The following is a 57,671-nucleotide window of genomic DNA, read 5'->3' as shown; positions in this document are numbered from 1 at the left end:
ATGAATTTTCCTTAACAAGCACTTTAAGTAGTTTGCTCAACTATTACCGTACAATAGTTAATATTGAATGAGACCAGTCATCTGGTTGTGTCTTTTAGTTACCAGTTATTTTTACTGTCTGCCCCTGGGTAGATTTACCCTGGTGGGTATTGCGTCCGACTTCAGGATTTTCGATTTTGTTGTTCTTGCTTTTTGGTTGGTGAACTGGAATTACCTAACTGCGGGGCTGAACTTTATTTACAGTAAACGGCAGTTGGCTACGCATTATGTCAAGTACCTGATGATTATTATCCTCATCAGCCTCATCTTTAATTTTATCTTCAGGGGCTCATCCTATATTGGCCCCACGCTTATCCGTACTTACCGGTTTATGGCGTACCTGTCAACCTTAGTGGCGGTCATCGCTATTGTTGACAACAGGCAGAAGTTCAAATTATTGTTGACCGTATTCTTTATAAACATATTGGTTCAGGCAGTCCTGGCCTTTTTGCAGGGTATTGGTGTGTTAAATTCCTTCTGGCCCGACTACTGGCGCGAGATGTATTCGTTTATGGATTCACCCGTGGCCACGCTTTCCCCACATCACAAGCACATTGCCATTGTCATGCTGATGGGATTTTCATTGGCAGTAGCTTTGCTTTTTTACAGCCGTAACCTGTTGGTAAAACTTTTCTTTGCGGTTTGTGCTTTGCTTATGGTAATCGTTCCGTTGATGTCGGGAACGCGCACGTTTGTGCTGGGAATGACGGGTGTGGTGCTTGCCCTGTTATGGATAACCCGCGGACGAAGCATTGGCATTGCGCTTTTCCTGGGCATTGGCCTTTTGGTGGTTTCCAGGAATTTACCCGAGGAAGTAAGCGAAGTAACCTTGGAGCGGATAAACGAAAAATATGAAGAACGGGTGTTGCGTGGCTACGAGCGGGGCGGGGTTGAGCGACTGGCGGTTGAACGTACGGTTATCTACGAATCGGTATTCAGGGCTATCGGAAATTACCCTTATTTATTGATTACCGGGTCGGGCTTTCAGGCTGCTTCTGTATTTATTTTTGGCAATGGCGCGCATAATAATTTTTTGCAGTTCTTAATTGAAACAGGGCTTATCGGGCTCAGTGTCTTTCTGCTGTTCCTGTTTACCATGAGTAAGAACCTGCTGGCGGCAGGAAGATATATGAGGTATTCATTCGAGAATTCAATAGCGAGATTTGTATGGATAGGATTGATTGGTTTAATCTTTACCATGTTTGTAGGGGAAACATTTTATGCCCAAGCAGCCATGTTTACCCTTACCGGCCAGATCATGGTTTTTTTAGGGCTCGGTATCGCCCCTTTTTTCTGGCAATCGATTATAAGAGATGGAGTACCTGTTTATAAATAATCCCTCCGAAGTTGATTGGGGGCTGGCGAAGGACTTAAACCTTAAGGATGATTTATGCATCGTACAAGATAATCTGAGGCCTCAACTCGATTTAACTAAAATCGAAAGCGCCTTTATGGCAGATGTGGCGCATGCAGGTTTGCATTTTTATAAACCGGGTACCTTTAAGAAACTTTCGTTAGCAACCCTGAATTGGTTTTTTTTGTCACCAGCACCTAACACCCGAACTAACGCATGGATGGCATCCTTTCATGTGATGGTATTAAAAAGGGGAGTGCTTGAAAAACTTAACCTGGAAGTGAAGTACAATACAGCACATTTTCTTGCTGCTGACCTGGCGTTTCAGGTATTGCGTAGCGGGGGTTTGGTCGTGCATCAACCTGATCTCATTCAACAGGTGAATGTTTTGCACAATGGACAACTTACCGTTGACTCCACGGATCTTAGGCGGTTTATCCTGAGATTTTTCGGCAAACGGGCGGCTTTAATTGCTTTCCCGTTGAGTTGGTTTTCAATTTTAAAATCAAAAGACAGGAGAATAAATTATGAGCTTAATTCTGATAGCCATCATTTGCTTTTACAACATAAGAATAAAACGATTACCTCTTACTCAGCAGTCATTCCTACCATTAACCGATATGCTTATTTAAAAAAGGCCATCTATTCCCTGCTGCAGAAAGATCATCCACCGGCAGAAATAATTGTGGTAGATCAAACGCCTGAACGTGATCGTGTTGCTGGATACTATGATGAATTTAAGGCCATGCCGGTGAAAGTTTTTTTTATAGAAACAGCCGGCCAGAGCACTGCACGAAACTACGCGGTACACCGGGTTACATCCGAATGGATACTTTTTTTTGATGATGACTCTGAAACCTGGGCTGATATGGTCAAAGAGCATATTTACCTATTGGAGCATTCGTTGGCAGATGTTTCTACAGGAATATCCCTGGCGCCCTGGAAGGATAAGTCGCATATCCCTGACTTTATTAATTACTACCATATTGCCTCGGTATTGGATACCGGCAACTGTATGATGCGCAAAAGCCTGGTAGAAGAAGCAGGGTTGTTTGACTTGGCATTTGATAAAGGCTCTGGTGCTGACGACAACCTTGGAAAGCGGTTGTTTTTAAAAGGCGCTGTGATAGTATTTAATCCAAAAGCTATCCGCACACATCATAAAGCCCCTATGGGCGGGTTGCGCACGCATGGCGCCTGGTGGAAAAATAAGGGTACGTACTTTGGCCCCTTTCCATTGCCAACAGAATCCTATGATTTCATGCGATTTTATCCACGTGCATTCTATTTGCGTCTTTGTATGTACCGGCTGATCACTTCCTACAGGCGTTCGGGATTGGCCATGAATATCATTAACACGATTCTGTTTCCGGTGAAAGTGTTGGTTTCGTATCGCAAAGCGCAGGCGTTGTTAAAAACAGGTTTGAGGAATTAGGTGAAAGTATTACAGGTAATTGACCAGTTGAATGTGGGGGGAGCTGAACGTGTGTTGGTTGACTTGGCTAATATTTTGCATCGACATGGTAAATCCGTTACGGTTATTACATTAGTTCGCCCGGGAAAACTGGCAGCACAACTCCATCCTGAAATCCCTCTTTTGAATTTGGGCAGAGTTAATCGGTTTAGTGTACTGAAAATGTTTCGTATAAATCGGATTTGCAGCCGGTACGATATTGTTCATGTTCATTTGCGCTATAATTTCAGGTATGTGGCATTAGCCAAAATTTTGTTTTGGGGCAACTATAAACTGCTGCTTCACGATCATTTTGGGGATATCGAAAATGATAAGGCAATACCTACAGGCATTAAATTTTTCTTGCATCGAAATCCATGGTTTGTTGGAGTGAGCCGGCCGCTTGTTGACTGGGCTGTTCAATATATAGGGCTTAAAAAGGAGAACGTCTTTTTGCTTTCCAACATAATTATCCGCAAAGAACCCGCCCCCACAAAAAGGTCTGCACCATCGGTTCCTAAACTATTGTTGGTATCTAATTTCAGGGAGGCAAAAAATCATGCATTCGCATGCCGGCTTTTGTCCAGGCTTAGGGATACCCTTGCTTTTACCGCAACATTTGTTGGCCAGGTAATTGACCCGCAATTTATGGAGGGTATCCATAAGCAGATCAGGGAGCAAAAACTTGACGATATTGTTAAGGTTGTTCACGATTGTGATGATGTTCAGGGCATAATAGGAGAGTATGACCTTGCCATTCACACAGCTTACCAGGAAAGTGGCCCCCTGGTGTTGATCGAATACCTGGCGCAGCAGCTTCCTTTTGTGGCTTATAAAACCGGTGAGGTTGCCACCCAGCTTCATGCCGTAATTCCAGATTTTTTTATGGAAAATTTTGAGGTTCAACATTGGATTGATCGGATAGAGGGTTTGTTGAGCCGGGGCGATCAGTACAAGGATTCTATGAAGGCTGCTTTTGATGCAATGTATTCCGATCAAGTATATGTTGGGAAATGCATCGGTATTTATTCCCGAATGATTACAAATGGACAATAGGGTATAATTATAATGAGGCTCCTTATAGTTTCAGATACTGCAATTTACCGTGATAAGCATGAAAACTTTTTAGAGGTTTACGAACCAACATTACGCGAAATCGAATCTTTGAATGATCTTTTTTTAGACATAACCTGGTTAGGTTATTATAAGGGTAGTAATCCTGGTAATGCAAGGAAGCCTTATCCTAAAAATATTTATCTTAATACATTACCGACTGTCATTGGCGGGAATAATTTTCTTAAAAAATTTAAGGTGGTGCCAATTCTCCCTTTACTTTTTTTGAAAATCATTCGTGCATTGAGAACTCATGATGTGATTCATACGCGAGGTCCATCAGTGCCAGCTTTTGTTTGTATTTTATTGTCGTTTGTATTTCGAAATAAAAAGTATTGGCATAAGTATGCTGGGAATTGGATGGAGCCTCACCCTCCATTTATGTACAAAGTACAGAAGTGGTTGCTAATGCGGGCAAAAAATACTAAAGTAACTATTAACGGTAAATGGCCAAACCAACCAGCACATGTTTTTACCCTTGAAAATCCCTGTTTTACTGCATTGGAATTGGAACGGGCGATTGTTGCAGGAAGTCATAAGTCTTTTGTAGTTCCGTTGACCCTTTGTTTTGCCGGATTGATCGATGAATCAAAGGGTGTTCAGGCTTTAGTACGGGCTTTCGAATATTTGGATCATCCCGAGCGGTACATCACAAAATTGATTTTGGCTGGCCACGGGCCAGGCATGGAAGAGGTGATGAAATTAGCCGAAAGAATCTCTGTACAGGTTGAATTTACAGGGTATATTCAGCGGCAAAGCCTTAATGAAGTTTATAGGCAAAGTCATGCATTGCTGTTGCCAAGTCGTACTGAAGGCTTTCCAAAAGTAGTTGCTGAAGCTGCTTCATTTGGATGTATACCGATAGTTACGGATGTATCCTCAGTTGGTCAGTATGTTCGAGATGGCATAAACGGTTTTTTACTAAAGGATGCACAACCAGAAACAATTGCTTGTGCTCTAACAAGATTGCTAAATACTAGGAACTTACACGAACTTTCCTATGAAGCTAAAGTAATGTCAGGTTTATTTACCTATGAACGATTTCGCGAAGTAATATCGAATTGTGTCATTAACCAGAAATCATAACAATACATTTATTTAATGTGTGGTATACTTGGCTATATAAGTAAATCCGATTTGGACGAAGATAAAATCAGACTTTGCAAACAGGGGCTGTCATCACTTCAGCATAGAGGGCCAGATGCGGAAAATTACTATATCAGTAATCATGTCTTTCTTGGGCATAGACGGTTGAGTATAATTGACCTCTCTCAATCGGCAAATCAACCATTCTTCTCTTCCTGTGGTAAAGCAGTGATAGTATTCAATGGTGAAATATATAATTACAAGGATTTGTGTCAAGACCTCAATCTTCGCACAAGTTCTGATACCGAAGTACTTTTGGAAGGGTTTTTGAAACATGGAAGTACTTTCTTTGCAAAAATTAGAGGAATTTATGCTTTTGCTATTTTTGATTTCAGAACACCTACACCAACTGTAGTTCTTCTTCGTGACCCATCTGGAATAAAGCCTCTTTATGTTTTTCATCATGAAGATGAGTTGATCTTCGCAAGTGAAATGAAGGCCATTTTTCCGATAATTAAAAAGCGGCTTACCATTAGGGAAGATTCAATTTGTTCATATCTACATTTTGGCTACATTCCAGAACCCTATACAATTTTTGAAAAAATTCAGGCTCATCCTCCAGGGCTTTTGCTTAGCTATTCTGTAAATGATGGTTCATGTTCAAAACTGCAACTGAATTCATTTGATTTCTCTATTAGAAATGGATTTTCATTTTCAGCTAATTCTCATGAGACGACTAATTTATTAGCCCAGGCAGCTGAAAGAAACCTTGTTAGTGATGTTTCGCTAAAAGTAGCTTTGAGCGGAGGAGTTGATTCATCATTACTTTATGCTTTTTGTAATAGAGAGCAGCCCGTTGGAGGTATTACAGTAGCCATGAATGAACGCCAGTATGATGAGTCGGACGTTGCAGCGGTATATTCAAAACATCTTCAAGCCCCGCTTGAGATAATTACTATAGAGATCAACAATAGGATAGAACTATTGGACAGGCTACTTATACATTTTGATCAGCCTTATGCAGACTCTTCTTTAGTTCCATTTTATTTTTTGAGTAAGGCTGCATCAGCACATACAAAGGTTCTTATTGGAGGCGATGGGGGCGATGAAATACATAATGGTTATTCTGGGTTTAAGTCTTTACCTGTTTTAATGAAGTTAAGACAGTGCCAACCGAAATTTTTCCGTTCGAAAATGTATGGACACGGTAAATTTCTTCCTGAAAAAATTGTAAGGCTTTACAATAAAGGTATTGGTTTGCTGGATTCATCTTCAAATAATGAGTTATTATTTAAATGGGGTTCATGGTTTCCTAACTCTCCTAAACAGTTTCCTTTTAATCCATACTTGAGAAATGTTGAATATAAATTGGATTTGCTTGATACTGAAGATGCGTTAAACGATGAAAGTCTGATCATGAAGTACTATTATCATCATAGGATGCAAAGTGACTATTTACGCAAATCCGATATGATGTCTATGATTAATAGTATTGAGTATCGGGTACCTATGTTAGACGAAGATTTAGTTAGGTTTAGCCTCAGCATTCCTTATAATCAAAAATCAGATTTTAGAACAACTAAGAAGATACTGAGAAGTATCCATGGTCAGATATACCCTTTGAACACTTCGAAAATGGAAAAAAGAGGTTTCAGTATACCGCTTGATACATGGTTAGGAAATGAAAATCTTGAGTATATCAAAAGTCAAATTTTGCGGAAGGATGGAATTATTAAAGAATATATTGAAACAAAGTATGTCGATTTACTTTTTAAGACATTGGTGGATAAGTCTTTACAAAGGTACTGTAGTCGTGCGACAGCCTATCAACGCATTTTAATACTGTATGCCTTACAGATTTGGTATTTCAATATAGGTAAGTAAGTAATGATTTTATATCTCGGAAATATTCTATCTACTCATGGTGGCAGTGTTGGTTTCATCGAAACAATAACCCCTCGTTTATCCAGCCGGTACAAAATAAAGGCTGTCTCCTCGGTTAAATCCAGGCCTCTTCGTTTGCTTCATATGCTTATTACCGTGGTGCGCCACCAACGAAGCTGCGCAGTTGTGCTGGTGGATACCTTCAGCACGCAGGCATTTTGGTTTGCTTATGCGGTGGGTAAACTTTGTCGTTTTCTTAAAATTCCATACATACCGGTTGTGCGTGGCGGGGATTTTGTAAACCGGTTGACCGGCAGTAAAGCCAAATGCGATTTTTTATTTACCCATAGTCACCTCAACATTGTTCCTTCAAGATTTCTGGAGTTTCATTTCAACCAACATAGTTACAAGGTTAAGTATATCCCTAACTTCATTGAGCTTGAGAACTATCCATTCAAATTACGAGATCAGGTTCAGGCTAAAATACTTTGGGTCAGGGCCTTTCATAAAATTTATAATCCGGTGTTGGCTGTTGAGGTAATGCATCAATTAAATATTCCCGAAGCAAGAATTTGTATGGTGGGAGGTGATACCGATGGAACCCGTGAACTGGTTGAGAAACGTATTGCCGAATTGAATTTGACTGATCAGGTTACGTTGCCTGGAAGACTATTAAAAGATGAATGGATTAAGCTTGCTGACCAGTATGATATTTTTTTAAACACCACAACCATTGATAATATGCCGGTAAGTGTTATTGAGGCCATGGCTTTAGGCTTGCCTGTTGTGTCTACTGATGTGGGGGGGCTCCCGTATTTGATAGAGCATGGAGTAAACGGAGTACTGGTACCATCAAATAATCCTGGTGAAATGACCAAAGCTATTGGGGAGTTGTTAACTAACCCTGAATATGCCCGGCAACTAAGTTTCAATGCCCGGCAAATGGTAGAACAGTTTGATTGGGAGAAAGTAAAACTTATGTGGTTTGAGGTACTTGATGGTATTGTGAAAATCAGGAACTGAACAGTGCCCTTGTATCAAAGACTCTATAGTACGCTACCCTTTGGTTTGCAAAACATGGCCGTCTCCGGCTACGGCTACTTCTGGAAGAAGAGACGGTTTGGTGGGATTTTTGAAAGGGAACTTGTTGGGTTTAAAGAACGGGAGAGCTTCACCGAAAATCAGTGGGAAGATTATTGTAGCAAACAGTTACGAAAAATTTTAGTCCATGCTTTTGAAACGGTGCCCTTTTACAGACAATCGTTTCACCAGGCCGGAATTGGATTGAATGATTTAAGTCAATTCAGTTTACATGACCTATCAAGACTTCCTTACCTGGAGAAAACTGACTTGCGTGCACACGGAAAAAGTAACCTGGTGTCTGCAAATCGTGAACGAGGCGGAGAATTCTTCGCCAGCAGTGGAAGCACCGGAACCCCTACGCAGATTTTGTTTTCTTATCCTATGCACCAACGATGGAGTGCCGGCTTTGAGGCGCGCATACGACATTGGGCCGGGGTCGATCGCTTTACACCGCGAGGAATGATTGGCGGCCGTAGAGTGGTACCGGATGGAGTAGCCAGGCCACCCTTTTATCGCTATAACTATTTTGAAAAGCAGGTCTATTTTTCAGCGTATCATATTTCGGCCAATACAGTGTATGATTATGTGAAAGGCATGAAGCGTTATGGTGTAAACTATATGACCGGCTATGCCATGAGTAATTATTTTCTGGCGCGGTTTATTCAAGAAGAAAGAATAAGCGCACCGCAGTTAGCAGCGGTAATTACATCCAGTGAAAAATTAACCCCGCAAATGCGTGAGGTTTTTGCTGAAGTTTATGGGTGCAAAACCTACGACAGTTGGAGTGGCGTGGAAGCCTGTGGATTGGTATCAGAATGTGAACATGGTTCCCTACACATCAGCCCTGACCTTGGAATACTTGAGGTACTTGATGATGATGGTAAACCAGTGGAACCCGGTGAAACAGGTGAAGTGGTATGTACCGGGCTTATCAATTTCGATCAGCCCTTGATCCGCTACCGCATTGGTGACCGAATGCAAGTAGGGAAAGGTAAATGCACGTGTGGTAGAGAAATGCCGGTTATTAAGGAGATTGTAGGAAGGTTGGAAGATACTGTAATCGGAAAGGATGGCCGTGCAATGGTACGTTTTCATGGCATATTTGTAGGCTTGCCTAACGTGGTCGAAGCGCAGGTAATACAGGAGGAATTGGATGCGTTTACGATCAGGGTGGTAACAACAGGAAAATTAACTGAAGAGGAGATCGCTACCATCAGGCAGCGCATGGAAAGCCAGCTTGGTCCGATTCGATTGAACGTTGAACCAGTGTCATCCATACCACGAAACGCAAATGGTAAATTTCAGGCGGTGATATCAAAGGTGAAACATCAAGTTATCGGGTGAAAATAGGAATCCTCACACAGTATTATCCTCCCGAAACCGGAGCTCCTCAAAACCGGTTACATAGCCTGGCCAAATACCTGAAGAAAAATGATCATGAAGTTTCTGTGGTCACTGCACTTCCTAATTATCCACGCAATAAGGTTTTTGAGGAATACAAAGGTAAATTGTCTGTAAAAGAAATTATCGATAATGTACCGGTATCCCGAACGTGGATTTATGTGGGGCAGTCGAGAGCAGTGCTATCGCGCTTATTGAATTATTTTTCTTTTGTGATCACCTCCTTTTTCCGGTTGCTGTTCATGCCACGCACAGAGGTAATTATTTGCGAATCGCCACCCTTGTTTTTGGGTATCACAGCAGTAATGATTGCTAAGCTTAAACGCTCTAAACTAGTGTTTAATGTTTCAGACCTGTGGCCGGAGTCGGCTGAACGACTAAATATCATTAACAGCAAATGGTTACTTGGGATGGCCTATAGTTTGGAGCGATGGATTTATCGTCATTCATTTTTGATATCCGGACAAACACAGGGAATCGTTGAAAACATCAAGGCACGATTTCCTAAAAAAAGAGTTGTGTGGTTTCCGAATGGGGTGGATTTAACGTTTTGGCAAAAAGAACACGAGGCTTACAACTGGCGGAGCGAACTTGGTATTACGGATACTGAATTTGTGATTCTCTATGCAGGCATTATTGGTCATGCGCAAGGCCTTGAAATTATCCCACAGGCTGCTCAATTGCTTTTTAACCGGCCGGTTAAATTTATAATGGTAGGGGATGGACCGGAAAAGGAGAAACTGATTTCGATGGTTAAAGATGCAGGCTTAAGTAATGTACTTTTCGTACCCAACCAATCGCGCGATAGAATCCCCTCACTAATTAATATGTGTAATGCTTTTTTGGTTCCCTTGAAAAAGTTGGATTTGTTTAAAGGGGCAATACCCTCCAAGCTTTTTGAACCCCTTGCCATGCGTAAACCTGTTTTATTAGGAGTTGATGGTGAAGCAAGGGAACTCTTCATAAACCAGGCAAAAGGTGGTCTGTACTATGAACCCGAAAATGTACCGGCACTTGTTAAAGCCATTAGCCAGTTGATTGACGATCACCGGCAGGCCGAGCAGTTAGGTTCTTCTGGTTTTGCGTTTGTCAACCAGTACTTTAATCGTGAAAAAATACACGAATCTTTTCTCAAGGAGATCGCGCAGATTACGGCATGAAGTCAACGGTCACAATCGTTAAACCTGTTCGGGCAGACTTGACAAGGATCGCCCAATGTCACCGTAAGGCTTTTCCAAAAGCACTTAGCACGGCCATGGGGCAGGCTTATGTGGAAAAAATGCTGGAATGGTATTTGGTTGATGGCAGGGCCTTTATATTCTTTATTGAAGAAGCGGGCACTTGCGTAGGGTACTGTGGTGGATTAAAGTACGATGGTGTTCCGGTGGGTTCGGCCAGTTCCATGATCCAACATAGTTACCATGCGGCTGTTGCAGCCATGGTTAGGAAGCCTTGGCTTTTTTTTCATCCTGAATTTCTAAAGAAGTATAAATTGGCAATTAAGAATGTGTGGAGGCGATGGGTAAAACCTTCAGGTAGCATAAGTTCATCGAAATCCTGCAACCCACCGCATACGGGATTAATCGTTATAGGTGTTGATCCCGCTTTTCAGGGTAAAGGTTACGGAAGAATTATGTTGACTGAATTTGAACGGTTGTCCGCTGAATTCGGGTATCACCATTTAATGTTAACGGTTCGCAGTAATAATGCCCAGGCAATATCAGCTTATAAAAAAAGTGGTTGGTCAGTTACTTCATCGGATAAGAAATCCACGACCATGGAGAAGATAACTATTAATAAAATTTCTGGGGCAATATCATGATTAAAATCCTTACAGTATTAGGTGCTCGTCCGCAGTTTATTAAAGCAGCCGCGTTGTCACGCATTTTTCAGCAACGCCCCATCTTTCAGGAAGTGATTGTTCATACGGGACAGCATTTTGATCAGAATATGTCTGATATTTTCTTTCAGGAGTTGTCCATTCCAAAGCCGGTTTATAACCTGAACATCAATGGACTTTCACATGGGGCTATGACTGGTCAAATGCTGGCTGGTGTTGAGGAAATTATCCAAAAAGAAAAACCCGACTATGCGCTGGTTTACGGAGATACAAACTCTACCTTGGCCGGAGCTCTGGCAGCAAAAAAGTTAAAGGTAAGTGTAGTTCATGTTGAGGCAGGCTTGCGCAGTTTTAATATGGAGATGCCTGAGGAGATAAATCGTATCTTGACCGACCGCATTAGTGATGTGCTTTGCTGCCCGACCGATGCTGCTATAAGAAATTTGGAGAGTGAAGGTTTTGGTAATTTTGGTGTCGTTATTACCAAAACCGGGGATGTGATGCAGGATGCAGCCGATTTTTATGCAGCTAAGGTAAATAGTGATGAAATTTGTAAACAATTTGGACTTACTCCTGGAAATTTTGTTTTGTGTACGCTCCATCGTGCGGAAAATACTGACGATCCCAAACGCCTTCAGGCAATTATAACAGCTCTGCAACAAATTGGTAAGCATGCTCAGGTTGTTATGCCCGTGCACCCGCGTACCCGATCGCGACTTGAGAAAACTTCGATGGGGGGAATTACATGCCTTGATCCACAAAGTTATCTTACTATGATTGGTTTACTAAAGTCGTGTGCCATGGTTATGACCGATAGCGGAGGCTTGCAGAAGGAAGCCTATTTTTTCAAGAAATATTGCGTGACACTGCGTACTGAAACCGAATGGGTAGAACTTGTAGAGCAGGGCGTTAACCGCATAGTTGGATTTGATAGAGATGCAATTTTAAGCGGCTTTGCTGAGTTTTCGGGTAAACCCTGGAAAACCAACGCAGAACTATACGGTGGTGGTAAGGCATCGGAAGCAATCTGTTCTGTGATTGAAGAACATTCAAAACAAAAAATTCAGAAGTTTTGAAAATCCCATTCTCACCACCTTATATAGACGAAGATGTAAAACGCGAAGTGCTGGACGCACTCCAATCGGGATGGATTACCTCCGGCCCGAAGGTATTAGCACTTGAAAAACTCGTGGCTGAACAAACCGGTTTAACGCACGTGGCGTGCTGCAACTCGGCTACATCGGGTTTAATGTTGTTGTTACACTGGTATGGAATAACCCGAGGAGATGAGGTAATTATCCCAGCCTACACGTACGCTGCCACAGCCTTGGTTGTTATCCACCTGGGCGCAACTCCTGTGATGGTGGACAGCGGCCCTGATTTTAATATAGATATTGATCGGGTTGCCGAAAAAATCACCTCACGCACCAAGGCCATTATTCCCGTGGATATTGCCGGTTGGCCGTGTAATTATAAAAAGTTGTTCGATTTGGTCAATGCAGGTGAGGTTAAGGCAAAGTTTAACCCACAAACTGAAAATCAACGCAAATTGGGTCGCATTATGGTGCTGAGCGATGCAGCCCATTCATTGGGTGCAAAGTATTCAAATAGGCCCATTGGTACTTGGGGCGATTTTTCTGTGTTCTCTTTTCATGCCGTTAAGAATGTAACCACAGCGGAAGGTGGAGCGATGTGTATTAATCTTCCTGAAAATGATTTTGACCGCGAAACGATTTACCGAACGCTTAAGCTATGGTCGTTAAACGGACAAACAAAAGATGCGTTGGCTAAAACCAACGGGGCAGGATGGAAGTATGATATTGTATATCCGGGCTTTAAAATGAATATGCCCGATGTTTGTGCGGCCATTGGTCTTGCGCAGTTACGGAAATATAAGAGCCATTTGCTTACGGAGCGAAAGCGTGTAGCTGATGCTTATTCAAAAGCATTTTCACAATACGCCTGGGCTGAACTTCCTCCGTTAAAAGATAGTAACCGTGAATCGTCTTATCATGTGTATCCCCTGCGCATTCGCGGCATAACTGAAAATCAGCGCGATCAGATGATTGAAAAAATTTCCGAAACGGGTGTTTCGGTCAATGTGCATTTTCAGCCGTTGCCATTGCTTACTGTATTTGGGGAACGCGGCTATAAAATTCAGGATTATCCGGTGGCGTACGATTGTTATTCAAGAGAAATTTCCCTGCCAATTTATCCTGAACTTGATCAGAATAAAATCAACTATATCGTGCAGGCTGTTGTTCAGGCCTACGGGCAATTAAATGACCATGCGTAAGCGACTGTTTGATTTAGTTGTCTCGACTGTGGGGCTGATCATACTGGCTCCTATTTTTTTACTTATCGGTATCATTATCAAGTTCGACTCGCAAGGTCCTGTCTTTTATTTACAGGAAAGGGTCGGAAGGGGAGGCACTATTTTCAGGTTATTCAAGTTCAGGACTATGCGCACAGGTTCTGATAAAGCCGCAGCAATAACCATTGGCGAGCGCGACTCCCGCATAACAACGGTTGGGTATTGGCTTCGGAAATTCAAGCTGGATGAGTTGCCCCAACTGATAAATGTTTGGAAAGGCGAGATGAGCCTGGTGGGCCCGAGACCTGAACTGAAGAAATTTGTGGATCTATATTCATCGGATCAACGGCAGGTGATTTCTGTAAAACCAGGCATAACCGACTATGCATCCATTCAATTTCGGAATGAGAATAAGTTGCTTGAAGGCAAGGAAGAGCCGATTGAATATTATATACGTGAGATTATGCCCGTGAAACTCGAACTCAATAAGAAATACATTCTCGAACAGTCTTTCTTGTTGGACGTCCGGATTATTTTTCAGACCATCGTGTTAATCTTTAAAGGTTAAAGATGACCTATCGTCAGTCGGGTAAGCTGGTAGTTGATAAGATCATCGCTGTATTGTTTGTAGTGTGTACAAGTTGGCTCATACTCTTGATCTTTTTATTGTATGCGATATCGCTTGAATTTCCTTTCCTGTATCAATCCCAACGGATCGGCAGAGAAGGTGTTCCGTTTAGGATGTTCAAATTCCGGACGCTAAAAGCAAACGAGCAACTTCCTTTGAAAGACCGTCAGTTTTGGCTCGGGAAATTTTTACGAACCACAAACCTTGATGAGCTACCCCAGCTTTGGAATGTGCTGAAAGGCGAGATGTCGCTCATCGGTCCACGGCCACTGCCTGTAACGTATGCACCTTTATTGTCAGCAGAACAGCAGCAGCGCCATCGGGTGTTACCGGGTATTACAGGCCTGGCCCAGGTAAATGGAAAAAACAGCCTGCCTTGGGAAAAGAAATTTGAGTATGACCTCGCGTATATTCAGCAAGTTTCTTTTCTACTGGATATTCAGATACTTTTTAAAACGGTAGCTTTAATATTGTCTTTCAAACGCGATGTATCTTTGGATGAAAGGGGATTGAACAAGTGAGTGAATTAAAAAAAATAGCAATTGTAGGTGCCGGTGGCTTTGGAAAAGAAACCCTGGTCATGATTAACCAAATCAATGCCATAAAAATGTACTGGCAGGTTATTGGATTTTTTGACGATAAGGTGCAAAGGAATTCACCGGTAACAGGCTTGCCCGTGTTGGGTGGCATTGATGATTTAAATAACCATGAACAGGAATTGTCGGTAGTGATTGCGGTAGGAGATCCAAGGACCCGGAAAATGATTGTTGATCGGATCAAAAACCCACTGGTGAATTATCCAAATCTGATCCATCCTGTTGCCACCATAGGTGAAAATATTAAGGCAGGTGCAGGGTGCATCATCACTGCCGGTTGCCGGCTAACGATTGACATCACGCTTAACGATTTTGTCTTGCTCAACCTCAACACAACCATCGGGCACGATGTGTCTATCGGTTCGTATACTTCTGTGATGCCTGGTGTTCACTTGTCGGGCTACGTTCAGGTGGGCGAGGAGGTATTAATAGGTACCGGTGCTTCTGTGTTGCAAAATGTTTGCATCGCTAACCAGGCCGTTATTGGTGCCGGGGCAGTTGTAAACCGTTCGGTGGAAATTGGAAGAACTGTAGCCGGTGTTCCGGCACGACCCATCAGAAAAAATGATCAGGGAATTTAAACCAGCGCTGAAATTTCTTGGGATTTTCGTAGGGGTTTACCTGGCGTTGAATCTGTTCTATGGTTGGTGGATATCCACATACGATAGGGCCGATCCGGCAACGGTGTGGGTAACCAATCAATCATCCATGGTGTTGAATTGGTTGGGAGAGGATACGTATGCGAAACCGAAGGTAAATACACCTACAATCTCAATTTTTAATGGATCGCGTATTGTAGTTAATGTTTTTGAAGGATGTAATGGTATTAATGTAGCCATTGTATTTGTTGCTTTCATGGTGGCGTTTAATGGTAATTGGAAGAAAATGCTGTGGTTTATTCCGTTGGGCCTATTGATTATTCACATCGCTAATCTGGCACGCGTAAGTGGATTATACCTGGTAGCTGAATACTTTCAACAGTACTTTTATTATGTGCACAAGTATGCTTTTACAGCATCTATTTACCTGATTGTGTTTGTATTATGGTGGTGGTGGATTGAGAAGATCAATAGGGTTTCCATTCGTAAAGCCTTGTCTTCTGCAGGACAATGAGAAACGTTCTCTTGATTTCTATGGCTTTACTCATCCTGGTGGTTGTATTCATTTTTCAAAGGTTTAATTATGCGCAGTTGATCGGTTCAACACTAGACTTTCAAATTGAAAACCCCACTACTGTTTTTGTGGTTAATAAAACCATACGCCTTGTACTTAACGACACCGCCTGCATGCTTTTGATCTTCGTTTTATTCAGGCAACGCAAATACTTGACTCTTGCATTTTATCTGTTCCTGGTTGAATTATTTTTTCTGTTACCGTTTTACTTATACGTCAAACTTTCCCTGGAAGGCGACTCTGAAATTTCTTCCCCGCTGCTTTCGCAGGTTCATCGCCTTATCGTAAATCCGCTACTGATGTTTTTATTAATGGCGGGTTTTATCTACCAGCGCATCCGTACCAAAAATGCTTAACTTTCGCCTTGTTAAAGCAAGGCATGCGCTATTCCATTCCCCTTTCGTATAATCCGATCAACGTTCCGCGGTTGACGGAAGTCTTAAACCGCTATCAGGGGGTTCATCACAATCAGCTCATAACGGATTTTGAATCGGCAATGTGTTCGGTTACCGGTTCGTCATTTGCGGTGGCACTCAATTCTGGTACGGCAGCCATTCACCTGGCACTTAAAGTTCTTGGCATTGGTGCTGGCGATTATGTTCTGGCACCCACGTTTACCTATGTGGCCACGATAAATCCTATACGTTATTTAGGCGCTAACCCGGTCCTGATTGACTCGGAGCAAATCACCTGGAATATGGACCCAAACTTAGTGGAGGCTGCTATTTTAAGACTTAACGCTGAAGGGAAAAAACCTAAAGCTATGGTAGTGGTTCATACCTATGGCATGCCGTGCCAATTGGATAGGTTGCTGGAGATTGCCAAACAGGAAAAATTATATCTGATTGAAGATGCTGCAGAATCCCTCGGCTCAACGTACAAGGGGAAAATGGTGGGCACCTTTGGTGATGTCGGTATTTATTCATTCAATAACAACAAGCTGGTAACCACCTATGGCGGTGGGGTAATGGTAACAAAAAACCAGGAATTGGCTTCAAAAGTGCGGTTTTGGGCTAATCAGGCCCGCGAAGACCTGTCCTATTATGAGCACCGGGAGATTGGCTACAATTACGCGATGAGTCCCTTATGTGCGGCAGCAGGCATATCACAAATGCCTGATTTACAGCGTAATGTAGATAAAAGACGATCGAATTTCGCCAGCTACAATGCGGCACTGCAGCCAATAGGTCTACTTTCTCAATCCGAGCTACCGGGAGCGTACTCAAACCGTTGGTTTTCTGCTTTTTTATTTCCTGATAGGGCAACCAAACAAAGAGTTACTGCTGCCATGCACGCTGCTGGCATTGAAACACGGCCCTTATGGAGGCCAATGCACCAACAACCAATATTTCAGAGGGTACATGTGGTAAGCCAGGGCGTTGCGGAAGACCAATTCAATAGAGGCATTTGCCTGCCCAGCGGAGAATTGCTTACCCCAGAAGAATTGGAGACTGTTTTGGCTTTGGTTAAAGCTGAGATTTAAGGGGTTACATTGGGTGCAACGCTGGGCATTTAGTATATTAAATGCCTTTAAATCGGGGTAATTTGATTACTTTTGTTGCTAATATCTGAAGAGAAGTACCATGATTAGATCGTTGTTTGTTGTTTTATGTTTTGCCTCTCTCATTTTTACCGTTCACGCCCAGGTCCAGTCTAATGGAACCGGGGGTGGCAACTGGAACAATCCAGCCAGTTGGCAGGGAGGCGTAGTGCCTGATTTTACGTTTGGCACAATAACCATTCTTGCGGGCGATCAAATAAATGTTAATGCAAATTTCACGATTGATCAAACCATTGTTCAGGTAGGTGCAACGCTTTACGTTGATCCTGGTGCAGTATTAACGATCAATAACGGTGCAGGTACAGATATTACTGTAAATGGTAACTTGATTGTTGAAGGTCAATTTGTTTTGGCCAACGGATCAACCCATGCCGGAATGACATCTGCCAACACATCATTCCTTGCAGGTTCTATTTACAGGCATCAATTTACCACCACACAAGGCGTGATTCCCTTGGCAACTTGGGACGCAGATTCGGAAGTGGTTATCGAAGGTTATACAAGTGCGTTTACAGCGACTGCTGCTGGCAATTGGGGGCAGGATTTTGGAAACTTTACTTGGAATTGCCCGGCACAATCAGGTGTTGCAACCCTGGCGGGATTTTTGGTTTCGATGAATAACGTTGATGTACTCAGCACAGGAAGTCAAATCCTAAGATTATCGGTAAATCAGAATCCTACGATCAACATTGCGGGTAACTTAACTATTGATGGAGCCGCCCGGGTTGATTTCTCTACAACGGGCACAAATACAATTGTTAATATTGGTGGTAATCTGATTTACAATTCTACCAACGCAACAGGAGGAGGCACACGTTTAACAACAACAGGCACGACTACCATAAACCTTTCAGGTGATTTTACGATGAATGCACCGGGTGGGCAGTTTAACTTTGCGGGTGGTGCCAATGGTACAGGTACACTTGATATTTCCGGCAACTTCGATTTGCAAAATGGTACGGTTACGGAAAGTGGTGGAGGCTCCGCAAATGGAAACATTGTTTTTTCTGGTACTGATATTACCCACTTGTTCAACAATGCAGGGTTAATCTCCAATACAATTAATTATAGTATCCCTGCCTCTAATACCCTATTTGTATTGGGTGAGTCTCAATTGCGCGGAAATGCCAATAGCTCTTTGACAGTGAACGGAACGCTGGTTGTTCAATCTGAAAATGGTACGGGTGCGATATTCACAGGAGCTGGAACGGGCGTTGGAAATGTGAGGGTTACCAATAGAACATATAATCCCGGAGCGGTTATCATTTATGGCGGCACAGGCCCGCAGTTTATTGGTAATGGCCAGCCGAATGCCACGGGCACGTTAACCGTTATTAACAATCCGGCAGGTGTATCGTTAAATAACACATCTGCGGCCACCGTTACCATTGGTGGTAACCTGGAGGTACAAACCGGAAACCTTACGGTTGAATTAGACGGATTAGATGTTGGCGGAAATTTAAACTTGTCTGGTGGTAATGTTCTGTTTACAACGGTTGGAACAGCCCGAACAATTACAGTTGGTGGAAACATACTTTTGGACGGAGGCGATATTGTCGTATCCAGTGGTACGGCTAATGCAACCCTGATTATCAATGGTGATATAACCGGTGGTAATTTTATTTCATTTACAGGGGCCAATTCTAACCTGATAATTAATGGAACGGGGGATTTAAGCATCGACTTCCCATTGCCTGGTGCAACCACTATTGAAGCGCTTACGGTTAATCGTGCTGGCGGTGGACTAATAACTTTTAATGAGGATTTGATCGTAACCACGGGCACTACCCTTACAGCAGGCCGTATTCGAATGAATGCAAACCTAACAGCAGGCGGGGCGTTGAACTTAGGGGCCGGAACAACCTTGTTTTTTGAAGGCCAAACCCTTGAACTACGCAATCAACTTACCGGTACAGGTCTTTTATCTGCTGATGCCAGTTCAACTTTAAACATCCTTAACACGGGCACATTAGGCACACTCTCTTTTTCACCAACGGGGAATACGCTTGGAACGTTTTACATCAACCGGCCAACAGCCGGCACACTGGTAACGTTAAATTCTCCTTTGTTGGTTGAGAATACCTTTACCTTACAAGATGGTGATTTCCTCAATACATCGGGGTTATCGTTTGGCAACGGGGCCGATGTAACCCGTTTCAATACTGCGTTGTTTTCTGCCGGTAGCGCTGTTCCCGGTGGTGGCCCTTATAATCTGTTTTACTCTGGCACTACCTTAACAGCAGGAGTTGAAGCGCAAGGGAATATTCAAAATCTCACCAGCAACCTTACCGGAACGTTAACGGCTGGCGGATCCATAACTGTAGCAGGTACCACATCGATTAATAGCGGAACCTTTGCTTGCGGTGCCAATACAATTTCTACAGACATACTCAATTTATCGGGTACGTTAAATGCACAAACCTCAACCTTGGTGCTCACCGGTAACTTTATTAATAACGGAACGTTCAACCGTGGCACTGGTACAGTTCGGTTTGATGGTAACTCTTCAATTGGTGGTTTGAACAATCCCGCTTTTCAGAATGTAGTTATCAATGGCATATTAACACCTCCCTCTACTTTTAACATTCACGGTGCTTTTACAAACAATGGCTTGTTCAATAATTCAGGCGCAGGAATCGTAGCATTTTTGGGGACCGCGGCTACTCCGCAAGTCGTGAGTGGTTCAACGGTTACAAATTTCCACAATATCAGTGTGTCCAATACATCTGCGGTACCCGATGTAATTATCGAAAGCAACCAGAATATGACGGGAGTTTTAACCTTGGCCGCAACAGCAACTTTTGATGCGGACGGAGCTGCGAACAACAGGATATTCACCATGATTTCCTCCAGCGATGATCCAACCGTTGACGCAGCCATTGCTATTTTCCCCAATGCGGCTGCCCAGGTACAAGGCAATGTAACCGTGCAGCGGTATATGTCGTTGGAAGGCCCCAACAGTCGTATTTACCGGTATATCTCTAGCCCTATACAAAGTGCAACGGTAGCCGATATCCAGAATGAGATACCCGTTTCGGGATCATTTACGGGTTCAAGTGTTTGTACAGGTTGCACCGCCAATCCCTCCATGTTCCGTTATGATGAGACAGTAATAACAGGTGGAATTGATGATGGCTATGTAGCTTTTCCAGTAACATCCAATGCCGAAACGCTTACACCGGGAAGGGGCTATGCTATTTTTGTTCGTGGAAACATTGAACCATTTTTATCGGCAGGCTCAGCACTTTGGAACGTGCGCGGCCCGGTAAATCGCGACAACGTAAACTATGGTGTTACGTTTACCTCCAGCGGTGTTCCCGCCAATGATGGCTGGAACCTTGTAGGTAATCCGTATCCCTCAACAATGGATTGGGATGCTGCGACAGGCTGGACACGTACGAATATCAGTGCAACAATATATACCCGTAATAACGCCACCGGGCAATACGCAGTTTATACTTCCGGTTCAGGAGGGCTCAACGGTGGGTCACGCTACATTGCTATGGGTCAAGGATTTTGGGTGCAAGCTACTGGGGCTGCTCCAAATATGGCCACTAATGAAAACGTAAAGGCTGCCGGAACACAGACTACATTCTTCAGGGAGCGCTCCGAGTACAATCTGCTGAAATTGGCATTAACCAATGGCTCTCTTCGTGATGAAGCTATTATCCATTTCCGCGATGATGCCACCGATGGTTTCGATTTTCATGCTGATGCCTGGAAACTGCCAAACAATACACTCAATCTGTCAACCGTGGTAGAAGGGGTAGGAAAGTTGGCCATCAATTCGTTAGGGGATTTTAACTGTGCAAAAAATGTTAAGCTTGATGTTTCCAGTGTAACACCGGGTAATTATTCAATCGAGTTTTCATCTATCGAAACTTTCGAATCCTACATAGGATTGTTCCTGGTTGATAATTTCTCAGGTAACGAAATTGACTTGCGCATGCAATCTTCCTATGCCTTCCAGGTTACGGCTAACCCGGCAAGCTATGGTAATAACCGTTTTGCAATCAGGTTTACTGGCGCAGAGGTGAGGAGTGATTTCGTTGTTGAAGCAGATGCTGAAATTTGTCAGGGAAGTGAAGTACAAATAGCGATTGATAACTCACAACCTAATGTAATGTATCGTGTGTTTAAGGGCTCGGTTGGCGTAAGCCCTGAGGTTACCGGAAATGGAGAGATCATTACAATAAATTTACCTTCCAGTGTTTTATCCGCAGGCACATCGAATTTGGAAGTGAGGGGATATATACCGGGTTGCAGTATAAAAAAGATAGTACCGGTAACTGTGCACGAGACTTATCAGGTTATTGATGCACAGGGTGCTGAACGTTGTCTTTCCGGTACCGTTGAATTGTCGGTTGCCAATACAGTCGGCAATGTTTTGTGGTACGATAATTTTTCATCAACAGAACCGGTAGGTTATGGTGTAGCGTTTACTACGCCTGCATTAACAGGAACAAAAACCTATTACGCTTCTGTAGAAAATAGTATTGGTTGTGAAGGTGAACGTGTGGCTGTACAGGCTACAATCCATCAGTACGAGATAGCTGAGATCAGCCAAATAGGAAACACACTTGCTTCAAATTATGCAACGGGTAATCAATGGTTATTTAACGGCAGTATTGTTGCGGGTGCCACGGAGCAATTTTATCAGGCTGAAGAATCCGGATTGTATGCCGTACAAGTAACCACCACCGGTGGTTGTATAACGGAGGATGATGTTCAATTTATATTTACGGCCGTTGAAACAACCCATGACCGTACAATCCGCATTTTCCCGAACCCTACTTTTGGTAAAGTTTATCTTGAAGTTGACTCCGATAGGCCGGTTAACGTGAAGGTTTTTGATGTTTCCGGTAAGGAAAAGGTGGATGTTGCTTTGCGGGGCTCGGGAGTAACAAAGTCAGGTGAATTAGACCTTACTTCCGGTTCTGATGGAATTTATATATTGCATATACTGAAAGGTGATTTGATTCATCAAGTAAAAATCATTAAGACCAGCAAATGAAGACCCGCGTTTTAATCACATTTATTTTTGTTTTCCTTTCATCACTTGCCTGGGCTCAACCCGGTGACCCTTGCCCGGGAGGTCCCCCTTGTGATCCTGACGTACCCATTACCGGTATTGAGTGGTTGCTTGCAGCCGGTGCTGCGCTGGGCATCAAGCGGTTTATGGGGCGAGGCAAAAACAAGGAATAAGCGCACGGCCTGTGTTCTCCAGACTCATTCATAACCTAAAGATATTACCGCGCTGGGTCATTATCTGCATAGACCTGGTGATACTTGCCTTCTCTACCTTACTGGCTTACCTGCTTCGTTTTAATTTTTCTACAGCTGATTTAGTAAGGAATGACTTTGAAATTGGTATTGCCGTTTATACAATAAGCGGTGCGGCTGCAATTTTTATTACAGGAAGTTACCGGGGGATAATCCGGTACACGGGTATCCAAGACGGGGTGCGAATTTTTTATATGCTCCTGATCAATGTGGCGTTGGTTTGCTTTACTAATCTGGCCTTTCATTACAATGTGCAACACAACCTGATACCCTATTCGGTAATTTTTATCAGCTTTTTATCTTCTTTTTTGTTCTTGTTTAATTACCGGCTGTTGGTCAAATACTTTTTTTCCTATTACAGGAATGCTTTATCTAAGCGAAGTAACGTTTTGATTTATGGTGCCGGGCAATCGGGGATGATTACAAAACAGGTAATCGAAGCTTCATCTAATTTACGCGTGGTGGGTTTTCTGGAAGATGATACCAATAAAGCCGGTAAAGCCCTGGCGGGGTCAGCTATTTATTTCAATCGATCAAAAGCGAATATTGAGGATCTTTTAATATCCCTTAACGTGGATGAATTGGTGATTACCGTTAAAGACCTGCCTTTTGACCGTAAATCTGAAATTGTAGACTCTTGCTTACGTCATCAGGTAAAGGTTCGTACGATACCCCCAATTGAACGATGGGTTAGGGGAGAATTAAGCCTTAATCAAATTAAAGATATCAATATCGAAGACCTTCTTGGCCGTGATGCAATCCGATTATCGAATGAGCACATTAACCGTGAACTGTCCGGAAAGGTAATTCTGGTGACCGGTGCAGCAGGATCAATTGGCCGTGAGATAGTATTTCAAATTGTTAATTACCGCCCGATAAAGGTAGTGTTGATCGATCAAAATGAATCAGCTTTGTATGAGCTTGAACGCGATTTGAATGTGGTTGCTTCTGCGGTTGCTATTTTTCCTTACCTGGCAGATATAACCAATCATGAGCGTATTGATGCTATATTCGAAGAACATAAGCCTCATATTGTATTCCATGCTGCTGCATACAAGCATGTTCCGGTAATGGAAGGAAATCCTTCTGAAGCAGTACTGTGCAATATTCTGGGCACTAAAAACCTGGCCGATATTGCTGTTAAAGTGAAGGCCGAGAAGTTTGTGATGATTTCAACCGATAAGGCGGTTAACCCTACCAATGTTATGGGCTGCTCCAAACGTATTGCCGAGATTTACGTGCAGTCACTCAATAATCATCTTGGGAATACCGGTGGAAGGCACACGCTTTTTGTAACCACTCGTTTTGGTAATGTATTGGGATCAAATGGTTCAGTTATTCCCTTGTTTAAAAAACAAATACAGGAGGGTGGGCCGGTAACCGTCACACATCCTGAGATTACACGCTATTTTATGACGATAGCTGAAGCGTGCCAACTTGTTTTGGAGGCTGGGGCAATGGGTAAAGGTGGGGAGATTTTTATTTTTGATATGGGTGAGTCCATCAAAATATTGGATTTGGCCAAGAAAATGATCCAGCTTTCAGGACTGGAACCGGGGAAGGATATTGAGATTGTATTTACAGGTTTGCGCGAGGGAGAAAAGCTATATGAAGAATTATTGGGGGATAAAGAAAATACCTTGGCTACCCATCATCCTAAAATAATGAAAGCAAAAGTTTCAGAATATGCTTTTACCGAAATCAACAACTATGTTGAATTATTTTGGGACTTACTAAACGATAGGAATGAACTTAAAATGGTTGCCTTAATGAAAGAACTCGTTCCGGAGTTTAAGAGCAACTATTCGCGTTACGAAGTGCTGGATCGGAAGAAATAATTTCAAACAATCAGCTTAGCGCCTTCTCTTGTAGTAAGCCTTACGCTTTGACCGGTATAGCTTGTTGTTGGAGTTCCAAAAAACGTCATCGGGAATGTAGAATTCCAATTTCGCCTGAAGAATCATGTAGCTATCATTTTTGTCGGGGTTACCGCGTTGTGTCCCTGGCGCCACTTCTGAGAGCCCCAACTCAGGTCTTCTGTCAGAAAGTGCCCCGGCAATCGGATCGGTAAAGGCTGCTGAACCTAAGTGTACGGTACTAACGTCATCGAGGTAATCGGTGAAAGTTGTTCGCATAATTCCTTCAAAGACCAGGTTGGTAAAAGGATTGAGCATGATGCGCGTACCTAATCCGTAGGGCATAACAAAGTTGAATCTACTGTATTTTACACCTTCTGTTTGAAGGGGTTGGAGGGCATATTTTTTCCCCTGATATTCTGCGGTAGGGTTTGAGTACAGCATCCCGATACCTGCCATGGCATAGAAATTCAACCGGGGGCGCTGATAGTAACGTTGCCCGTGTGGTGCCAGGTTTATAGATCCCATGGCATTCAGCTCTATATTGCTTGCCTTAAATGATAGGTTTCTTCTTACCCGGCTTGCATCATCGGCTTTGGCATCGCTTCCTTCAATTTGAAACCAAGTTAGGTCAGAACGTACACTGATGCGGTTATTGAGGAAATATTGCATCCCGATGTTTACGGCTGGTTTGGCATCTAAGTAATCGCCAGGGTTGGCTAGTTCTCCGTAGTAAGTGGCAGTTCCAATACCCACAGAACCTATAATGGAGCGTTCCCGCCTTACCGCATAGAAGCTTTGGGCACCTGCCCACTCGGGTAAAAATAAGGCTACAACCAACAGCAGACGTAAAATCCTCATAGCAAAAGAATTATGAGCTACTAAAATAGGGTTTTTAACCCTTTTTTAAAAATGGGCTTTGCGATCAAGCCAAAACCTCTTTAACCTTCATCGCGGCATCCTTCAACACTATGGCTGAATATACCTTTAATCCGGATTGTTCAATGATTTTAGCCCCTTCTTCAGCATTTGTGCCTTGCAAACGAACAATGATTGGAACGTGGATATTACCGATTTTCTTATAGGCTTCCACCACTCCGTTTGCAACCCTGTCGCAACGTACAATACCTCCGAAAATATTGATCAGGATGGCTTTTACATTAGGATCTTTGAGGATAATCCGGAAGCCTGCTTCAACGGTTTCGGCATTTGCCCCGCCACCAACATCCAGAAAGTTCGCAGGCTCTCCACCGGAGAGTTTAATGATATCCATAGTGGCCATGGCCAACCCAGCGCCATTAACCATACAGCCAACGTTGCCGTCAAGTTTAACATAGTTAAGCCCGGCTTTTCCAGCTTCAACCTCTAATGGATCTTCTTCTGTAAGATCGCGCAGTTCGGCCAAATCTTTATGCCGATATAGCGCATTGTCATCCAGGTTAACCTTGGAGTCAACAGCCAGTATTTTGTTGTCTGATGTTTTGAGCAATGGGTTTATCTCAAACATGGAGGCATCCAAACCCATATAGGCATTGTATAGGGATTGAATAAATTTCACGCCTTCTTTAAAGGCATTACCTTCCCAACCCATCGCAAATGCAACTTTTCGTGCTTGGAAGGGTTGTAAACCGATGGTTGGATCAATCCATTCCTTTACGATTTTTTCCGGGTGAGTTTCGGCCACTTCTTCAATGTTAACACCCCCTTCGGTCGATGCCATAATAACCGGAATACCCTTAGAGCGATCGAGCAGGATGCTCATATAATATTCTTTCGGCTCTGATTCGCCAGGGTAGTAGACATCTTCGGCAATGAGTACTTTGTTGACAACCTTGCCCTCAGGTCCGGTTTGGTGGGTAACCAGGGTACCCCCCAATATAGCTTTTACCTTTTCAGGTACCTCAGCCATACTTTTGGCCAGAACAACCCCTTTTGAGCCTGTTTCCTTAATCACTCCCTTTCCACGTCCACCGGCATGGATTTGCGACTTGATCACAAACCATTGTGTGCCTGTTTCGGCATGAAGTTCCTTAGCTGCCTGAATGGCCGCCTCAGGGTTATCGGCTACTATGCCACGCTGTATAGCCACACCATATTTTTTAAGTATTTCTTTGCCCTGGTATTCGTGTATGTTCATGAATTTTTATTTTGAGGCTAAACTACTTTATTTAACCTTTTAATTCAAAGAAATCTGTGTGAATACCCCATTGGTTAAAGCTGTTGATATCGAGAAATCCTATGGATCGCTTAAAGTATTAAAGGGCATTAACCTGGAAGTAAACGCGGGGGAGATTGTTGCTATTGTAGGTGCTTCTGGCGCAGGCAAAAGCACGTTACTGCATATTACGGGCACGCTGGATACACCGGATACTGGTAAACTGATGCTCAAGGGTTTTGATGTATTCAGTTACTCTTCCAAGAACCTTGCTTCGTTCCGCAATAAATCGATTGGATTTGTGTTTCAATTCCATAACCTACTGCCGGAGTTCTCTGCCCTTGAAAATGTAATGATACCCGGATGGATTGCGGGGAAAAGCAAAGCAGCGGTAATGGATCGGGCAAAGGAATTGTTGGAATTACTTGGATTGGGTTCCAGGCTTGACCACAAGCCTTCTGAATTATCGGGCGGGGAACAGCAACGGACTGCTGTTGCAAGGGCGTTGATCAACGATCCTGTGCTGGTATTGGCCGATGAGCCCAGTGGTAACCTGGATTCAAAGAATGCCCAGGAGTTACATCAACTGTTTTTTGCTTTGCGAAAACAGCTTAACCAAACATTTGTTATCGTTACGCACAACCAAGATTTTGCGCGTATGGCCGACCGGACTATTGAAATCCGTGACGGGGTAGTGGTTTCTTAGGACTGATCAGATTTTCCTTCTTACGTATTTGTCCTGTGCTTTTTCGCCATGCTTGGTGATTTTGTTATGGTGCGAATAAGCCGGGCAGTGCGAGGTTTCAAAACTGCACGAAGAAAGTACAATACAGGTAACTACACTTAATAAAAGAGCAATACGTTTCATAAAGCCAATACTTTTGTTTTTTATGAAGCAAAAGTAGTGTGGCCGGTCATCCTGCTTTTGGTGATATAACTTGTATTCTATTTCATGTAAGACGGAAAAGCAATAATGTTAAAATACCTTCTACTCACGTTTATTTCTGGCATTTTTTACCCCTCCCTTACTGCTAACCGAGTTCTGTAACCCCTCCATAAGGCTTGGTAAAATACTTTTGTAGATGTATTATAAATACCTTATTTATAGGCACTTATATCAATAAACGGGAGCTAATTATGAGGCATTAATTTGATATAATCTTACAAGTCTACCGGTTTAGTGAGGTGATTGAATAAATGCTTAAAAAGCTTGAAATTTTTACTTTTTGAACCCTGAGTTCACATTGGGTTATAAGCTCAGGAAATAGTTCGTTTAATGCGATAGGGTTTCGATGGGTGCCTCTTCCGCCTCCATAAGCCCTGTAGCATTGATTGCGGTAAGCTTTACCCTTTTTATTTCGTTGATCAGTATGGGGTCATACTTGGCGGCTACCCGAATATAGTTTTCGGTGAAACCGTGCATAAGGCCGTTTTCAACATCGTTTTCAAAGAGCACATTAGCCTCGGTGCCTGTGTGGTTCTCGTAAAACTCCCTGCGCTTTTTATCGGAAAGTATATGGAGCATTTTGGAGCGCTCCGCCCGCTCTTTTGAGGGCACACTTCCGGGCATGGCTGCTGCCAAGGTATTATTTCTTTCAGAGTAGGTGAAAACATGCAGGTAGGAGATTTCCAACTCGTTCAGGAATTGATAAGTCTCAAGGAAATCTTCTCGTGTTTCGCCCGGAAAACCAACAATTACATCAACCCCAATACAACAGTGTGGCATAATAGATTTGATTTTCTCAACACGGCTGCTGTACAATTCACGCTGATAACGCCTACGCATCAGTTTCAGTATTTTATTGGATCCTGATTGCAGCGGGACATGAAAATGCGGCACAAAGCGTTTCGATGCAGCCACAAATTCAATGATCTCATCCGTTAAAAGATTAGGCTCTATAGAGGATATTCTAAAGCGTTCAATGCCCTCAACTTCGTCAAGTTCCCTGATCAAATCAGCGAAGCGTTCTACCCGTTTACCGTCCTGGATGCCAAAATCGCCTGTATTTACTCCGGTTAAAACAATTTCTTTAACGTCTGTTTGGGCGATTTGCTTAGCGGTTTTTGTAATGTTTGAAATGCTGTCACTTCGGCTTGATCCGCGCGCCAGCGGTATTGTGCAAAACGAGCAGGAATAGTCGCACCCATCCTGGACTTTAAGGAATGTCCTGGTTCTGTCTTGTATTGAGTAAGATGTGTTAAATGACTTGGCAGCCTCAACTTCTGAGGCGAAAACTTCTGCTTGCGGCTTTCGCACAAACCCATCCAGCAGTTCCACCAACCTGAATTTTTCGGCAGCGCCCAGCACGGCATCAACACCGGGTATTTCAGCAATTTCTTTTGGTTTTAGTTGTGCGTAGCATCCGATAATGGCTACATAGGCATCAGGTGATATGCTACGTGCCTCGCGAACGATTTTGTGGCATTTCTTATCTGCATTTTCAGTAACCGAGCAAGTATTAATAATGAATATGTCGGGGGTATCTGTAAAATCAACCTTTTTATATCCCTTTTGCTCGAACATCCTGGAGATGGTTGAGGTTTCGGAATAGTTTAGTTTACAACCCAACGTATAAAATGCTACCTTTTTCATACTTGAAGGCGCAAAGATAACAAGGCTGAGGGCCTGTTCAAATTCAGTCTACACCTGACCGGCCAGTATCCTTCGGTGATAGTTTACCTGTCCCAAATGGTAGGTTAAATGACTGGCTAAATGGATTAGAAAGAAGGTGGTAGTTATCGGGTAGCCCCAAACCTGAATGGGGTATTCTTCCTCCAATTGAGATGGATCGAGTTGCATGAGAACCTGCTTCACCGCTTCCCTGGTTTTCAGTATTTCATCCAGCAACAGATGCCTGGGAACATTACGTGCCGCGAATTCATTATCGCGGTTTCGAGCGTAGCCATTCTTACCCAGTACAGCACCAATAAAATGTTGAAGATTGCCACAAAGGTGCAGGCACAATGTTCCCCCGGAATTTTTAATATCGCCTTGTAATGCCCAGACAGACTCTTCGTTGGGGTATAGATTTATCTCTTCTTCTAGTTTGGAAAGGTCGCGATTAAATATGGTTACCAGCGAAGTGAGAAAATCCTCTGCCATAATTTTAAAGGGTCAGTAAATAGTCCTCAATGTTCTTTATTTTTTTATCCAATGCCTGGTTCACCTGGTCAAACTCTTTCCGTGAGTTTAGTTTGGTGTTTACACTGATGTAGAATTTGATTTTAGGTTCCGTTCCGGAAGGTCGCACCGAAATTTTAGTGCCATCTTCAAGATAAAACTGTAACACATCGGAATTAGGGAAATTAAGCGAAGTGGTTTTTCCTGTCTTTAGATTCTTTTCATTCAACGTATTATAATCAAGCATGCGTTCAACGGATGATCCAAGTATGGAAGCTGGTGGATTATTTCTGAACTTCTCCATCATGGCCTTAATTTCCTGTTCGCCTTGTTGTCCTTTTTTGGTGATGTTGATCAGGCCTTCTTTATAGAATCCATGTTCAACGTACATATCGATGAGCCAATCATACAGGGATTTACCTTCATCTGCGGCTGTGGCGGTCATTACGGCAAAGAATGCGCAGGCGGATACAGCATCTTTATCGCGGATAAAATCGCCTACCATATAACCATAGCTTTCTTCACCGGCTGCAACAAACTTCTGCTTGCCTTCACGTTCACCCATCAGTTGAGCAATGTACTTGAATCCGGTTAAGGTGTTGTAGCAGTCTATACCATAATTTTTTGCAATCGTGTCGACCAGTTCGGAGGTAACAATTGTTTTAGCGATATAAGTATTGGTCCGATCATCGAGATTCTTCATGATGAACCACATCATTAAACTGAAGGCCTGATTACCATTGAGGAGCACAAAATCACCTTGCTGGTTACGCACGCCAATACCCACACGGTCACCATCCGGGTCGGTAGCCATAACCATGTTGGCGCCTACCGCTTTTCCTTTGGCAATAACCATCTCCATAGCGGAACGCTCTTCCGGGTTAGGCGATTTAACCGTGGGGAAATTGCCATCGGCTTTGGCTTGTTCCTCCACTACATGAACATTGGTGAATCCTATTCTGCGTAAGCATTCTGGAACCATTGTTGAACCGGTACCGTGCAGTCCTGAGAATACAATGGGGATAGCATGATGCTTTTTGATAATTTCTTTCTTGGGAATTACCCGCAGAACTTCTGTGTAGTATGCTTCTTCAACATCAGGTGATATCGTATGAATTCTGGAGGGATCACCCTTAAACTTAACATTCTCAAAAGAGGTAATGGCGTTTACTTCCTTAATAATATTTTTATCATGGGGAGGAACCACCTGGGCACCATCATTCCAGTACGCCTTGTATCCATTGTATTCTTTTGGATTGTGAGATGCTGTAACAACTATGCCCGAATCGCATTTCAAATACCGGATGGCATAGGAGAGAAGCGGGGTAGGACGCAATGCCGGAAAGACATGGACATCAATACCATTCGCTGAAAAAACATCGGCAATTACTTGTGAAAAGTACGAACTGTTGTTTCGGCAATCGTAAGCAATCGCAACCTTGATTTGTTTTCCGGGTAAAGTTTTTAACAGGTAGTTACTAAGCCCTTGTGTAGCAACACCCACGGTGTATTTGTTCATGCAGTTTGAACCGGCACCCATTATGCCGCGTAAACCACCCGTACCAAATTCAAGGTCTTTGTAAAAGTTATCAATCAGTTCTTTTGGATCTGGATTGTCAAGCAGGCCTTGAATTTGTTTTTTTGTTCCAGTGTCTATAACAGGGCTGTTAAGCCATTGTTGGGCTTTCGATTTGACTGAGGCTAAGATGTCTGACATTTTAGAGTTATAAAATATTGAATTACAAATTTCCCCTTAACGCCTGCTCGCGTTCTATGGACTCAAACAAGGCTTTGAAGTTTCCTTTACCAAATGACTTGGCGCCATTGCGTTCAATGATTTCAAAGAATACGGTGGGCCTGTCCTGGATGGGTTTAGTAAAAATCTGGAGCAAATATCCTTCTTCATCGCGGTCAATCAGGATATTGAGTTTTTTTAATTCCTCGAGGCTTTCATTAATGCTCCCCACGCGCTCCATCACGTCTTCATAATAAGTTTCAGGAACATATAGAAATTCAACCCCACGTTTTCTTAATTCACCAACGGTATGGATAATGTCATCGGTGGCGATGGCAATATGCTGTACACCTGCACTTTTATAGAAATCCAGGTATTCTTCAATTTGTGATTTCTTTTTTCCGGTTGCGGGTTCATTGATCGGAAATTTAATATATCCATTTCCGTTTGAAACCACTTTTGACATCAAGGCACTGTATTCGGTGGAAATATCTTTGTCATCAAAAGTTACCAACAGGCTGAAGCCCATTACTTTTTCATAGAAATCAACCCAATGATTCATCTTGCCGAGTTCAACATTGCCCACACAGTGGTCTACATACTTCAATCCAATTGGTTCAACTTTAACACCACTGCTGCGTGTTTTATAGCCGGGAAGGAATGGCCCATTATAGTTTTTCCGTTCTACAAAAGTGTGAATGGTTTCCCCGTATGTTTTAATGGCAGCAACGACTACTTCTCCAGCTTCGTCTTTTAATACTTTTGGCTCAAAAGCAGGCTCCGCTCCACGCACTACAGTTTCCTGAAAAGATTTCCGGGCATCGTCAACCCAAAGCGCCAGTACCTTTACGCCATCGCCATGTTTTTTTACATGCTCGGCTATTTCTGAGTCAGGTTGTAATGAGGTGGTAAGTACCAGGGTAATTTTGCCTTGACGCAAAACATACGAAGCCCTGTCGCGCACTCCGGTTTCAGGCCCTGCATAAGCGATCAGTTCAAATCCGAATGCATATTGGTAGAACAAGGCCGATTGCTTGGCATTGCCCACATAAAATTCTATGTGATCGGTGCCATTGATGGGTAGGAAATCCTGTACCATAAGGTTGTAAAATATTTAGTGGGTAAAGTTAAGCCGATTGCTGTAATCTTTCACGAGAACCACTGAAAATCAGATCGTGCCGTGGTTTTCTACAAACAAAATTTTATAAAGCTTGCTTATTGGGCTTGCTCTCCGTATTTCATTTGGGGATTACATTTTCTATTTCCATGAATAATGTAATCTTTGCAGAAAAGTACCAAACGATGGATAGCAAAAAGCTTGATAAAGACCTTAGTGAGATAATCCGTAAAAAGCAGGAGCTGGACAAACTTGACTATAACGACCCCAAGTACGATGATTTGGAGGATGAACTTCATGACCTGGAAGATTCATTTGTGGATGAATTCGGTGAATACCTGGAGGAGAAACTTCAGGAGGTTCATGATAAGTTTTGCCCTGATACGGATGTACTTTCACCTACCGCTTATATTGGCAAAGGAATCGTTATTGATTTAGAGAAATACCCTGGTAAGGAGGCACGACTTGTTTTGAACAGCAACCCAACCCGTATTGCTTTGGCTGTTCGCGACCAGCAAGAGGTAGTTTGGAAGGCTGATTAACAGGTTAACGAAACCCAAGTTTCTTCCTTACGCGCGTCAACACATCGCGCGCAATTATCCTCGCTTTGTCTTCACCAAGTTGTAATTTCTTTTCGAGCTCTTCCGGATTGGAGAAATAAAAATTGAAGGCCTCCCGTTCAGCGGCAAATTTTTTAAGGATAAGCTCGTGAAGTTCATTTTTGGCGTGGCCGTAACCGTAATTTCCGGCCAGATAATTATTGCGCATGGCCACGGTTTGTTCCGGTGTGGCCAATAAGCTATAAATGGCGAAGGTATTATCTGTATCAGGATTTTTTGGTTCCTCCAGCGGGGTGCTATCCGAAACAATGGATTTGATCTGTTTCAATAATTCCTTTTCAGGTAAGAAAATATCGATAATGTTTCCATACGATTTACTCATTTTTTGGCCATCTGTGCCCGGAATGGTCATTACCTGCTCTTCAATTCTTGCTTCCGGAACAACAAAGGTCTCTCCGTATTGATTATTGAATGAAGAGGCGATATCGCGCGCCATTTCCAGGTGCTGTTTTTGGTCCTTTCCAACCGGTACAATTTGAGCATCATACAATATAATATCGGCTGTCATTAACACCGGGTAAGTAAATAACCCGGCATTAACATCGGCTAAGCGATCGGCCTTATCCTTAAATGAGTGGGCATTCGCCAGCATAGGAAAGGGCGTGAAGCAATTCAGGTACCAGGTGAGTTCGCACACCTCGGGGATACGCGACTGGCGGTATAAAAAGTTTTTCTCTACATCAAATCCGAAAGCCAGCCAGGCAGCAGCCACGGCACGAACATTATCTTGCCTTACCCGTGCATCTTTGATGGTTGTGAGGGAGTGCAGGTCGGCAATAAAGAAGAACGATTCGTTTTCGGGTTGCCTGGAAAGTTTGATGGCAGGGATGATAGCCCCCAGTAAATTACCCAGGTGCGGCCGGCCGCTGCTTTGAATACCGGTTAAAATGCGTGTCATGCCGCAAAGAAAATAAAATAACCCGAACCGAATTATGTTTTACTTTTGTAGGGTAAATAAAGTTTAGGTATGAAGCGGATCATCGGAATGTTGGTTTTGATCGGGGCAACCGTAGTGTCATTTGCCCAACTGGCTAAACCGGTTAAGTTTAACGAGGAGGTTTTTGATTTTGGTAGTGTAATTGAAGAAGATGGCCCTGTTTCGCATGAATTTGTATTTACCAATGTTGGCACAAAGCCATTGCAAATCCTGTCGGTACAGCCTTCGTGTGGTTGTACAACTCCCGGTTGGTCAAAAGAGCCAATCATGCCCGGTAAATCCGGATCAATAAAGGCACAGTATGACCCAAAAGGCCGCCCGGGTTACTTTAATAAATCGCTTACGGTAACAACGGATGCTGATAACCAACCCATAATACTTCAAATAAAAGGCACCGTAACGTCCAAGAATGGTTTTTCACCAGTTGAGTTTCAAGCCGTGAACGGAAACCTAAGGCTTAGAAGTTTGTCGTTTAACCTGGGTAAGGTTTTTATTAAAGATGAATTTGTTGTGCGTGATTATGAGTTTTACAACACCGGGGTTAAGCCGGTTAGTTACAGCGGAAAAACCGAAGGCCCCGAGTATATACGTGTAACCGTTGAACCAACCGTTGTAGAGCCCGGTAAAAAAGGCACGGTGAAGGTAGGCTATAATGGTAAAATGAAAGGGCAATATGGCTTTCAATCCGACCACATAACCCTGCATACGGACGATGAACTTCAGCCACTGAAAGGGTTTACCGTGTATGCTACGCTCGAGGATTATTTTCCTGAACTTAAACCGGATGAGCTTGCCAAAGCACCACAGTTACGGTTTTCGGCACAAGCCATTGAATATGGTTCGATGCGTCAAAATCAGTCGGTCACAAAATCAATTCAATTTACCAACACAGGTAAAACGGTTTTGGAAATCCGTTCTATACAGGGCAATTGTACCTGCATCCAAACGGAGGCCGATAAAACAAAGTTAAAGCCGGGGGAAAGTGCAGCGATAAAAGTTAGTTTTAATCCTCAGGACCGTAAAGGAACACAAACCAAATCGGTTACGGTTTATTCAAACGATCCGCAAAATCCGGTGCAGCGCATTACGTTAACCGGGGTCGTGGATTAAGCTATTGAGCAATAGTTTTTACAACCTGTGTAGTATTGCCTGATTTTATCCGGATAAAATATATACCCGATGGCACGCGGTGTCCGGTTTCACTTTTCCTGTCCCATTCGGCATATTGGGTACCTTCTATATCAGTAGTAGCTGTAATGGTTTTTATAGTAACCCCCAATTGATTGACGATCGTGATTTCAGTATTCACATACGAAGGAGATTGGTATTGGATGGTTACGCGCTCAGCAAATGGATTCGGAAAAATTTGCAGGCTTGATAATGAAAGCCTTTCTAATCCGATTATTACTTCTTCAATAATTTCTTCGCCTTCTATTTTAATATCGTCATAACAAAAAGTAATACCGTTAAGGGGTTGATGTTCCGGTACAATTTCAAACCGGTCAATATCGGTCCAGTCAAATAAGCCTTGTGGGTTATACCAGACATTATCCCATGCTCCTTTCTCGGTTAGGTTTTTAAGTGGAATCCGTACCTCCTGCCACTGGCCGTTAAAGGGTACTATTGTGTTGTCAATAGTTTTACCCATGCGCCAGGGCCGGTCGGATGGACCTGTTTTAGTATCTAAAAACCGCACATCAAACTTTGCTGAGGATGAAACGGACTTGATTTTAAAGGTCAGTTCAAAATCATGGTCTTTCAACTTGCTTAAGTCTACATCCGGCCGGAAGTCAAATCCTATGGCATCGTACTGCCCAACATTGCTCCAGCATAAACAATAATTGCCACTGGCGGCCCCGGGTGAATAAAAATCAATTGTTCCGCTGCTGCGGTAGCTGGCATTAAATACCCTTGGCCCGGGATAGTCATCATACAATACCAAACTTTTCAGTTCAGGTTTCTTTGTATAGGGTTGCTGAGGTGGTGTGTTGAAATTCAGTTTTTGAAGCAGTGAAATATTTAAATCATGGTCAAACATTTCGGCTGAGTTTTTATTAAACAGGCCAAAGCCGCCTTTGTAATCCCACATGGTCCATGATATTCCCTTTTGATTAAGGTAATTCGTTACGATTTCATACCACCTTATCCGATCTGCATTGTTGCTATTGGGAATGTATACGCCCAGTTCTCCACAAAAAACCGGAATATTTCGCTGCACTTTAAAAGCTACTGCAATATCGATAAGCTGACGCACACGGTTAATAGTGCCTTCAGTAGGGTAATTGTTTATGGCGCTTTCTACCCAGGTTCCTTTTAAATTGTCGGGTGTAGATGGCATAGTGGTTGCCGAATAAGGAAAGGGAACGTTTGCCAGAGAAGCCATGGATGGGCTTCCCCAAGTAGCGCCCTGGTGCGTGAAGATGAAGGGATCGTAAAAATGAAAGGTATAAATGAGTTTATCATCATCATAGACCGGTAGTTCCGAAAGATTGCTATATCCATTCCACCCGGCACCCCCAACAATGATATAGTGTTGGGGGTCATGCTCGCGAATAACCTCAATTACTTCTTGTTGTATTTGTGACCAAACCGCATCGCTTATTCCATGCGGCTCGTTCAATATTTCGTAATAGATGAAGTTTGATCGGTTTTTGAAATGCATAGCCATTTGTGCCCAGGTCTTTTTTAGGGGATGGATCACATCGGGTGTCGTAGCTACGTCTGGATCAAATGTGTGGTTGTCGAGTATTAAATGAAGTTGTAATTCCTCAGCCCAATCAACAACTTGATCAAGCATATTCAGGAAGAGCGGATCAAGGACATAATCAGGCGCTCCGTTGGTCATGTAATGAAGATTTATCGGAAGCCGTATAACATCGCAACCCAATGATTTTATTTGTTCAAAATCTTTTTTGGTAAACATGGTAAAGTGTATTTCACGTGCACTACCGGCCTGAAACCACCCTGTAACATTTACACCTTTGGTAAAATGTTGTGCACGAATATGTGTAAATGTTATTACCAGTATGAGTAGGGTAATCGTTCTCATGGTTGTTTCATCATTTCTTTTCGCTAAGCACCTGTTTGAAGTATTCTCCCTGTCGTGTAGTATTAAAATCCCAATCGCGTATCAACATCGGGTTCCAGTCAGGATCAAAGCACCAAACGATATACGAGATTCCATTTTGGTTACAATAAGCAGTAATGGCATCACCGTATGACTCGTTGCTGATAACGGGAATATGTGCGCCCTTTTCTTCCTCACCACTAAATCCAATCTCGGTTAAAATTATGGGGTAGTGGTTGGCCATTAAGCCCCAGTCTTTATTCCATTTATCTTCCCATGGTTTTTCACGTTTCATCGGGTAAGGGTGACTCACATAAGCAATTCCGGCTGCGTTTACCGGGTTACCGGCAGCCTCGCTAAGGTCGTAACCCCAGTTAAAGCCTGCCACTAATGGTATGTTAAGGGCCCCCTCGGCACGAATGACAGTAATTATTTCCTCAACTATGGCTTTCCATTCTGCCCAGGTACAGTTACCAAATTCACCATTGTTTACAGGTTCGTTGAATAATTCAAAAAACGCAACTGTGGAATGTTTGCCGTATTGTTTGGCCATGGTTTGCCAGAACTCGCGCGTTTCTTTTTTCGTGGTTTTGTACGATGGACGAAAGAATTTTTCGGTTTTAAGGTTGCCGATGCTGTGCCAGTCGATAATCACATAAAGCTGTAGCTCAGTGGCCCAGTGGATACCCTGGTCAAGTAATTTCAGGTAGCTGTCTTTTCCTAATGTGCGCCAATTAGCCGGATGCACCGGAAAACGCACTGCGTTTGCTCCCCAGTTTTTGATTTCCTGGAAGTAACGTTTGTTCCACTGGTTATCAGCCTGCAGTTTGTAGGGATCACTTGTGCTAAACCCGTGAAATACAATGGTTTCTCCGTAAGTGTTTACAAATAAATTTTCTTTTACCAGTATTTGAGGCAACGGTTTTGGTTGGGCGTAAAGGAAACTGCTTAATAAAGCCGTTAGTATTGATAAAGTGAATTTAAAATTCCTGATAGGCTTGTACATCTTTTTGTTGAGTTTAGCGATCAATCAAAACTTCAAAACATGAGGCTGGTAATGCTGCTTTGTTAAAGAGATTCGGATTGGAGTCGTTTTTATAAGCGTAGCGAATTCCTTTTATTGTGCTGATGTTTTTTGTACTCACCTCTACCGTTGCGCCATTGATTTTTGCTGGCATGGAATGCCACTGCTTTCCGTCATAGATTTCAAACTCTTTTAATTTGCCATCTTTACTGATTAACCCTTCTTCGCTGTACCTGAAGTGGATGATTACTTTATCTTTTTTGATTTCATGGGTTTGATACAAAGGACCTGAAAAGGGAATAGCAACCCCATAATCATGATGCAATGCCCAGGCGGCTAAACGTCTGCCAACGTCAAGTTTGTTCCGGGGGTGGATGTCCTCCAGGTTTCCAATGTCGGATACAACAACGAGTCCGGTTTGCGGTACTGAGTTCGCTACCTTTCGTTGTTGGTCACGTACTATGGCACCGTTAACATTATCCCTGCCATAGCCCGACCATGGGGCGATCTGCACGATGTAAAATGGAAATTCATAATCCCATGCCTCACGCCAATTTTTAATTAAGGTGGTTAATGTTTGCTGGTAATGGATGGCATTGCTTGTATTAGCCTCGCCCTGGTACCATAGCGCGCCCTTAATTTTGTAGGGGGCAAGCGGGTAAACCATAGTGTTGAACAAGCTACCCGGCTTAATTGGGCTCCAGCTAACAGGCTTAAGCATTTCGGCACTTTGCTTCAAGGTTTGATTGCCTTCAATAATAGATTCGTGCATCCAAACCTCAGCGGGCGAGCCTCCCCAAGCCGAACAGATTAGACCAACCGGAACATTTCGTTTGCTATGTATTTCTCTTCCAAAGAAATACATCAATGCACTGAAGTGATACATGCTTTCAGGCGTACATACCACCCATTTTCCGGTTAGGTGCTTCTGTAGAATTGAATCGGCCCAGGGCAGCACCGTAAAAAAGCGTATTTGTGGGTAATTGGCTTTAGTCTTTTCATCTTCACCACCATCAATTTTCATAGCCGGTGTCCACTCCATATTTGACTGCCCGCTGCCTAGCCAAACTTCACCAATCAATACATCGTCAATAATGATTGTGTTATAACCTTGTATGGTAATCTGGTAGGGGCCACCGGCTTTCGGGGTTTCAATATTGAAACTCCAGTACGAACTCACATCGGTCACCTTTTTGTACTCTTTGGAAGAATCCCAGCTTACGGTAATTTTTACTTCTTCCAGTGCTTTGGCCCATCCCCAAATCGTTATGCTGGTGTTTTGTTGCAGCACCATGTGATCGCTGAAGATGGCCGGCAGTATGACGTTTGCTTTTGCCAAGCCTACGAAGGCGATCAGAATAGTCGTTAGAAATAATTTTATTCTATAGTTCATTTTATTGATTAATCCTCCATGATGTTTCGTTGTGCATATTCCGAAGGTGTAACGCCAAACATCTTTTTGAAACATTCGCGGAAGTAGGGTAGGTCAGTAAAACCAACTTCATACGTTACTTCTGCCACCGTAAGCTGGTGCTGTTCCAGTAGTTGGGCTGCCCGTTTCAAACGCATACAGCGAATAAACTCATTGGCCGAAAAGCCTGTAAGCGCCTTAAGCTTTCGATATACCTGCATACGACTCATGGCTACATCCTGGCAAAGGTTTTCTATGGTATAGTCAACGTTTGTCATGTTGCTTTCAATACTTTCAAGCACTTGTTGGATAAACAATTCATCGGCTGAGTTTAATGTTACTTTTTTAGGTTCAATGTTCAATACCTGCCGATCCCTGAAAGCTTCATGTAACCGGGTTCTAAGTTGAAGCAGGTTTCTTACTTTCAATTCCAGTACTTTTGGATTAAAAGGTTTGGTAAGGTATTCATCGGCCCCGGTTTCAAGTCCTTCTATCTTGTAGATCAATGAGGTGCGTGCGGTAAGCAGGATGAGCGGAATATGTGATGTTCGCTTGTCAGACTTTAGTCGTTTACATAATGTAATGCCGTCCATAACGGGCATCATTACATCGCTGATGATCACATCAGGTATGGTGGTTATTGCCTTTTCCCATCCCTCTTCACCTTGGGTAGCTTCAATTACGGTATATGCATTGTTAAAAATTGATTTAATGTATGCACGAACGGTACTAACATCTTCAACAATCAGTAGTTTGGGCAGTAACCTGCTTCTATCATTTTTTTCAACAGGTTCCTCATAGGAAATAGAGTTCCATTCGGTGTCAATTAGTGATGGGTAATGATCCATTGATTCCAGATCATCTGACCAGGGTTGTATCTCCTCCTGAATGAAATGCTCTTTTCCTTTCTTTAAAATAATTTTAAAGTGGGTGTATTCGCCTTCTTTGCTCTCCACCTGAATAGTGCCCTGGTGCATTTCAACAAGGCTTTTTGAAAGGGCAAGGCCGATACCGGTACCGGTGTGCTGCCGGTTTTCGTCATAACTAAAGAAGGTTTGGAAAATATGTTCAAAATGTTCCTGTTTTATGCCCTTTCCTGAATCCTTCACAATCAGTTCTACCGTGTTGCCTTTATCGTTGACTTCAAGAATAATTGTTCCGTGTTGTGGTGTATGCTTAAATGCGTTTGAGAGCAAGTTGAGCAGGATTATTTCAAATTGATTACGATCGAACCATACTTTTATATTTTCATGGGTGGTTTCCATGATAAATTGGATCTGCATTTGTTCGGCCAGTGCATCAAACGACAGTTTAATTTCACGTACGAACCGTACAATATTGCCTTCTGAAACTTTAAGGTTAAGGTTTCCGGATTCGGCCTTACGGAAATCGAGTAATTGATTTACAAGCCTGAGCAGGCGTTGGGAATTATCACTTATGTTGGAAACAAGGTTTCTCGCTTGCTTGCTTAGTTCCCCAGACTCAAGAAGGGATTGTGCAGGGCCTAGTATAAGGGTGAGCGGAGTACGAAACTCGTGGGATATGTTCGTGAAGAAATCGAGTTTGGCTTTGTTTAGCTTTTCGAGGTTTTCGCGTTGAAGCCGTTCCAGTTTGATATCGTGAAGTAAGTTTGCGCGCAGTAGTATAAATCTTCTGAAAATATATAAAGCAACAAATCCAAGCAGCACATACAGTACGGCAGCCCAAAAAGTCTTCCACCAGGGGGGGTGTATTACAAGTGAAATTTGACTGTACTCTTCTTGCCATATACCATCTATACCGGATGCTTTTACTTTAAACGTATAAGTGCCGGGGTTTAGGTTGGTATAGTTGGCAAACCGTCTGTCGCTTTCGGTGTAATTCCAGGTGTCATTAAACCCCTCCAGCATATAGGCATACCTAATTTTTGGGGGTGCTGCAAAATCAAGCGAGGCAAATTCAAAGGCAACTGAATTTTCGAAGTGCTTTAATTCAATTTTTGAGTTGTTTCGAAGCGGCCCATCGAGCAGGATTCTGCCATTCACTTCTTCGCCATAAGCAACATTTTTCCCAAACAGTCCGAACTGGGTAATGGCCAGTGGCGAATTTTCAGGTCGCTGTATAATTTTTTTGGTATCAATACGGTTGAAGCCTTCTGAACCTGCAAACAATAATTCTCCTCCTAAACCTTTGACACAAACATTGTTATAGAAGAACCCACCCATAATGTGGTCGTTTCGATCATAATTTCGTGTCCAGGTTTGGTCAGCCGGGTCAACCACAGTTAGCCCGTTCCAATGGGCCAGCCATAATTTTCCCTGGCTGTCTTCCAAAATGCTAACGATAACATCGTTGCTGGGCCCGCCTTCAATTTTATAGTGCTCAAAAATGTCACGTCTTCTGTCGAAAGAACTTAATCCGCCATCGGTTGCAAGCCAAAATATTCCTGCGTGGTCTTCATAGATACAGTTAATAAAATTATCGTTGATGCTATTGGTCTCTGATCGTTTATAATGCTCCACTTTTAACTCTTCTCCACCTTCTTTAATGCTGAAGAAGCCATTTCCGCGGGTACCTACCCAGGTTGTTCCCGAGCGGTCTACATAGAGTACTACATTTGGTGCAATGGACAACCGTGGGTCTTCATAGCGGATAACATCGCCATGTTGGAGGATTTTATAAAGCCCGCCTCCCCAGGTACCTATTAATACGTTATCACGGCCATCGCTTGTAATGGCCATGATGTAGTTGTCTTTTAAAATGGAATTGGTTTCTGTTGCGTAGTGATTGTAGGAAGAAATTTCGGAGGTTGTTAGTTGATGTTCATTGAAGTGGTACACACCTGCCCCGGCAGTGCCTACCCACACACTTCCCTTACCATCGGAATACAGGGTTTGAACGAACTCGGTAAAAGTATTTTCTTCCGGTGTAACAATTTTGTACTTCGTGAAGGAATTAATCCCGTCAAATTTATACAGTCCGCCACCGATCGTGGAAATCCAATACCCTCCGGTAGCGGATAGCTGAACTCCCGTTATAATGCTTTTTGTTTTATCGAACTGGGCAACCGTAAATGATTCAAATTCTTTTGTATAGGAGTCGAATTTGTTAATTCCTTTTTTTGTGCCAACCCACAATACACCGCCCCGGTCGATGTATAAGGAGGTGACTGATCCATGGCTTAGGTTCATTTCGTTCCACCCGGTAAGTTTGCGTTCATCAAATTGCATCGTTAGCACATTGAAAAACGAAATACCGGATTCGGAACCTGCAATCAGGTAAGGATGGTCACCCGCCACCACCAACAGGCTGCTGAAGAGACTGTAGCTTGCTGGTTTGTTGGGTATGCTGTAGCTGCTGAGTTGGCCATTAATAAGCGCTTTAAGTCCTTTTTTAGTGGTAAGCCAAATGCCGGTACCGGTTTCGGTAGGCAGGCTGGCGATATCGTAAATGTGGTTGTGTAAGGCCTGGTTATCGGTCTCCTTATCGTACAAATAACTTTTAAATACATACCGATCGTCATGGCTTTGTAGTTTATTCAACCCATAGACTGTTCCAACCCAAATTTCGTTATTGGCTGAACGGTGTATGGCGGTAATAAAATCGTGTGTGAGGCTGGGGGATGTTTTGGTAGTAATATGTGAAAAGCCTGAACTGTTCTTTTTGCGGATGTTAATCCCATTTTCTGTCCCAATCCAAAGGTTGCCATTGGCATCTTCCTGTATGGCGCGTATATTGTTGTTGCTTAAACTGGTTGGATCAAGTTCATCATGAACAAATTTTTCAAAAGAGCTATTGTTCTTGTTGTACCGGAAAAGTCCGCCCATGTGGGTGCCTATCCAAAGAAACCCGGATTGATCTTCGAAAAGTGTGAGTATTTTATTACTTTGAAGTTTGCCGGGTTGGTTTTCGGAGTGGAATACGGTGGTGGTGTAGCCATCGTAGCGTATTAATCCCGACCAGGTGCCAATCCAAAGGTAACCTTCACTATCCTGCAAAATACAATTGATGGAACTTTGCGATAAGCTTAACTCTTCCTGCAATTGATCAAATACAAGCTTTTTCTTATACAATTCTGCGGGCTGTGCATAGCCATTATACGAATGCAGCACCATAACCAACAGGATTGCCCACAACCAGGTGATGTTCCATTGCCTATTTGCTGATACCATAATTTTCATGAATAAAATCTATTCATTTAAAATAGTTAAAACAACTTTATCAGCAACAGAAGTGCTACATAACAGAAACTTTTTGAGTAATGTTTTTGATCCCATCCGTTATCATTATCATGTAAAAGCCGGGTTTTAGCATAAGTTTATCAATTGAAAATGTTACTGTACTCTTAGTTGTTTTTTCTTCCGCTATCTTTTTTCCGGATACATCATAGATGGTTACCAATGTTGGTGAAAGAAGCTTTTTAAACTCGACCGTAATTAAACGTTGGTCATGGATTATCTCAATTATAACTTCGTCTGTTTTTAAATTTTCGGAGGTTGATAAAATGAGCAGCGGTTCATATAGGTTGGTCATCTTATCACTAAATACAACGTGTTTAGAGTTTTTAAAATTTATAAAACTTTGTTTCGCTGCAGATGTGCTGCCCGTGTGGGGCACATAGGGATGAGACCAACTGGCGTTAATCCAGGTGAGCACCCAGGCAATTTTTAGTGCCTTTCCCGATGGATCATTTATGATGGCCGGCAATACGGTATCACTCCAGTATTTCGTTGCTGCCTCTCCGTTTCCTGTATCGTTTCGATAACCGGTTTCACTTAGCACTGCTACCTTATTGTGGGTTTGCGCATATTCTACCAGTGTGCCCATGTATATGCGAAAAGGATCGGCCGTAAGTTCGTACATATCCAAGCCTAAAATATCTACATAGGCATCGCCTGGGTAGTAATTTGTAAATACTGTACTGTTAACCGGGCTATTAGGTGACCAGCAAAATAAAACACTGTTAGTCCGCTCTTTTATATAGTCAACGGTTAGTTGGTACAAGGCTTTGTAGTCCGCTGGCGAAAAACCCGAACAGGAAGCCCCCCACCAAAACCAGTTGCCATTCATTTCGTGGAGCGGCCTGAACACAATGGGAATATGCTCACCGTCCACCACAAGATCATTGTTAATGATGGCAATTGCTTTATCCAATTCATTAAGGTACCAATCCCGATCACCATTTACATTGCCATTGGCAATATTTTTAGCCAGGTTAGCAGGCGATCCGTTACATGTATATGAGGTTGTGTTGCGTGCGCTGATGTGCCAGTCAAACGTTATAACAAACCCTTGTTGGTAGGCCCACTTTACTGCTTCGGTGTGGTAACCTCTTTCTGCAGCACTCTTATCCAGGTAATAATGAAAGTCAGAGCCCAGTACAACCGGGTACGCACCGGTTACTTCGTGGCTATCGGAATAGGCCTTATCACCATGCGCACTTCCAGAACTATACTTAAAACTGTTAAAGAACTCTTGTCCGAAAAGAAAATAACTACTGTTTTGAATGATTTTAAGATTGTTGTACAGGATAATTGTTTTCTCAGACACATTAGCATCTACCTGGGCCACGGTAATCATTAATCTTAAATAACAAACTGCTATTAAAATAGCCCTCTTCATAGTACCCTATTAAAGGCCAAGAACGATTGTGGTTATGCTCTTGGCCGGAAGACTCAATGATCTGGTTGGAGTAGTGGTTGATACTGAAGTATAATAACTTCCTTCCTTACTTTGTGCAACACTTATACTTTTGGCGGTTTTCCCTTCGGCAACAAAATGCACTTTGGAAGACGCTGTACCGTTATTTACCACGATAATTGTAATTTTTGTGTTATCAGGGTTTACAAATGCAGTGGTAATTAAATTTGATGCAGGCGTTGTGGAAGTGGTGGTTTCAATACGATGGTAGCCTGCATTAATATTTTTCGAAAAATGCTTGATAAGATAGTAGTACGGAGTAACCTGGTAGGGTGAAGTGGGAGAGGAACCCGTGCTGATCATGGCGGCATCTTCGCCCGAAGCAGGTGTAGCCCACATGAGTTTCCAGTAAATGTACGCTGATGTGTTTGCATGGAGGAGTGACTCTTGAATAAACAACGCGGTATTGAACCACGAAAGGTTATCCGAGAATTCAGTCATCATATTTGGTTTGGTTGAAAAGCTACCAACATTTTTTAAGGATGTGGTAATAGCTGATGCTGCGGTAGTGGAGTTGATGTTATAAGGATGCCACCCAAAAACGGCAACATTGGGATTATCTTTTAATACACTCACAAATGGACCGAACGTTGGTATGTCCTGCGACTCTGGGCCAACAAACAGGGGCACATGCGCCCGGTTTTTTATTCTGTCATAGATTCTATTGAGTGCTGTATTGTACCCAGGCAATACATCGGTCTCTGTAATCGCCCAGCGGCAGGTTGTCCAGTTTGAGTTGACATACGTGGGCTCATTCTGAATGCTAAGATAATTAGGATTGAAAGGCGTATGGTCCAGTAAATCATTCCAATACTCTGCAAACTCATCGTACATAAAGCCACCTGCATTTTTCTTGAGCGTGCCTTCCCGTAGTTTATTATTATCTTTTAGCGATACCGGTGGCCCCCAGGATGACAACAATATTTTAATGTTGGGGTCTCGTTCCTTAGCCAGGTTGTACAGTTGGTTGGTGGCATCCCAATGCGCTTTGGCGTAATCATTATCTCCCGTATTGGACATCGTTGCTACGCCTTTGTTGGTTGGATAATTATCCGGATAGTACCATGTTTTAAACCGGATAATATCAATGCCCAGATCGGTAAACAAAAGATCGGCAATTTCATTTACTTTACTGTGGGAAGTGAGCCAATTGCTATACCAGGTAAGTGCACCACCAAACCCAATCATCTCTTGTTGTTTGTTAGCCAACTTAACAGTAACCGTAACACTATCGGGCGGCACTATGGGTTGAGTTATCTCCGTTCCGGATTCATCCCTGTTGCAGGAAAATAGTACAGTCATGCAGACCATACATAGCATACTCAATTTGATCTTATTCATGTTTAAAAAATATTAACAAACAAAAACAGGAAGGCCATCTTCGAAGATAGCCTTCCAAACTTAACCGTATTAACCTATTGAAGTCCTATATGATCAATAAATACTGTTCCGGCCCAATCGGTATCCTGAAAGAAGAGCTCACCAATTGAGGCTGGGTTACCTAAACTTGATAATGGAATCGCGTAATCAGTCCACTTACCGGCCCGTATGGTTACCTGAACACTGGAAGATGCCCCATCGGGTGTTGGCTTGATACCAAGTTGAATGTTTTTATCGCCTGTTCCGGTGCCTCCATAGATGGAGAAAGCGAGGTATTGCATACCGGCCGTAGGGAGCGGGGTTTTGCCCCAACTTCCAAATTGGGCTGCACCACCCCAGCCACCTGCAAAGGTAGCTTTGATTGAAACGCTTCCGCCCCGTTGGTTCTCATCGCTATTGGCAATAGTGGTTGTTCCGCCCCAACCGCCTCCAAAACCAAAATGTGTACTGTTTACCTGGTCGTCATAAATTGGAACCACCAGGTCAGGCAGAAGCCCTAGTGGTTCATCGATGGTAAGGCCTATTTCATCTATAAACACAATGGTGTTGTTGGCGGGGGCGTTGGTATTGTTGTTTTTAATGCGCAGTTCAGTAACATTATTTGAGCCGGCCAAACTCGCCAAAGGCACTACTATCTGATGGTATTTGTCTTTGGTAAATTCAGGCGGGTAGAAGTCTGCGTTGTTGTCGATCTGGACAATAACTTTTGAGTCTTGCCCAACTACATGTACGTAGAAGACAAGGTAATTGTATCCCGCAAAAATACCGGGCGACCCGCCATTGTGAATTTGTATAGCTCCGTATGCATCGTTGAATACAGATTTAATGGCCATGGTTCCATTGGCAGGATTTTCGGTGTTTGTAAAGCTTTGACTTACATGGCCCCATCCGCCCCAGGCCGACCATCCACTTTGTAATCCATCTTTATAAATGTAGTAGTCAAGTGTAGGGAAACCTCCGGTAGAGGGCAACCTCAGCACCACACCCAGAGGACCAGCATAGCCATGTACGGTTATATAATCAACAGCGCCTTGCGTTGCCGTGGCTGGTACAGCGAGCTTAATTTCAGTTGAAGTTTGTGAAATAAATGACGTGGCCAAAACATCGCCAGCTCCGGGCAGTACTAATTTGGCAACCAGGTCCAGATCTGTACCTGTAATGGTAATCACGTCTTGTCCAGGTATGGCCGGTGTTGGTGACAACGCAGTGCCAACCGGTAAAATAATGGTAAGCGGTGAGGTTGTTAATGCTACCGGTGACAATTGTTTTAGTGTTAACGATCCTGTTTTGGCTGTGGCCGGAACCACCAGTTTAATTTCGTTTTCTGACTGACTTGTAAAGTTTGCTTTGGCAACTTCAGTTCCGCCAGTAAATTGAATGGCGGTTATTAAATCAAGATTGGTACCTGAAATGGTGAGCGTGCCGGTATGACGAATGGATTGCGGAGCAATACCAGTTACCGTAGGTAGTGTAACAATTAATTGTTCCTCCGTACCAAAGGTAAGGGGCTTGGTTCCGCCCAATGAAAATATCAGGAAACCCGTTTGTGCCTCCATGGGTACAGTCACAACAACTTGAGTAAGGGAACGGCTTACAAAGTCTTCCTTCGATATTCTCAGGTCGCTGGGAAATGTAACGCTTTCAATCCAGTTTACCTTTTCACCGGTAATGGTAATGTTGGTTCCCGGTTTGGCTTCGGTGGTTATGCTTTGTATAACAACCGGAACTTCAAAGTTCAGAATGGTTTTACTTTCGATATCGCCCTGCGGGGTTTTTAAGGTTATTATACCGGCCTCTGCAGTTTCAGGAACAATCATGTTTATCCGCTCAGCCGATACAGATTTAAAGGCACTTTTCGGTATCTCAACATTTGGCTTAAGAACAATGGCAGTTACTTTGTCAAGGTTTTGTCCGAAAAAGGTAATTTCATCGCCATGATGTACCCCAGAGGGGCCAAAACTTAACAGTACAATCTGGGTTGGTTTTTCTTCATCAAGGCATGATGACAACATACTGAGGCCACCAAGCATGCAAGCCATAACCAGAATATATAAGCTGTTTTTAACAATGTTTTTCATTTTCTTAAGAAGTTATTTTTCTACAAAACGAATGTTGTCAATGTGGAACTCAACGTTATTACCGTTGTTTTCAGGTGAGCCCAAAAACCAGGTACTGAAAGAGCCTGCTGCGCTTTCAATAAATTTCTGGTTGGGGGTGTACACTACATTGGTTCCTTCCATGCCCATGAAATACTGAAACTCAGTTAGCGGAATGGTAACGGTAATCCAACTTCCGTTTGTGGTTACTTCAGCGCCTGAACTGTTCCATGGGCCCCAAATGGCACGGGCGTTTAGGGTGTTGCTCCATATTTCCTGGTTGTTTCCGGCATGCGTGGGTGTTGATAAACACAGGTTAAGGTACCCGCCATACCAACGTTTGATTTTAGCTTCAAATTTTACAACATAGTCGCGGTAGGAATTTGGGTAAAGCGGGTAAAAGTTTTCGGTACGTCCGGCAGGGCCTCCCCAAAATTCCATGCACAGTGGTGACTCGGCTGGGGCGCCTGGTCCTTCATCGCGTTGGTTAGGTGCAATATCGCCCCGTATAACCAGGTAATATCCGTCAATTGGGTTGTCGCTATTTTCACGTAGCCCGATTCGCCAACCGTTGGCAACTTTGTTGTCAAAATTGAGAATGATGTTCCGTGAATCCCAGACATGAAAGCGTGACTCAACTTCACCAAAGTTTGTGGTAACAGTAACGGGGCCTTCCGTTGCCCCTTCGGGAACGGTAACAACCAGGCGTGACTGACTTACTGAAACTACTTCGCCCACAACGCCACCCGTGTAGGTAACCGTTACGGGATCAAAAAAGTAATTGCCATGGATTACCAGGTCTTCACCGGCTTGCGGCCATTCGTTTTGCGCACTGGTAACAACCGGAGGAGGAATAGCTACAACGAATGGATATTCAAGTGTATTTCCTTTGGCGTCAATCAAATACAGCTTATCGGTAATTACCTCCGGGGCAATGCTGGGTACACTTACAAAAATATTTCGGTTAGTAACCCAGGTGGGGTTTAACCCGATGGCTTTTTGATCATTGAACCAAATCTCCCTTGTTCCGCCAAGGTTTTTACCCATAATTACAATGCCTGTGCCTAACGTAGCACTGACAATCAACGAGTCGGAAGTTTCAGGATTAGCTAACCGAATATAATCAATTACGGGTGGGCCATTAGGCGTTTCAATATTTGTTCCGTCTCCACTCATTTCGCATGAAATTGGGATGAACAGGGCACTTAACAGTAAGCAGGGTATGAGTGCACCAATGATATATTTCTTTAGTTTCATGTTCATTCAGCATTTTTAGTTGAATTCATACTCTACAGGTTCTCGATTAGGGGCCAACAATGGATTAATCACTACCTGATTTCCGGGAATAGGCAACCTCATTTTAGTGGCTGTAAACACTACTATCGGATCGGTATTGGTGTTATTGTTTGCCGATGTGGTTCCGGCCGGTACGAGCTCATACCCGGCAGGATCATTTTCAAGTGCATCGTTAGTGTTGATCCTAAAATACATGTCAGTACGGTTTTGGCCATTCAGGTAATTTAGGGCCTCTTCAGGATTACGGTAGTACCTTCGTTTAATGTCAATCCAAGATTGTGCTTCCAGTGCCAACTCGATCCTGCGTTCATTGAAGAGTTGTTGATAGGTAACAGTTGTTCGTGGATCAAGTCCGGCCCTGGCACGTACTGCATTCAACGATGCAAGTCCCGGGCCTCCGGTTAACTCATTACTGGAGCCCATCAATGCTTCCGTGTAAAGCAGGTATACATCGGCCAGGCGCAGGTAGTAAATATCAAGGGGTGAGTCTTGATTGGTAATGGCATAACCACCATTATCCTTATCGTTGCCAATAATATGTTTCTTTAAGCTTGTAAGGGTAGGGGTTGAGCCTTCCAATACTGTATTTTCAGCATCGCGCGAAACAATCTTGTATGTGTAACCACCTCTCTCTGTTGCGAGATAATTGTAGTAGTCGCCATTTTGCATGTAGATAGCCCTTCTGCGCAAGTCAGTCTTTCCTCCGGCATTTACGGAAACCGTATTGATTAGGCTTACCGTAGGACATTTTCCTGAACCCCAGGCAGTGGCATCACCGGTAACGATGGTGCTTCTTGCAAAACGTGCCTGACGGCTGCTGCCAAATCCCCAGCCACCATTAATGAGTTGGGGTGCAAAAAGAATTTCAGGATTGTGTTCGTTCTGAACTTTAAACAGATCTTCGTAACTGGCGTTTAATGATCTGCCACTGTTATTGATAACATCGGCAGCGTAATTTGCGGCAAGCGTGAAATCATTTGAAGAGCCAATAGTTCCTCCGCCTACGCTACGTTGCGCCAAAGCGAGGTGAAGTTTAGCAAGCATACCTTTAGCTGCCCACTGTGTAACCCTTCCCGGGTCATCAGTTGCCGGCAGGTTTTCAGCTGCAAATACTAAATCCCTGCGCGCAAATTCATAGAGACTGGCTGTTGTATTTTTTGGTAACAACAGTTCGCCTTTCGCTACTTTTTCTGCAGGCTTTTCAATAATGGGTGCTTCGCCCCAGTATTCGGCCAACAGAAAGTAGGCGATTCCGCGCATAAACCTGGCCTCGCCCAAACCTTCATTGATAATACTTTGGCTTACCCCATAACCCGAAGCTATGGTTGGCATATCGTCAATAATGAGGTTGGCGAAAGATATGACATCGTAAAACCCTTGCCAGCCCTGCCCGATGTATTGGTTTGATTCGTTGAAGGACATATAAAAGAATTGTCCTTCAGCATCCCAGTTATGGTGCATATCACCGGCCATTACATCACCGGCCAACCAACTGAATTGATCGTTAACGCCCCACCATACTCGTCCGTATAACGAAGCTGTGGCCTGGCGTATCTCGGCTTTGTTTCGATACCACGAATTTACGGTTGGCCTGTCTTCCGGAACATACTCCAGGAAGTCTTCTGTGCACGCACTGAATGTGATCAGTAGCACCACACTTATGAAATATTTTGTGTATTTCTTCATAGCTGTCATCATTTTAGAAATCAACATTAATACCGAATGTAAACACACGAGGGGCCGGGTAACGTCCCATATCAACGTTCTGCATCAATGCACTTTGGTTGAAAGCGCCAATTTGCGGATCAAGGCCTTTGTACTTCGTTATTGTGGCCAGGTTTTGGATATTGGCATATACCTGTACGTTTGTAATTTTAGCTTTATTGGTTAGTGCCTTTGGAAGCGTATAACCGAACCTGACATTTTGAAGTCTTACGTAGGTACCGTCTTCAATCCACCGACTTGACATGTAATGGTTCCGGTTTTCGCCACCGTTATCAAATCGTGGCATGTTTGTTTCCGGGTTGACCAATTCCACATCGTCAATGTTGTTGATGTTAACTCCATTGGGCTTTAATTGGGTCCGTGCCCTGTTAATAACACTCATGGATTGGTTATCAAAGTTGCCAATCATTTGTTCGTTGCGGGCACGTGAATAATTCAGTATATCACCTCCAACGGAACCGATAATAAACAAGTCCAGGCTAAACGGCCCATAGGTGAAGGTGTTGTTGAGGCCAAATGTAAAATCTGGGTTAGGGTCGCCAATTACAGTCTGGTCGCGGCTATCGATAACGCCATCGTTGTTTATGTCTTTCCACTTTATATCACCTAACCATAAGCCTTGTGTTCTTTCTATCAGGTTAACACCGTTAGGCTTTTCAGCAGTTACTGAATTTGGTGCCTGAATTTGAACGGCATGATTTAAAATTTCTTCTTTTGATTTGAAGATACCTTCCATTACGTATCCATAAAATTGACCAACAGGATACCCAACGGTTGTCATGGTTGCTGTTTCAAACCCGGTATACCAGTACAGGTTCCTGAAAATGGTTGTGCCGCCCATATCCGTTACGCGGTTTCGGTTTACTGAAAGGTTGGCATTGGTTGTCCACCTGAGTTTTCCTTTATCGGTATTCACGGTTGTCAGGGTCAACTCAATACCTTTGTTAGTCATACTGCCAACATTAGCCTGGGGTCCTTGAACCTGGTTTCCGAATGTTGCAGGAAGCGGTACTTGAAGAAGCAGGTTGTCGGTAACTTTGTTGTAGGCTTCAACAGTTAGCGTAGCCCGGCCGCTCCATAGTTCTGCATCTAATCCTACGTTGGTCATGCTGGTAGCCTCCCATTGTACATCGGGGTTTGAGTAGGCATTGTTGCGCACAGACGGCCCGAAATACGATTGTACCGTTGTGAGCATGGAGCCAAACGCATAGTTTTGAATTTCCTGATTTCCGGTTTGTCCCCATCCCAATCTCAGCTTAACGTTACTGATCACATTATTCTGAGGGAAGAAGGTTTCATTGGAAATACGCCATGCGGCAGATACAGAAGGAAAAATACCCCACCGGTTATTCGCACCAAAGCGAGAAGAACCATCTCTTCGAATGGTAGCGGTCAACAAGTAGCGATCGCTGTAATTATAGTTTATCCTTCCAAATTGGGAGTAAAGTGAGTTCCACTCAATTTGACCGGTGGGGGGGAAGTTTTCATTAACTTCTCCCTGGCTGACTACCGGCAGGTCGTTGGGGACATTGAATTTATAGATAATCATGTTTTCCCACCGGCCTTTCTGGGCTTCGATACCGGTCATGGCAGTAATTTCATGACTGCCAAATGACTTATTATAGGTGGCATAGTTTTTCCAAAGCCAGAAGAAACTTTGATCGGACCGTTGGCCTAACTGACTGATGGTATTTCTAACACGCCCCCATTCAAAGGTGGGCATAAAGGCTTTGTTAAGTGTGGTATTGTAATCTACACCAATTTCTGACCTGAAACTTAACCCTTTTATAAACTCAACATCTACATACATGTTCGACATAAGCCTGTTGTTAAGTACCGTGTTGTTTCTTAAAAGTGCCAACGCCACCGGGTTAGCGCCAACTTGTGCTGAAAGTTCCTGTTGGCTGGGGCCGGCAAAGCTGCCATCGAAATTGCGTACAGGAATATGCGGGGCCATTTGAGCAGCCTGGGAGATAACACCATCACCACCATCTTGTAGTGTAATGGTTTCATTCTTCCTCGAAAGGCCAATGCTCATGCCCATTTTTACTTTCTCCTTAACGCGACTGTCAACATTGGTGCGCAGATTGAACCGATCGAAATTTGATCCGATTATTATACCATCTTGTTGGAAGTATCCTCCCGAAACCATGTATTGTGTGTTTTCATTTCCACCGGTAGCGGTAAGCGTGTGGCTTTGCATGGGGGCCACGCGAAAAACAGCGTCTTGCCAATTGGTGCCAGGTCCCAACAGACTTGGGTCGGCAAAATTTGGGTTGGCTGTGATGGTGGATACTTCTTGCGCCACTTCATTGTTGTATTGTGCATAGGTGGGCAAATCCATCATATCAAATACCTTGTAAACTTCCTGCAGCGCGTAGAAGCTGTTAAAGTTGAGTTTAGCCTCACCCTTTTTGCCACGTTTGGTTGTGACAATCACTACACCATTGGCTGCCCGCGATCCGTAGATGGCCGTGGCTGAGGCATCTTTCAGTATTTCAATGCTTTCAATGTCGGTTGGGTTTATAGCGGCAAGCGGGTTACTGGCAGCATTTTGCTGGCCTCCCGATCCGCTTTGCCAGTCGAAACCGGAAATACCCTGGGCATTTCCGCCAACCTGAATTCCATCAATTATATAGAGTGGCTCACTACTTTGTGTAAGGGATGTTGTTCCGCGTATGCGGATAGAAACCGCACCACCTGGTTGGCCGGAGTTTTGTGTAACCTGCACACCGGCTGCACGGCCTTGCAAGGCTTGGTCCATACTGGCGGTTACAGTACCCAACAGCGATTCACCGGAAACTGAGGAGAGTGCTCCGGTTAAATCGCTTTTTCGTTGAGTACCATAACCTACAACCACAATTTCCTGAAGCGATGTTATGTCTTCCTGCATCGTAATTGTAAATACAGTCTGGGTGCCAACTTTAATTTCCTGGGGCGTGTAACCGATAAACGAAAAAACCAATACATCCTGGGGTGATGCATCAATGCTGAATTTGCCATAGGCATCAGTGGTTGTACCCGTTAGAGAACCTTTGATAAGCACATTGACAGCGGGAATGCCCATACCCGAAGGGTCTTTTACAACTCCGGTAACAACAGTGGTTTGTGCAACGGCCTGTGATCCTGCAACCAGTAGGTAAGCCAACAGGCAGGCCACTCGCAGTCTGTTTTTTAGTAAAAACAATTTTCTCATAAGTAGTAGGTTTAGTGTTCTGGTTAATAGAAAAAAATGCCAAGCAGGATGAGGATGAAGAGTAGTGCGAAAACCCCAATACCTATTTCGAGCCTCAAAAGAAAACGCTCATTTCGAAGAAGCTTATTGATTTTGGTTCGCATACCCGTCCTTAACCAGTCTTGTTTATTTTTTTTGAGAAAGGTCAAGAAACAATTTGTTCCGTAGGGTAGGTAAATCGCTCAAAAATGGTGGGCAAACGTTTTCGGGATAATTATTTTGCAATCCTATGCTGAATCAGGCGGGGTTAACCGGCTCAAGTGGATGGGTTAGGGGTAGGTCTGCTAATCTTGTCGGAGTATCAAATGGTTTTGTGGTCAGGAAAGCCTTCGGGTACTTTGTAAGGTCGGCAATAGACCTGGGCTGTTTAACCTTTATGAGCCATGAAGTTGGCTTGCTTGGTGTTAAATTTTTAAAGTTCAAGGATATCCGTTACAATTACATTGCTCCGGTTAAGCGCCCTATCTTTGATTTGTAAAGAGATTTTGAGTTTTTTACCACCGAACAAAGCTTTAAAACCAGTGCTTAACATGGTATGGGTAATTTTCCCCTCAAGGTTATTCTTTAGCTGAATATTGAACGGCCCAGACGAAATGGTTGAATTTTTTCGTGCCCCGCTAAGATCAGGAAACCTGGCGTAAAAATCGTGACAAACCAGTTCTCTCCAATCCAGTTCAGTGAAATTCAAACCATCGTTACTATACAGAAACTTCACAATAAGATTGAAATAGTTTTCATTTCGTTGATGGTATAGGTACTTGCCTTCATGGTAATACCAATATCTGCAATCGTATTGGTTTGTACTGGGTATAGTATCGAACGGTGGAGATTCCCTATCGGTAAATTGTATCAGGTCATCGAATGGATATTCTCCTGATAAGGTAATATCAGCGTGTAGCGGGCTGCCATCACTTTTTCTAAAAAAAGAAGTGAAATGGAATGGGTCACTTGTGTATTCAGTGGAGTAGGGTAGTCCTAAGTCTGAATCACCATCGCGGTAATAGAAAGTCAAATCAATTTTATCCGGTTCAGTAACACCAGGTGTCTCTATGAACTTGGCTGATATGAATTCAATGTATGGTTCAGCAGGATAGCGTGGACTTTCCTCATCCGAACATTTTGAAAGTGATAATGCAAGGCCAATTAACACCAGGGGGACTAGCTTTTTGGTCATGAGCAAAAATTAATATGTACAAGACTTTGAGACTTTGCGGTAATAGTTATTCCCTAATCTAAACAAACGCCTGTATCCCTGTAATCTCTTTGCCTAAAATCAACAGGTGTATATCGTGTGTGCCCTCATAGGTTAACACTGATTCCAGGTTGGCCATGTGGCGCATAATCGGGTATTCACCGGTAATGCCCATGCCGCCATGTATCTGCCGGGCTTCGCGTGCAACATCCAATGCTATTTCAATGTTGTTCCTTTTGGCAAGTGAGATTTGTGCAGTGGTGGCTTTACCCTCATTCATTAAAGTGCCGAGTCGCCAGTTTAACAATTGTGCTTTGGTAATTTCGGTGAGCATCTCGGCCAGCTTTTTTTGGATCAATTGAAAAGAGCCAATAGGTTTTCCAAATTGAATCCTTTCTAGCGCATACCTTCTGGCAGAGTCGTAACAATCCATAGCGGCACCGACTGCCCCCCAGGCAATACCATAGCGGGCAGAATCCAGGCACATCATGGGTGCACCTAAACCATTTTTGCCGGGCAACAGGTTTTCTTTGGGAACCTTAACATTATCAAACACCAATTCACCGGTTGCACTTGCCCGCAATGACCACTTGCCATGGGTTTCAGGTGTAGAAAACCCTTCCATTCCACGCTCTACAATCAAACCGTGTATCCGGCCTTCTTCGTTTTTAGCCCACACCACGGCTACATCAGCTTTAGGTGAATTCGATATCCACATCTTGGCACCATTCAGCAGGTAATGGTCGCCCATGTCTTTAAAGTTGGTTACCATGCCACCGGGGTTTGAGCCATGGTCGGGTTCGGTTAATCCGAAGCACCCTAGCCATTCGCCTGAACCAAGTTTGGGTAAGTACTTTTTGCGTTGTGCTTCGTTTCCAAACTTATAGATGGGGTACATCACCAACGAACCTTGCACAGAAGCGGTGGACCGCATGCCCGAATCGCCCCGCTCGATTTCCTGCATGATTAAACCGTAGGCAATGTAATCAAGGCCACCTCCGCCATATTCCTGCGGGATGGTTGGGCCAAATGCCCCGATGTCGCCAAATTTCTTTACGATCTCGTAAGGGAAGTGCGCCCGCTGCGCCCAATCTTCTATGTAGGGGCTTATTTCCCGCTTCACAAAATCCCGTATGGAACTGCGGATGAGCTTGTGTTCTTCTGTTAACAGGCTGTCAACAGCATATAGGTCGGGATGGTCAAAAACGTCTTGTTTT

44 protein-coding genes (2 of these 44 only partly in view) are annotated in these 57,671 nt (G+C 43.4%); 24 read left to right on the top strand and 20 right to left on the bottom strand.

Going from position 1 to position 57,671, the window contains the following annotated elements:
- From KIT51_11975 to KIT51_11875, 21 genes are all read left to right on the top strand, one after another.
- Nucleotides 1-71, top strand: the final stretch of a protein-coding gene (locus KIT51_11975; protein UYN85595.1) for a glycosyltransferase. Its footprint begins 1,018 nt before the window's first position; only the last 71 of its 1,089 coding nucleotides appear in the window; its start codon lies beyond the left edge, outside the window; the stop codon is at nucleotides 69-71.
- Nucleotides 68-1,375 (top strand): O-antigen ligase family protein, encoded by a 1,308-nt coding sequence (locus tag KIT51_11970; GenBank protein UYN85594.1) that lies wholly within the window; start codon nucleotides 68-70, stop codon nucleotides 1,373-1,375. The genes KIT51_11975 and KIT51_11970 overlap by 4 nt, the downstream gene beginning before the upstream one ends.
- On the top strand, nucleotides 1,353-2,828 hold the full coding sequence (locus KIT51_11965) for a glycosyltransferase family 2 protein (protein UYN85593.1): 1,476 nt from the start codon (nucleotides 1,353-1,355) through the stop codon (nucleotides 2,826-2,828). Before KIT51_11970 ends, KIT51_11965 begins: the two co-directional genes overlap by 23 nt.
- Nucleotides 2,829-3,902: a glycosyltransferase family 4 protein gene (locus tag KIT51_11960; protein UYN85592.1), complete on the top strand. Its 1,074-nt coding sequence runs from the start codon at nucleotides 2,829-2,831 to the stop codon at nucleotides 3,900-3,902.
- A 12-nt stretch (nucleotides 3,903-3,914) separates the two neighbouring features.
- Nucleotides 3,915-5,045 carry a glycosyltransferase family 4 protein gene (locus tag KIT51_11955; GenBank protein UYN85591.1) on the top strand — a complete coding sequence of 377 codons (1,131 nt, stop codon included), beginning with the start codon at nucleotides 3,915-3,917 and terminating at the stop codon, nucleotides 5,043-5,045.
- 51 nt (nucleotides 5,046-5,096) lie between these two features.
- A complete protein-coding gene (gene asnB, locus KIT51_11950) occupies nucleotides 5,097-6,929 on the top strand; it encodes an asparagine synthase (glutamine-hydrolyzing) (GenBank protein ID UYN85590.1) in 1,833 nt (610 codons plus the stop codon).
- Between the two features lie 3 nt (nucleotides 6,930-6,932).
- Complete coding sequence (locus KIT51_11945) at nucleotides 6,933-7,952, top strand: glycosyltransferase family 4 protein (GenBank protein UYN85589.1); 1,020 nt, start codon at nucleotides 6,933-6,935, stop codon at nucleotides 7,950-7,952.
- Between the two features lie 54 nt (nucleotides 7,953-8,006).
- On the top strand, nucleotides 8,007-9,356 hold the full coding sequence (locus KIT51_11940) for a phenylacetate--CoA ligase family protein (protein UYN85588.1): 1,350 nt from the start codon (nucleotides 8,007-8,009) through the stop codon (nucleotides 9,354-9,356).
- The gene (locus KIT51_11935) at nucleotides 9,353-10,573 is read left to right on the top strand and encodes a glycosyltransferase family 4 protein (protein UYN85587.1); all 1,221 of its coding nucleotides are present in this window, start codon (nucleotides 9,353-9,355) and stop codon (nucleotides 10,571-10,573) included. The genes KIT51_11940 and KIT51_11935 overlap by 4 nt, the downstream gene beginning before the upstream one ends.
- 38 nt (nucleotides 10,574-10,611) lie before the next feature.
- Complete coding sequence (locus KIT51_11930; protein ID UYN85586.1) at nucleotides 10,612-11,235, top strand: GNAT family N-acetyltransferase; 624 nt, start codon at nucleotides 10,612-10,614, stop codon at nucleotides 11,233-11,235.
- Nucleotides 11,232-12,329, top strand: a complete 1,098-nt coding sequence (gene wecB / locus KIT51_11925; protein ID UYN85585.1) for a UDP-N-acetylglucosamine 2-epimerase (non-hydrolyzing) — start codon at nucleotides 11,232-11,234, stop codon at nucleotides 12,327-12,329. Before KIT51_11930 ends, wecB begins: the two co-directional genes overlap by 4 nt.
- A 2-nt stretch (nucleotides 12,330-12,331) precedes the next feature.
- Nucleotides 12,332-13,549: a DegT/DnrJ/EryC1/StrS family aminotransferase gene (locus KIT51_11920; GenBank protein UYN88577.1), complete on the top strand. Its 1,218-nt coding sequence runs from the start codon at nucleotides 12,332-12,334 to the stop codon at nucleotides 13,547-13,549.
- On the top strand, nucleotides 13,542-14,135 hold the full coding sequence (locus KIT51_11915) for a sugar transferase (protein UYN85584.1): 594 nt from the start codon (nucleotides 13,542-13,544) through the stop codon (nucleotides 14,133-14,135). The genes KIT51_11920 and KIT51_11915 overlap by 8 nt, the downstream gene beginning before the upstream one ends.
- A gap of 2 nt (nucleotides 14,136-14,137) precedes the next feature.
- On the top strand, nucleotides 14,138-14,716 hold the full coding sequence (locus tag KIT51_11910; protein ID UYN85583.1) for a sugar transferase: 579 nt from the start codon (nucleotides 14,138-14,140) through the stop codon (nucleotides 14,714-14,716).
- A complete protein-coding gene (locus KIT51_11905; GenBank protein UYN85582.1) occupies nucleotides 14,713-15,372 on the top strand; it encodes an acetyltransferase in 660 nt (219 codons plus the stop codon). Before KIT51_11910 ends, KIT51_11905 begins: the two co-directional genes overlap by 4 nt.
- A complete protein-coding gene (gene xrtF, locus KIT51_11900) occupies nucleotides 15,356-15,904 on the top strand; it encodes an exosortase family protein XrtF (GenBank protein ID UYN85581.1) in 549 nt (182 codons plus the stop codon). The genes KIT51_11905 and xrtF overlap by 17 nt, the downstream gene beginning before the upstream one ends.
- Before the next feature lie 20 nt (nucleotides 15,905-15,924).
- Entirely contained in the window at nucleotides 15,925-16,320 is a 396-nt protein-coding gene (locus KIT51_11895; GenBank protein ID UYN85580.1) for a hypothetical protein, read from the top strand.
- 23 nt (nucleotides 16,321-16,343) lie between these two features.
- Nucleotides 16,344-17,447: an aminotransferase class I/II-fold pyridoxal phosphate-dependent enzyme gene (locus KIT51_11890; GenBank protein UYN85579.1), complete on the top strand. Its 1,104-nt coding sequence runs from the start codon at nucleotides 16,344-16,346 to the stop codon at nucleotides 17,445-17,447.
- Nucleotides 17,448-17,547: 100 nt separating this feature from the next.
- The gene (locus KIT51_11885) at nucleotides 17,548-22,539 is read left to right on the top strand and encodes a T9SS type A sorting domain-containing protein (protein ID UYN85578.1); all 4,992 of its coding nucleotides are present in this window, start codon (nucleotides 17,548-17,550) and stop codon (nucleotides 22,537-22,539) included.
- Nucleotides 22,536-22,730 (top strand): hypothetical protein, encoded by a 195-nt coding sequence (locus KIT51_11880; GenBank protein ID UYN85577.1) that lies wholly within the window; start codon nucleotides 22,536-22,538, stop codon nucleotides 22,728-22,730. Before KIT51_11885 ends, KIT51_11880 begins: the two co-directional genes overlap by 4 nt.
- A gap of 11 nt (nucleotides 22,731-22,741) precedes the next feature.
- Complete coding sequence (locus KIT51_11875) at nucleotides 22,742-24,646, top strand: polysaccharide biosynthesis protein (protein UYN85576.1); 1,905 nt, start codon at nucleotides 22,742-22,744, stop codon at nucleotides 24,644-24,646.
- Nucleotides 24,647-24,661: 15 nt separating this feature from the next.
- On the opposite strand, the gene KIT51_11870 is transcribed toward KIT51_11875, so the two are convergent.
- Nucleotides 24,662-25,525, bottom strand: coding sequence for an outer membrane beta-barrel protein (locus KIT51_11870; GenBank protein ID UYN85575.1), 864 nt, complete (start codon nucleotides 25,523-25,525; stop codon nucleotides 24,662-24,664).
- Nucleotides 25,526-25,589: 64 nt separating this feature from the next.
- Nucleotides 25,590-26,801: an ADP-forming succinate--CoA ligase subunit beta gene (gene sucC, locus KIT51_11865; protein ID UYN85574.1), complete on the bottom strand. Its 1,212-nt coding sequence runs from the start codon at nucleotides 26,799-26,801 to the stop codon at nucleotides 25,590-25,592.
- Nucleotides 26,802-26,871: 70 nt separating this feature from the next.
- On the opposite strand from sucC, the gene KIT51_11860 reads away from it, so the two are divergent.
- Complete coding sequence (locus KIT51_11860) at nucleotides 26,872-27,525, top strand: ABC transporter ATP-binding protein (GenBank protein ID UYN88576.1); 654 nt, start codon at nucleotides 26,872-26,874, stop codon at nucleotides 27,523-27,525.
- Between the two features lie 6 nt (nucleotides 27,526-27,531).
- On the opposite strand, the gene KIT51_11855 is transcribed toward KIT51_11860, so the two are convergent.
- From KIT51_11855 to hppD, 5 genes are all read right to left on the bottom strand, one after another.
- The gene (locus KIT51_11855; GenBank protein UYN85573.1) at nucleotides 27,532-27,687 is read right to left on the bottom strand and encodes a hypothetical protein; all 156 of its coding nucleotides are present in this window, start codon (nucleotides 27,685-27,687) and stop codon (nucleotides 27,532-27,534) included.
- Between the two features lie 405 nt (nucleotides 27,688-28,092).
- The gene (gene mtaB / locus KIT51_11850; GenBank protein UYN85572.1) at nucleotides 28,093-29,412 is read right to left on the bottom strand and encodes a tRNA (N(6)-L-threonylcarbamoyladenosine(37)-C(2))-methylthiotransferase MtaB; all 1,320 of its coding nucleotides are present in this window, start codon (nucleotides 29,410-29,412) and stop codon (nucleotides 28,093-28,095) included.
- Nucleotides 29,413-29,460: 48 nt separating this feature from the next.
- A complete protein-coding gene (locus KIT51_11845; protein UYN85571.1) occupies nucleotides 29,461-29,922 on the bottom strand; it encodes a DUF1572 family protein in 462 nt (153 codons plus the stop codon).
- 4 nt (nucleotides 29,923-29,926) lie between these two features.
- Complete coding sequence (locus KIT51_11840; GenBank protein ID UYN85570.1) at nucleotides 29,927-31,657, bottom strand: phospho-sugar mutase; 1,731 nt, start codon at nucleotides 31,655-31,657, stop codon at nucleotides 29,927-29,929.
- A gap of 22 nt (nucleotides 31,658-31,679) precedes the next feature.
- Nucleotides 31,680-32,774: a 4-hydroxyphenylpyruvate dioxygenase gene (gene hppD, locus KIT51_11835; GenBank protein ID UYN85569.1), complete on the bottom strand. Its 1,095-nt coding sequence runs from the start codon at nucleotides 32,772-32,774 to the stop codon at nucleotides 31,680-31,682.
- Between the two features lie 203 nt (nucleotides 32,775-32,977).
- Between hppD and KIT51_11830 the strand changes: the two genes are divergently transcribed.
- Nucleotides 32,978-33,334, top strand: coding sequence for a hypothetical protein (locus tag KIT51_11830; GenBank protein ID UYN88575.1), 357 nt, complete (start codon nucleotides 32,978-32,980; stop codon nucleotides 33,332-33,334).
- A 4-nt stretch (nucleotides 33,335-33,338) separates the two neighbouring features.
- Here the strand turns inward: KIT51_11830 and trpS are convergent, their stop codons facing one another.
- Complete coding sequence (trpS, locus tag KIT51_11825) at nucleotides 33,339-34,310, bottom strand: tryptophan--tRNA ligase (protein UYN85568.1); 972 nt, start codon at nucleotides 34,308-34,310, stop codon at nucleotides 33,339-33,341.
- Nucleotides 34,311-34,379: 69 nt separating this feature from the next.
- Here trpS and KIT51_11820 point away from each other — a divergent pair, with 69 nt between their 5' ends.
- Nucleotides 34,380-35,459 carry a DUF1573 domain-containing protein gene (locus KIT51_11820; protein ID UYN85567.1) on the top strand — a complete coding sequence of 360 codons (1,080 nt, stop codon included), beginning with the start codon at nucleotides 34,380-34,382 and terminating at the stop codon, nucleotides 35,457-35,459.
- A gap of 1 nt (nucleotide 35,460) precedes the next feature.
- On the opposite strand, the gene KIT51_11815 is transcribed toward KIT51_11820, so the two are convergent.
- The 12 genes from KIT51_11815 to KIT51_11760 all read right to left on the bottom strand — a co-directional run.
- On the bottom strand, nucleotides 35,461-37,398 hold the full coding sequence (locus tag KIT51_11815; protein UYN85566.1) for a cellulase family glycosylhydrolase: 1,938 nt from the start codon (nucleotides 37,396-37,398) through the stop codon (nucleotides 35,461-35,463).
- Nucleotides 37,399-37,408: 10 nt separating this feature from the next.
- On the bottom strand, nucleotides 37,409-38,422 hold the full coding sequence (locus tag KIT51_11810) for a cellulase family glycosylhydrolase (GenBank protein ID UYN85565.1): 1,014 nt from the start codon (nucleotides 38,420-38,422) through the stop codon (nucleotides 37,409-37,411).
- Nucleotides 38,423-38,435: 13 nt separating this feature from the next.
- Complete coding sequence (locus KIT51_11805; GenBank protein UYN85564.1) at nucleotides 38,436-39,833, bottom strand: sialate O-acetylesterase; 1,398 nt, start codon at nucleotides 39,831-39,833, stop codon at nucleotides 38,436-38,438.
- Nucleotides 39,834-39,841: 8 nt separating this feature from the next.
- Nucleotides 39,842-44,002 (bottom strand): response regulator, encoded by a 4,161-nt coding sequence (locus KIT51_11800; protein UYN85563.1) that lies wholly within the window; start codon nucleotides 44,000-44,002, stop codon nucleotides 39,842-39,844.
- A 64-nt stretch (nucleotides 44,003-44,066) separates the two neighbouring features.
- A complete protein-coding gene (locus tag KIT51_11795; GenBank protein ID UYN85562.1) occupies nucleotides 44,067-45,452 on the bottom strand; it encodes a T9SS type A sorting domain-containing protein in 1,386 nt (461 codons plus the stop codon).
- Between the two features lie 9 nt (nucleotides 45,453-45,461).
- Nucleotides 45,462-46,871, bottom strand: a complete 1,410-nt coding sequence (locus KIT51_11790) for a hypothetical protein (GenBank protein ID UYN85561.1) — start codon at nucleotides 46,869-46,871, stop codon at nucleotides 45,462-45,464.
- A gap of 74 nt (nucleotides 46,872-46,945) precedes the next feature.
- Nucleotides 46,946-48,988 (bottom strand): hypothetical protein, encoded by a 2,043-nt coding sequence (locus tag KIT51_11785; protein UYN85560.1) that lies wholly within the window; start codon nucleotides 48,986-48,988, stop codon nucleotides 46,946-46,948.
- A gap of 12 nt (nucleotides 48,989-49,000) precedes the next feature.
- Complete coding sequence (locus KIT51_11780; protein UYN85559.1) at nucleotides 49,001-50,263, bottom strand: IPT/TIG domain-containing protein; 1,263 nt, start codon at nucleotides 50,261-50,263, stop codon at nucleotides 49,001-49,003.
- A 15-nt stretch (nucleotides 50,264-50,278) separates the two neighbouring features.
- On the bottom strand, nucleotides 50,279-51,988 hold the full coding sequence (locus KIT51_11775) for a RagB/SusD family nutrient uptake outer membrane protein (GenBank protein UYN85558.1): 1,710 nt from the start codon (nucleotides 51,986-51,988) through the stop codon (nucleotides 50,279-50,281).
- 13 nt (nucleotides 51,989-52,001) lie between these two features.
- The gene (locus KIT51_11770; GenBank protein UYN88574.1) at nucleotides 52,002-55,175 is read right to left on the bottom strand and encodes a TonB-dependent receptor; all 3,174 of its coding nucleotides are present in this window, start codon (nucleotides 55,173-55,175) and stop codon (nucleotides 52,002-52,004) included.
- Between the two features lie 499 nt (nucleotides 55,176-55,674).
- Nucleotides 55,675-56,436 carry a hypothetical protein gene (locus tag KIT51_11765; GenBank protein UYN85557.1) on the bottom strand — a complete coding sequence of 254 codons (762 nt, stop codon included), beginning with the start codon at nucleotides 56,434-56,436 and terminating at the stop codon, nucleotides 55,675-55,677.
- Between the two features lie 58 nt (nucleotides 56,437-56,494).
- Nucleotides 56,495-57,671, bottom strand: partial view of an acyl-CoA dehydrogenase family protein gene (locus KIT51_11760; protein UYN85556.1) — the 3' portion only. 41 nt of this gene lie beyond the right edge of the window; only the last 1,177 of its 1,218 coding nucleotides appear in the window; its start codon lies off the right edge, out of view — the gene reads right to left on this strand; it ends in the stop codon at nucleotides 56,495-56,497.

The sequence above is a fragment of the Cyclobacteriaceae bacterium genome (assembly GCA_025808415.1).
Lineage (GTDB): Bacteria > Bacteroidota > Bacteroidia > Cytophagales > Cyclobacteriaceae > UBA2336.
Note: the sequence above shows the minus strand (reverse complement) of the source record. Positions and strands in the feature narration are given on the sequence as shown.

Bases quoted from the DNA above. Each gene is read 5' to 3' on its own strand.
- sucC (UYN85574.1), bottom strand. From the start codon at position 26,801: ATGAACATACACGAATACCAGGGCAAAGAAATACTTAAAAAATATGGT.
- KIT51_11845 (UYN85571.1), bottom strand. From the start codon at position 29,922: ATGGCAGAGGATTTTCTCACTTCGCTGGTAACCATATTTAATCGCGAC.
- trpS (UYN85568.1), bottom strand. From the start codon at position 34,310: ATGACACGCATTTTAACCGGTATTCAAAGCAGCGGCCGGCCGCACCTG.
- KIT51_11940 (UYN85588.1), top strand. From the start codon at position 8,007: ATGGCCGTCTCCGGCTACGGCTACTTCTGGAAGAAGAGACGGTTTGGT.
- xrtF (UYN85581.1), top strand. From the start codon at position 15,356: ATGATCAGGGAATTTAAACCAGCGCTGAAATTTCTTGGGATTTTCGTA.
- KIT51_11880 (UYN85577.1), top strand. From the start codon at position 22,536: ATGAAGACCCGCGTTTTAATCACATTTATTTTTGTTTTCCTTTCATCA.
- KIT51_11955 (UYN85591.1), top strand. From the start codon at position 3,915: ATGAGGCTCCTTATAGTTTCAGATACTGCAATTTACCGTGATAAGCAT.
- KIT51_11830 (UYN88575.1), top strand. From the start codon at position 32,978: ATGGATAGCAAAAAGCTTGATAAAGACCTTAGTGAGATAATCCGTAAA.
- KIT51_11820 (UYN85567.1), top strand. From the start codon at position 34,380: ATGAAGCGGATCATCGGAATGTTGGTTTTGATCGGGGCAACCGTAGTG.
- KIT51_11970 (UYN85594.1), top strand. From the start codon at position 68: ATGAGACCAGTCATCTGGTTGTGTCTTTTAGTTACCAGTTATTTTTAC.
- KIT51_11795 (UYN85562.1), bottom strand. From the start codon at position 45,452: ATGAAGAGGGCTATTTTAATAGCAGTTTGTTATTTAAGATTAATGATT.
- KIT51_11785 (UYN85560.1), bottom strand. From the start codon at position 48,988: ATGAAAAACATTGTTAAAAACAGCTTATATATTCTGGTTATGGCTTGC.
- KIT51_11890 (UYN85579.1), top strand. From the start codon at position 16,344: ATGCGCTATTCCATTCCCCTTTCGTATAATCCGATCAACGTTCCGCGG.
- KIT51_11885 (UYN85578.1), top strand. From the start codon at position 17,548: ATGATTAGATCGTTGTTTGTTGTTTTATGTTTTGCCTCTCTCATTTTT.
- mtaB (UYN85572.1), bottom strand. From the start codon at position 29,412: ATGAAAAAGGTAGCATTTTATACGTTGGGTTGTAAACTAAACTATTCC.
- KIT51_11910 (UYN85583.1), top strand. From the start codon at position 14,138: ATGACCTATCGTCAGTCGGGTAAGCTGGTAGTTGATAAGATCATCGCT.
- KIT51_11790 (UYN85561.1), bottom strand. From the start codon at position 46,871: ATGAATAAGATCAAATTGAGTATGCTATGTATGGTCTGCATGACTGTA.
- KIT51_11805 (UYN85564.1), bottom strand. From the start codon at position 39,833: ATGAACTATAGAATAAAATTATTTCTAACGACTATTCTGATCGCCTTC.
- KIT51_11840 (UYN85570.1), bottom strand. From the start codon at position 31,657: ATGTCAGACATCTTAGCCTCAGTCAAATCGAAAGCCCAACAATGGCTT.
- KIT51_11765 (UYN85557.1), bottom strand. From the start codon at position 56,436: ATGACCAAAAAGCTAGTCCCCCTGGTGTTAATTGGCCTTGCATTATCA.
- KIT51_11915 (UYN85584.1), top strand. From the start codon at position 13,542: ATGCGTAAGCGACTGTTTGATTTAGTTGTCTCGACTGTGGGGCTGATC.
- KIT51_11815 (UYN85566.1), bottom strand. From the start codon at position 37,398: ATGAGAACGATTACCCTACTCATACTGGTAATAACATTTACACATATT.
- KIT51_11965 (UYN85593.1), top strand. From the start codon at position 1,353: ATGGAGTACCTGTTTATAAATAATCCCTCCGAAGTTGATTGGGGGCTG.
- hppD (UYN85569.1), bottom strand. From the start codon at position 32,774: ATGGTACAGGATTTCCTACCCATCAATGGCACCGATCACATAGAATTT.
- KIT51_11855 (UYN85573.1), bottom strand. From the start codon at position 27,687: ATGAAACGTATTGCTCTTTTATTAAGTGTAGTTACCTGTATTGTACTT.
- KIT51_11800 (UYN85563.1), bottom strand. From the start codon at position 44,002: ATGGTATCAGCAAATAGGCAATGGAACATCACCTGGTTGTGGGCAATC.
- KIT51_11870 (UYN85575.1), bottom strand. From the start codon at position 25,525: ATGAGGATTTTACGTCTGCTGTTGGTTGTAGCCTTATTTTTACCCGAG.
- KIT51_11945 (UYN85589.1), top strand. From the start codon at position 6,933: ATGATTTTATATCTCGGAAATATTCTATCTACTCATGGTGGCAGTGTT.
- KIT51_11895 (UYN85580.1), top strand. From the start codon at position 15,925: ATGGCTTTACTCATCCTGGTGGTTGTATTCATTTTTCAAAGGTTTAAT.
- KIT51_11775 (UYN85558.1), bottom strand. From the start codon at position 51,988: ATGAAGAAATACACAAAATATTTCATAAGTGTGGTGCTACTGATCACA.
- wecB (UYN85585.1), top strand. From the start codon at position 11,232: ATGATTAAAATCCTTACAGTATTAGGTGCTCGTCCGCAGTTTATTAAA.
- KIT51_11810 (UYN85565.1), bottom strand. From the start codon at position 38,422: ATGTACAAGCCTATCAGGAATTTTAAATTCACTTTATCAATACTAACG.
- KIT51_11780 (UYN85559.1), bottom strand. From the start codon at position 50,263: ATGAAACTAAAGAAATATATCATTGGTGCACTCATACCCTGCTTACTG.